Source organism: Micromonospora sp. NPDC048905 (genome assembly GCF_040649655.1).
Classification (GTDB): domain Bacteria; phylum Actinomycetota; class Actinomycetes; order Mycobacteriales; family Micromonosporaceae; genus Micromonospora.
In genome coordinates, this window is record NZ_JBEZFV010000006.1 from 387002 (window position 1) to 442352 (window position 55351).

Here is a 55351-nt window from a genome sequence, read left to right on the forward strand (position 1 = left end):
GTTCGGCCCGTTCCTGCTGCTCGGCACGGTCGGCGCGCTCCTGCTGGCCGGCTGACGCCGCCCGCCGCCGCTGCCCGCCGCCCGTGCCCGCCCCTCGCCAAGATCGTGCTCGATCCTGGATCTGGTGGCATCGCGCGGGCTGGCAGACCACTACAACCAGGATCGAGCGTGATCTTCTCCGACGCGGAGGTCACTGGCGGGTGCGGCTCGCCAGCTTCGGGACCGGGGGATCGGCGCGGTTGCCTCGACGGCGGAGCGCCTCGGCGGCCGGGCGGGCCAGCAGTGGGGCTGCCACCACGGCGACCAGCGCACCGAACAGCACGCCCGCGATCACGTCGTGCGGGTAGTGCACGCCCACGAAGACCCGGGAGAAGGCACCCAGTGCGGCAAGCGGCAGCGCGACCAGGCCGAGTCGACGGGAGAGCAGGAGCGTGGTCACCGCCAGCGCGCCGGCGATCGTGGCGTGGTTGCTGGGGAACGACCAGTCGCCCGGGGGTGGGCAGGTGCCCGCGATGATCGCCCGGCCGACCGTCCGACAGGGGCGGTCCTCGTCCACCACTGTCTTGAACCATTCGCTGCCGACGTACGCGAGGATGGCCGGTAGCGGCGCGACCAGGGCGAGGGCCCGGTCGTGCGGACCACCGGACCATCGGGTCAGCGCGGCCAGCACCAGCAGCGCGCCGAGCAGCAGGATCACCCCCTCGGTGGCGTGCCCGACGAACCACTGCACCGGCTCCGGACTGCTGGCAGCGGCGTCGACGACATCGCGATACCACTCAGCACTGATCTCCGGAACGTCCACGCTGCCGTTGGCGGCCATGCATCACCTCACCTCTCGTTCATACCCTGTTCACCTGGGGGACACCCTAGGAACGCCGCAGCGGGTAGCGGAGCAGTCGAAGGTCGGTCGGGCACCCTGACCTTCGTCCAGGATTCGTTCAGGCGGCTCTGCTTGGCTGGTCGAGGACGTCGGCATTCACGGGAGGCTTTGTGCAGACCAGTTCGGCCACCGACCAACCGCCGCCCGCCAGCGGGACGGTGGACGACGAGGCCTGGCGGATCCGGCGTACGAAGGCCGACCTGGACCGGCTCGGCGAGACCGAGTCGATCTTCGCGGTGGGCAACGGGTGGGTCGGTTGGCGTGGCGTGCTCGACGAGGGTGCGCCGTGCGGGATGCCCGGCAGCTACGTCAATGGCTTCCACGAGCGGCGCGAGCTGAGCTACCCCGAGGAGGGGTACGCGTTTCCGCAGGCCAGCGACACCGTCATCAGCGCGCCGAACGCCGCGCTGATCCGGCTCTGGGTCGACGACGAGCCGCTGGACATCCGCACCGGGACGCTACGCGGCCACGAACAGGTGCTCGACCTGCGCGCCGGCGTGCTGCGCCGGGAAACCGAGTGGATCTCGCCGGGCGGGCGGGGAGTGCGCATCCGCAGCACCCGGTTGGTGTCCCTGCCGCGCCGTCCGGTGGCCGCCGTCCAGTACGAGGTCGAGCCGCTGGACGCCCCCGTGGAGGTGCGGGTCTGCTCGGATCTGCTGGCCAACGAGACGGTGCCGGAGCGCTCGGACGACCCCCGGGCCGCCTCGGTGCCCGACAACCCGCTGACCGCCGAGGCGTACCGCGCGGCTGACCTCGACGGGGTGCTGGTACACCGCACCGAACGCAGCGGTCAGCGTGTCGCGGTCGCGGTCAGTCACCTGGTGGACGGGCCGGACACGGTCACGGTCACCGGTGACTGCACCCCGGACCGGGTACGGCTGACCGTGGCGGATCGGCTGCACCTCGGGGAGCGGCTGCGGCTGACGAAGTTCGCGGCCTACGAATGGGCGATGATCGACGGCACGGCGGTCGACGAGTTGGCGGCCCTGGTCACCGCCGAGGCGGACGCGGCGCGCGCGGACGGTTTCGACGCCCTGCTCACCGACCAGCGGGCCGCCCTGGACGCGGCCTGGCAGGTCGCCGACGTGCAGCTCGACGGTGACCCGGAGCTGCAACAGGCGATCCGGTTCGCGATGTTCCACCTGATCCAGGCCGGCCGCCCGGACTCCGACCGGACCATCGCGGCGAAGGGGCTGACCGGCAACGGCTACGACGGGCACGTCCTGTGGGACACCGAGACCTACGTTCTGCCGGTGCTCACCTACCTGGCCCCGGCGGTGGCCCGTTCGGCGCTCAGGTGGCGGCACACCCACCTGCCCGAGGCCCGCGAGCGGGCCACGGAACTGCGGCTGACCGGCGCGGCGTTCCCGTGGCGCACCATCGGCGGCCGGGAGTGCTCCGGCTACTGGCCGGCCGGCACCGCCGCGTTGCACGTCAACGCCGACATCGCCGACGCGGTGCTGCGCTACCTGGCCGCCACGGACGACGAGCGGTTCCTCGCCGAGGCGGGGCTGGAGTTGCTCGTGGAGACGGCCCGGCTCTGGCACGGCTTCGGGCACTGGTCCGGCGAGGATGCCTTCCACCTGCACGGGGTGACCGGCCCGGACGAGTACGCCGCCCTTGTCGATGACAACGTCTTCACCAACCTGATGGCCCGGCGCAACCTGCGGGGAGCGGCGGACGCCGCCGAGCGCCACCCCGACGTGGCCGGTCGGCTCGGCGTGGAGCACGACGAGGTGGCCGGCTGGCGGGCCGCGGCCGACGCGATGGTCGTCCCGTACGACCACGAGCGCGGTGTGCACCAGCAGGCCGCCGGGTTCACCGAGCAGCCCGAGTGGGACTTCGCGAACACGGGCGACGACGACTATCCCCTGCTCCTGCACTTCCCCTACCTGGAGTTGTACCGCAAGCAGGTGGTGAAGCAGGCCGACCTGGTGCTCGCCATGCAGCTCTGCCCCGGCGAGTTCACCGCCGCCGAGAAGGCCCGCAACCTGGCCTACTACGAGGCTCGCACCGTCCGTGACTCGTCGCTGTCGGCGGCCCCGCAGGGGGTGCTGGCCGCCGAGGTCGGGCACCTGGATCTGGCGTACGACCTGTTCGCCGAGTCGGTCCTGCAGGATCTGGCGGACCTGGGGGACAAGACCGCCGACGGGCTGCACCTGGCGTCACTGGCCGGTGCGTGGTTGGCGCTGGTGCAGGGCTTCGGCGGGCTGCGCGACGACCGGGGTGTGCTCTCCTTCGACCCCCGGCTGCCGCGCCGGATCGACCGGCTGGCGTTCAGCCTGCACTGGCGTGGCCACCGGCTGCGCGTCACGGTGACTCCGACCGAGGCCCGCTACGAGTTGCCCGGCGCCGGCCCGGACGCCGAGGTCGAGCTGTGGCACCACGGTGAGTCGCTGCGGATCACGGAGGCCGAACCGGTCACCCGGCCGATGCCGGCGGTGCCCGACCCCGGGCCGGAGCCGCACTCCCCGCCCGGCCGCCGCCCCGCCCGCCGCTCGGCCGACTGAGCCACGGGCAGCCAGCCCGCGGTTCGCGCGGCACGGCTCAGGTCGGTCCGGGGCGGCCGGCCATGCGCTCGCGGACGGCCTCCAGCGCCTCGAAGGCGTACGCCCAGTTGTGGCATTTGAAGCTGCGCAGGCCGTCGATCGCGGTGTGGCAGTCGGCGCAGCGCACACCGGCGATGGCTGCCGGAATCCCGGTGTTGACGTACTTGCGCTCGCCGAGGATGACGGTGGCGATCATGGCCTTGTCGTGCACGCCGGAGAGTGCCGACGACACGATGTCGTACCAGGTGACGCGTCGGCCACACTTCGGGCAGTCGGGTTCGTCGCCGCTGACCCAGAGCGGGGCGCCGATGCTGCGCGCCGGCATGCCGAGCAGCTTCTCCAGCCGCCGGACGTCCGCCTCCGGGGTGGTCCAGCGGTGTCGGCCGGGCAGTGCCGCGGGCGAGTCGTACACGGCGCGGAACAGGTCGTGGTCGACAGGCACGGTCTCCCGCTGAGCGGTCATCGTCGTCCCCTCTCGTTGAGTCGGTGCCCCCACCGTGGTCACCGACGACCTTCGGCGCTGCCGGATCAACGACTCGAGGGGTCGACGGGTCGTCGTCGAGGGGGTCGGCCGTTGACCCGTTTCCGCCTCCGGTGGCCGGCCCCGGGTGGTACGACGGAGGCCTGACGTGCGGGCCACCGGGAGGAGCGCCGATGGCGAGCAGGCCCGAACGGCTGCTGCGGGGCGATGACGCACCGCTGAGCGCCTCGTTCCTGGAGCTCTTCTTCGACCTGGCGTTCGTGCTCGCCCTCAGTCAACTCGCGGGGCACCTGCTGCACGACCTCACTCTGCCCGGGGCACTGCGTACCGCCCTGCTGTTGGCCGGCGTGTGGTGGATCTGGGTGACCACCACCTGGTTCGCCGACTGGTACGACCCGGACAGCCCGTGGGTCCGGTGGCTGCTGGTCGCTGCCGCGCTGGGCAGCCTGCTGGCCGGGGTGGCGATTCCGCAGGCGTTGGACGGGCGGGGCCTGCTCTTCGCCGGCGCGTACGTCGCGGTCCACATCGCCCGCGGCGCGGTGACCGCGTTCGCGCTGCGCGGTCACCCTCGACAGAGGAGGGCGCTGCGGATCCTCTGTTGGTTCAGCGTGTCCGCCGTGCCGTGGCTGGTCGGTGGGTTCCTGCCGGAGTGGCGGGTGCCGCTCTGGCTGTTCGCTCTCGCGATCGACTTCACCGGTCCACGAATCGGCTGGCCCACTCCCCGGCTGGGACGGACGTCCCGGCAGGAACTACGCCTCGCCAGCGAACACTTCGCCGAGCGGTACCAGCAGATCATGATCATCGCGCTCGGCGAACTCGTCCTGGTCGCCGGTCTCTCGTACGCCGGCACCCACCTGGACCTTCCGCAGACCGCTGCCTTCCTGCTGGTCTTCGCCACCGCCGTGCTGATCGGTCTGCTCTACGTGACGCCCGCCGGTCAGCGCCTCGGCCCGGCCATCGAGCGCGCCGACCCAGGCCGGCTCGGTGTCATCATCGGCTACCTGCACCTCGTGATGATCGCCGGGTTGGTGGTCACCGCCGTCGGGGCCGAACTGAGCATCGCCCACCCCACGAAGGCGAGTGACCTGACCGCAGCCGTCGTCATCCTGGGAGGTCCGACGCTGTTCCTCCTCGGACGGACCCTGTTCTCGGTGGCGATCCACCGGCGACTCTCCTGGCCCCGGGTCGCCGCCCTGTTCGTGATGTCCGGTGCGGCGGCCGTTCTGCGACTGCCGCTGCTGGCGGTCAGCGCGGTCGCCACCGGGGTGGTGCTCACGGTGGTCGTCCTGGACCACGCGGGCATCCGCTCCTATCGCCGCGTCAAAAATCCCTGACTAAAGTCAGACGTATGGACTCCGCGCTCATCGCCGCCGTGCGGCGGTTCAACCGGACGGTCACCCAGCGCGTGGGTGCGCTCGACGACGAGTACATGGCACAGGGGCGACCCCTCGGGCAGGCGCGTGTGCTCTGGGAGATCGGCCCCTCCGGCGCCGAGGTCGCCGCGCTACGGGCCCGGCTCAACCTGGACTCCGGCCACCTCAGCCGGCTCCTGCGCGCTCTGGAGAACGACGGCCTGGTCACCGTGGGACCGGCCGATCAGGCCGGGGGCGACGGCCGGGTCCGCACCGCCACGCTCACCGCCGCCGGTCGTACGGCGTGGGCCGATCTCGACCAGCGGTCGGACGACCTCGCCGCCTCGATCCTCGAACCGCTCACCGAGCACCGTCGGGAACGACTCGTCGCGGCCATGGCGGAGGTCGAACGGCTGCTCATCGGCTCGATGGTCGTCATCGAGGCGTGCCCGCCGAGCGACCCGCGGGCCCGCGCCTGCCTGCGCGCGTACGCCCGGGAGATCGGGCGACGGTTCGACGACGGGTTCGACCCGGAGCTGAGCAACCCGGTCCCGGACGAGGCGCTGGTCCCGCCCGCCGGTGTGCTCCTGCTCGCCACCCTCAACGCCGAACCGATCGGCTGCGGCGCGGTCAAACTCCTCCCGGACGGCCAGGCCGAGCTCAAACGCGTCTGGGTGGCCGACGCCGTGCGCGGGCTCGGCATCGGCTGGCGGCTGCTGGGCGAGTTGGAGCGGTACGCCGCGGAGCGTGGCGCGACGGCCGTCCGGCTGGACACCAACCGCAACCTCACCGAGGCGATCGCCATGTACCGCGCGGCCGGTTATGTGGAGATCGAGCCGTACAACACCGAGCACTACGCCCACCACTGGTTCGGCAAGCGGTTGGAGCGGTGAGGGCCGCATCGGGACTACTACAGCCGCTCGAAGCTCTCCATGCCGGCGAGTTTCAGCACCTCGGTACGGGTCGCCGGGCACTCCTGCCGGGTCTGGTCGTCGATCTGACGGCCGGTCGGCACGGGACCCTGCAACTCGTACCAGGAATAGAGATTCACGGTGAGGTTGGCCATCGCGCCCGTCTCGGACCCGATGCCCTTCAGGGTCGGCAACTGGCCGTCCAGGTAGGCGCACACCGCCTTCGCCGACACCGGCGTGGAGTCGCCCTGCGGAGCGGATCCGGCCGCGCTGGACGCGGCGGCGGTTGCGGTGGGGTTGTTCGGCGCCGCAGCCCCGGGACCGGGCGTGTCGGTGTCGGTGCACGCCGTCGCGGCTAGGACAACGCAGACGACCGGCGCGAGCAAACGGATCGTTCTCATCGGGTTTCGTCCTGACGTGGTTGTTGGTGGGTAGCGACTGCGGGATGGGTTGTCAGTCCTCGACGGAGTTCGCGGCGACGAGCCAGAGGCCGGCGGGCAGCCGGTAGCCGCCGCCGGGCGCACGGAAACGGTCGAGCAGCCGGGCGGCCCCCGCCCGAGCCGATGCCTGCCCAGCCGGCGGAGCCGCCCGGTACGCGGCACCGGCCGGGCCGACCTCGACAAGCCATTCGGCCACCGCGTCGGCGTCGTCCGGAGTTTCCAGGGCGACGTCGCACGGTGTGATCGTGACGGCGGTGAAGCCGGCCTCGGTGAGGATCCGGTCGAGCCGCGCCGGGTCCGCGAACGCGAACGGACCGGGCTCGTCACCGACCGGGAGCGGTGGCAACGGTCCGAGATGCGGTGCGGCGCCGAGCATCGCCGCGGACAGCCACGGATTGACGCCGCTGTCGCGGAAGACGGTCGCGGCGAGGCGCCCTCCCGGGCGCAGTGATCGCCGGATCGCGCGACAGCCGGCCACCGGGTCCGCCAACAGCATCAGGGTCATTCGTGAGTACGCCGCGTCGAACGGAGCACCCGGCACGACATCGAGAGTCTCGATGTCGGCCACGTGGAACTGGATGCCCGGGTGCCGGTCGGTGGGGAACCGGCGTCGAGCGGCGGTCACCATCGTCTCGTCGATGTCGACACCTGTCGCCGCGCCGGCCGCGCCGACCGCGGCGGCGATCTCGGCCGTGGTGCCGCCGCAGCCGCAGCCCACATCGAGGATCCGTTCGGCGGGTCGTGCGGCCAGTCGATCCAGGGCCGCCGCTCCCAGCGGTCGACCGGTCTCGTCCTGCCGATCCGCGTGCCGAATCCAGCCAGCCGCCGCTCCCGCCCAGAAAGCGGCGCTGCGGGCCCGCAGGCTGGCGGTGTCGGCCATCAGAACGGCATCTCGGCGCCGTCGACGCTCATCGAGCGGAAGTGCGCCGCCTTCGTCGGGTCGAAGCCGTCCTCCTGTGCCGCCAGGCCAGCAGCCCGGACCAGTCGTTCGGACTGGAACCGACGGAATGCCGCCTCGTCCTGCCAGACGTTGATGATCCGCCAGCCGTCCTCGGTCGCCCCGGCGACATGGGCGAGCAGACCCGGCGGTCGATCCGGTCCAAGGTGTCGCTCCACCTGCCGGTATTCCGCCTCGCTGACGCCGGGCATCTCTTGCAACACACCGAACGGCATGGCCACCACCTCTCGATAGAGTGAGACTCTATCCAATAGAGCACTACACTCGAAGCGTGGTTGTCAAGAGACGTTACGAGTCTTCTCGCCGACAGGAGCAGGCCCGACAGACCCGGCGAGCGATCCTCGAAGCGGCCGGCCGGCTGTTCGTCGACCCGGGCTACGCGGCCACACCGCTGACCGCTGTCGCCGTGGAAGCCGGCGTCGCGGTCCAGACCCTGTACGCGGTGTTCGGCAGCAAGCGGCACCTGCTCTCCCAGTTGGTCGACGTCACCCTGGCCGGCGACGACGAACCGGTGGCCCTGCCGGACCGGCCCTTCGTCGCCGAGATCCGCGCACTCGCCGACCCCCGGGCCAAGCTCGTCCGCTACGCCCGCCACCTGGCCGAGGTCAACGCCCGGCAGGCCCAGGTGATGCTCGCGCTGGCCGGCGCGGCCACGGCCGACCCAGACGTCGCCGAGATCTGGCGCAAGAACGTCGACGACCGCCGCCGCGGCATGGCCATGTTCGCCGCCGAACTCGTCGGCACCGGAGGCGTACGCCCTGACCTGGGCGTCGATCAGGTGGCCGACATCCTCTGGTTGGCCCAGGACGTCCGCAACTTCGACTGGCTCGTCCGGCAACGCGGATGGGAGATCGAGCAGTACCAGCGGTGGTATGTGGACACCGTCGGCGGGGCGATCCTCGCCAGCGTCGAATAACAGGCGGCCGCCGACAATTGCGACGCTGCGGCATCCCGTCCACAGGGCGTAAGACATTGCCGGGCATCGCTACGGTCGGAGGAGTGGCAGAGGAGGCTGGTCCCGGTCAGTGGCGAGATCGTGCCCTGGGGTTCGGCGCCGCTCTGGCCGTCGCCGCTGTCTGCGGGGTGTCGTCCCTCGGCCTGCTGTTTCTCGGCGCGTATCTGGACGGGGTAATACTTCTCGGTGCCATCCTGCGCCTGATCGGGATCCAAGTCGCCTACGCCGGAGTGATGCTCTGCGCCTTCTGCCTTCTCGTCTCCCTGCTGGGCGCGGACCTGTTCGCAAAACTGTTCCTCGTACGCGACAAGGCCATTACTCCCGAGGTCGAGCGTGAGCTGACGGCGATGCGGGAAGCGCCCGCCACGGTGCCGATCACCGCCGGGCACGGGGTGCTGCGGATCCTCGCCGTCAAGCCCCTGTTGTGGCTCGACCCCGATGCCTACGGCGACGACACCACCCCGGTCGTCGTCGTCGACGAGGTCGAGCATCGGTTGCCCGGCTGGGACCCGTACGACATCGTGGCCCTCGCCGGGACCGTCGAGGTGGCGACCTGGCTGCCGCTGCGCATCGGCCGGTCCGGGCGGCAGGTCGACGGCTCCTTCTCGGTCGCGGAGGGGCAGGTCACCGCTGTGGTGTATCGGCCGTCGTCGCTTCCCGAACTCCCCGGAACGTTGGCGACGGTGGCCCGCGAGGTGGAGGGGGACCTGTCACTGTCCCGCTTGAGCTGGGTGACCGCCCTGCTCATCGGGCTCGGCTTCGTGGTGTGGCTGGCCTTCAGCTAACTGAGGCGTTGTGCGGTGTCGGCGAACGAGCGGATGAGTTCCGTCTCATTGTCGGTGCGCCAGATCAGCCCCCACCGGCCCGGCGGGGCGTCACGGATCGGCACGTACGCGATGTCCGGGCGCGCGTAGTAGCGGGCGGCCTGGGCATGGACCGGCGAGACGGCTTCGCCGGTGACGAGGATGGGGATCATCTCCTGGAAGTTGGAGACGGACGGGCCGATGCGGATCAGACGCCCGCTGGGTGTGCGCAGGGGCACCAGGATCTCCCGCCAGTAGTCCGGCCGGGCACCGCCCATCACCGTCACGTCTGCCAGGTCCTCGTAGCAGACCGACTCCCGCGTGGCGAGCGGGTGGCTCGCGCCGACCGCCAGCACGATGGGTTCGGTGTAGATGACCGGCCCGACGGTGAGGTCCGGCTCCCTGACGGGCAACCACACGATCTGTACGTCGATGTCGCCGGCGCGCAGCTGACCGAAGGGGTCGCCGAAGTCGACGTGCCGCAGTTGCACCTCGCACTCGGGGTGGCCCTGCGCGAACGCGGTGAACAGCTCGCGGAAGTCGTGGAGGTTGACGGCGATCGACCCGACCCGCAGCACCCCAGTCTTGCCGCGGGCGGCGAGCCTGGCCCGGTCCATCCCCTCGCACAGTCCCCGGTACATGGGCTGGATGTCGTCGAAGAGCCGTTGCCCGATCGGTGTCAGCGCCACGCGTCGGTTGTTCCGCTCGAACAGGGCGGCGCCGATTCGCCGTTCCTGCTTCTTGATCGCCTGGCTGACCCGGGCCTGGGTCACGTGCAGTCGTTGCGCGGTGCGGGTGAAATGCAGCTCCTCCGCCAGGGTGAGGAAGATTTCGACGTCCCGGAGCTCCACCGCTGATCCCGTTCGTGAATTAGTGAAGGGTTATGGCACGTTACCAGATGTGATCTTGTGGACGGGCCGGTCAACGCGCACGCTGATCTGCGTCGGAGCGAGGAACACGCCTCAGCCAAGGAGATGCTCGTGCGCAAGCTCGTCTACTACATCGCCGCCACCCTGGACGGCTTCATCGCCGGTCCCGACGGTGCCGACCCCACCGGACCGGACGGATTCTGGCCCGTCCCGGACGACTACCTGCACCACCTCGTCGCCGAGTATCCGGAGACCCTGCCCGGCCCGGCCCGGCAGGCGTTCGGCATCACCGACGAGGGCAGCCGGTTCGACACCGTCCTGGAGGGGCGGCACTCCTACGAGGTGGGTCTGCGGGCCGGCGTGACCGACGCGTACCCGCACCTGCGCCACCTGGTGTTCTCCCGCACGCTTGGCGACAGCCCGGACCCGGCCGTCGAGGTCCTGGCCACCGACCCCATCGCCACGGTACGAGAGCTGAAGCGGCACGACGGCAAGGACGTCTGGGTGATCGGCGGCGGCGCCCTGGCCGGTGCCCTCTACCCCGAGATCGACCAGTTGATCGTCAAGCTGGCCCCGTTGACCATCGGCGCCGGTATCCCGCTCTTCGGTCGCGACGCCGTCTTCGCACCGCGTACCTGGCGTCTGACCGACCACACCGTCCTGGACAGCGGCGCGCTGTTCCTCACCTACACCCACGCCCAGACCGGAAACGAGTCCGCATGAGCACAACCCCCGCCACCGTCACGATCCGTCCCATCACCGGGCCGGACGAGGTGGCGCTGTTCAACCGTCTGCCGTACACCATCAACCACGAACTCGCCGACGACCTGGCCGCGCACCGCCGCCGACCGGAGTGGATGTGGGTGGCGCTGGACGGGGATCGCCTGCTCGCCAGGGTGGCCTGGTGGGGCCGCGGCGACGACGGCAGCCCGCTGCTCCTGGACATCCTCGACGTCGACGACGGCGCCGACGACCTGACCGAGGTGGCACGGACGCTGTACGAGACGGCCGCGAAGCAGGTCCTGCCAGCGGGTGCCAACCCACCGGAGTACGGCCGCTTCATCCCGGCGAACTGGCGCGAGGACCCGGACGCGTACCGGGCGGTGCGCACGAGGATGAGCGTCCTGGAGAGCACCGGCGCACGCCTGACCGTCGAACGACTGCGCCTTCAGTGGCAGCCCGACGGCGGTCTGCCCGCGCCCGATCCGCGTCTGGCCTTCCGTTCGGCTCTCGACACCGACGAGCTGATCGCCCTGATGACCCGCGCCCTGGACGGCACCCTGGATGCGCACAGCCGTACCGACCTGGCGCGGATGTCGCCGCACGAGGCTGCCGTCAAGCACTACGAGGAGGAACTCGCCACGTACTCCAGCCCTCGCGAATGGTGGCGGATCGGCACGGTGGGTGAGGACGGTGAGCCGGCCGGGTTCGTCATCCCGGCGCGCAACGCCTACCACCCGGTGATCGCCTATCTCGGCGTCGTACCCGAACACCGGGGGCACGGGTACGTCGACGGCCTCCTCGCCGAAGGCACCCGAATCCTCGCCGCCGAGGACGTCCCCCGCATCCGCGCCGCCACCGACCTGGGCAACGTGCCCATGGCGGCCGCGTTCACCCGCGCCGGCTATGTCAACTTCGAACGGGCCATCAACATGGCCTGGCAGTGAGTGGCGGCCATGCGGCCCCGGGCGGGATAAAGGTCTTCGACGACCCGGGGACCGGGCTCTACGCTCCGCACCATGTTCCCACCAGTGACGATCACCTCGGGTGGTCTGGAGATTCGTGAGTTCGGGCCGCAGGACGCCGCCCAGGTGGCGGCGCTCGTGGCGGCCGGCGACCGGACGGCGCTGCCGCCAGGCTCACCGCAAACCGTCACGGATGTGAACGAGTGGCTGACCGGGACGGTGCGCCGACGAATGGACGGCGAGGGGCTGCTCCTGGCTCTCGTGGACGCGGCCGATGGTGAGATCGTCGGCAGCATTGGGCTGCGGGACATCGACTGGAAGGCCGGACGCGGCGAAATCGGCTACGGGGTACGGGCCAGTCGTCGCGGCCGAGGCCATGCGACCACGGCGGGCCGCGTGGTCGGTCGATGGGCGCTCACCGACGGCGGCATGCGACGTGTCCAGTTGCGCGCCCGGCTCGACAACACTGCGTCCCTGCGGGTCGCGGAGAAGGCCGGATACCAGCGCGAGGGCACCCTACGGCTGGCCGACTGGGATGGCGAGAAGGCGCATGACCTGGCCGTTTTCTCGATGATCGCGACAGATGTCGAACCGGCCGACGCCACTGCCTGACCCGATGCCGACGGGGCACGTCGTTGGTTCCCGATGCCGGGCCGCTGGTGCCCGATCGACACCAGCGGCCCGTCGGTCCGCTCGATCAGCCCTTCACCGCGCCGGCGGTGAGCCCTTCGGTGAGGAAGCGTTGCCCGAAGGCGTACATGATCACCACGGGGATGCTGACGAGCAGCGACGCGGCGGCGAGCTGTCCTTGCGGCACCACGTCTCCGGCGATCATCGACTGCATCCCCACGGGGAGCGTCTTGTACTCGTCCTTCGTGATGAACACGAAGGCGAAGAGGAACTCGTTCCAGGCATTGGTCAGGGTGAAGAGCGCGACCGCCAGCAACCCTGGCTTGGCCAGCGGCAGCACCACCCGGCCGAACGCCTGGACGCGGGTGCAGCCGTCCACGAGCGCGGCCTCCTCCAACTCGATGGGGATCGACGAGAAGTAGCCCACCAGCAGCCAGGTGGCGAACGGAAGCGTGAAGGTCGGGTACGTCAGCACCAGGGACCACAGCGAGTCGGTGAGCCGCACGCCGATGAGCATCTGGTACAGCGGGATGAACAGCAGCGCGCCCGGCATCACATAGGTGAGCAGCACCGTGACGGTGAAGCCCTGCGCCCCCCGGAACCGCAGCCGAGCCAGCGCGTACCCCGCCAGTGCGGCGCAGACAAGTGCCACCGCGGTGGACGCCACGGACACCAGCAGGGTGTTGAGGTACCAGCGGCCGAACGGCTGGTTGTCGAACAGGGCGCCGAACTGCTCGAGCGTCCACGGCGTCGGCCACAAATCGTCGGTACGCATGACGACCTGGCCCTCGGACTTGAAGGCCGTGACGGCGATCCAGTACAGCGGACCCAGCACGAAGAAGAGCAACCCGGCCAGCGCGACCCAGGAACCCAGGCCCGACACCACTGACGACGACCGGCGACCGCCTCGGGACTGGAGGGTCGAGACCACCCGGCCGACCGCCGCAGCGATCAGCAGGATCACCCCGAGGACCACCGCCGCCTTCCAGAAGATCTTCGGTGACGCCCAGGCCAGCAGACCGGTGACCAGCGCGGCGACGACCCACGGCAGGGCCTTGCGCGCCGTCGGAGCCCACCGTTGTGTCCCGATCCACCGCGCTGTCCGGCGTCGGCGGGGCAGCTTGATGTTGGTGTCCTGGCGCAGCAACCGGACCAGGACGAACACCAGCCCGCCGATGATCGGCAGCATGACGAGCGTGACCGCCGCACCCGCGCCGTACTGGAGTTGCAGGATCGCCTTCGAGTAGGCGACGAGCACGTACGGCGCGGTCACGTCGCCCGGGCCACCCTGCGTCAGCAACCAGACGAGGTCGAAGTTGTTGAACGTCCAGATCGACGACAGGGTCACCGTCACCGTGATCACGTGGCGCAGTCCGGGCAGCGTCACGTTTCGGAACCGCTGCCACGCCGAGGCGCCGTCGATGGTCGCCGCCTCGTACAGGTCCGCCGGGATCGCCTTCAACCCCGCCAGGAAACAGACGGTGAAGAACGGCACCCCCTTCCAGACGTTGACGAGGATGACCGACGGCATGGCCAGCGACGGGTCGGACAACCAGCCCGCCGGCCAGCTGTCGACCAGGTGCGCGCTGGCCAGCAGCGGCCCGATCCCCGAGGCGGTGAGCAGAATGTTGACGCTGCCGAAGATCGGGTCGAGCAGCGCGCGCCAACTGAACGCCGTCACCACCGTCGGCACCACCCACGGCAGCAGGAGCAGCCCGGCGAGCACGGCCCGCCCGCGGCGTCGATGGTGCAGCAGCAGGGCCGCGGCCAACCCCAGCACGACCTTGAAGACCTCGGCATACGCGGTGAAGACGAACGAGTTCACCACGCCGGTGTGGAACTGCTCGTCGCCGGCGAGGGCGAGGTAGTTGTCCAGGCCGACGAACACGGAGTCCTGCCCGTGCCGTTCCGTGGTGCTGGTGATGATCGACCGGACGATCGGCACGAGAACGAGACCGCCGACCAGTACGGCCATGGGTGCCAGGAACAGCGCACCCAGCCGCCAGTCACGACCCAGCCGCCGCTGGGTCGCGGTGAGAGAGCCGGATCCCGGCGGCCGGGTATTCGTCGCCGCCGGGACCCGCGCAGGACGGACCGACCTCACTGCGGCAGCCCCTGCTGGTTGAAGATCTGCACCATCTTCGCGTGGGCGGCCGTCACGGCCTGCGCCGGCGCCGCTCCCTGCACGACCTGCTGCATCATGTCGGTGAGGACGTAGGCCGACCCCACCGCCTGCTGGCCCGCGCTGGCCTTCTGCGGGAAGGCCAGGCCGTTCTTCGTGTTCAGCGGCAGCTTCAGTTCGGTGATCCTGCGCAGCATGGGGAACGCCGGGTCGCCGCTCGTGAAGAACGGGTCGGCATCCCAGACCTTCTGCCAGGCGGGCATCACCAGGCCGGGCGCTTCCTTCGCCACCCCGAGCAGCGCGGGAGCGCTGACCAGGTACTGCGCCAGGAGCTTGGCGAGCGCCGGATTCTTGGCACCCTTGAACACGACGAAGCCCTGCGACTGGCCGAGCAGCAGCGGATTGTCGGTCGCCGGCCCGATGCAGTCGGAGAACACGTGGGTGTTCGCGTGCACCGGGTTCTTCTTGGTCCGGGAGTCCGCGTAGACGCTGAACTGGTTGCGGGTGTAACCGAGGACCCCGGCGAGCCAGTTCTCGTTGTTGCTGGTGTCGGTCCAGCTGGCCACCCCGGGCGGCAACATCGGCTTGTACTTGGCATTGGTGTAGATGTCGCCCAGGAAGGTGACTGCCTGCACTGTCTCGGGGGAGTCGAACGTGACCTTCCGGCCGTCATTGGCGGCGATCGACCCGCCGTAGGCGTTGATCAGTGCCTCGATCATGCCGTTGCCGTCACCGGACCGGTTCACCGTCATGCCCCAGCCGAACCGGCGCTTGGCCGGATCGGAGATCTCCAGGCACAGGTCTCGCAGCTCCTCCCAGCTGTAGATGTCCTTGGGGGAGATGCCCTTGTCCTGCATCCAGTCCTTGCGCAGGAACGACCCGATCCCGATGAAGTGGTACGGGATGGCGAACCACTTGCCGTCGAAGACGCAGAAGTTCTTGGCCTCGGCGCAGGGTTCGCCGTACTTCGCGGTCAGCGCCTGGACGACGTCCGTCACGTCCTCCAGGTCGCCCAGCGCCTGGAACTGCGCGACGAACCGGGAGTCGGTCATGAACGCCAGGTCACGGGCGACTCCACCCTTGACCTCGGCATCGATCTTGGCCACCACGTCGCCGGCGTCGGCCTGGACCAGACTGTTCTCGATCTTCGTACCGGTGCTGTCGGCGAACTTCTTGATCGAGCTGTCGAGAGCTTCGTTCGCCGCCGTCGAATACAACTTCTGCGACAGCATCCCCATCGAGGAGCCCTTCATCGCCGCCGCGGCGTCGATCAGCTCCTGCGGCACTTCCGGCTGCACCTTGCTTGGTGACTCGGAGGTGCCTCCACAGGCGGCCAGGCCGGCCGCGCCGAGCACCCCCACCCCCATCCCGAGAAAGCCGCGCCGGGACCACGCCGGGTTGTCCTGCATGGACGTTCGCCTCCTTCGTTTCGGCACCGCCGGACGCCGAAGGAGCTCATGGCGAACAGTGCGATGCTCGTGCTCCAAGGTGTGTCTCTGGTCGGCGACCGCGGGAGAGATGTCGCATGCCGCTCGCCGGGTGACGCGCCGAAGTGGAGGTGATCGGCGACCGGGCCGAGGAGGTGGCGCTGACGTTCACGTTCGGCCGGGCCACGGGACCACCACCGTTCGAGATTTCGAACTGAGTTCGAGATACCGCATCGAGTGGTCGCGACGCTAGAGCAGGATTGTGACGAGTGTCAATGTTTCGATGGTGTTTCGAACCGAAAGCGCGAGGCTGGCTATCGAGGCTGAGCCCGGTAGCCCATCCGGGCGGACAGCGCGGCGGCACCCTCACGAACCAGCCCGGTCCACCGCACGTGCGCCTGGGGCGTCCAGCGGATGATCGGCGCGGACAGGCTCATCCCGGCGATGGTCGTACCGGAATGATCTCGGATGGCCGCGGCGACGCAGCGCATGGCGCTGTCCGACTCGCCGACGTCGACCGCGACGCTCTCCGCCCGGACCTGGTCGAGGTGGGCGCGCAGGCGGTCCGGGTCGGTGATGCTGTCCGGCGTCATGCCCGGCAGGTCACCCTTCAGGACTTCGTCCAGAGCCGCCTGGTCGAGGCCCGACAGCAGGATCTTGCCGACCGCGGTGCAGTGCGCCGGCAGCCGCCGCCCGACCGCGGAGACCATCCGGACCGGGTGCGTGCTGTCGAACTTGACGAGGTAGATGACATTGGCGCCGTCGAGCACGGCCACGTGGACCGCCTCGTCGCACGCGGCGGCCACGTCCCGCGCGACGCACTGCGCCTCGCGGACCAGGTCAAGACGGCCGGAGAACGCCGCGCCGAGCTGAAAAAGCGGCATGCCGAGCCGATACTGCACCGGCTGGCCCGGGACGGAGATCAGGTACGAGCGGGCCTCCAGCGTGACGAGCAGTTCGTGGACGGTGGTGCGGGGCAGGTCGAGCCGCTCCATCACCTGGCGGGCCGACAGTTGGGGATGGTCCAGGAACAGTTCGAGGATGTCGAGTGCGCGGATGACCGCCGATACCACACGGGGCATGTCGATAGTCCCTTCGAAATGCCGGACTCGTGTCAACGCGCCGCACGCGGACGAGCACCTGACGAGGATAACTGCGTCAGCCCCGGCACGGGACGCGGCGACGAGTGTGCTGCCCGCCACCGACGGCGCGTGACTCCTGGCCGGAAGGCGTACGCCGCCAACCGGCCCGGCCCAGCTACCTCGGTGGATGGAAGCCACACCATCTGGCCCCGGCAGACGCGGGCTGCCGAGACCTCGGCCCCGGCCGCCGACCGGTCATGAGAGACCGGTCCGACAGGTCGCCGCCCTGCTGGCGGTGGAGCGGATCGACCGGCACCACGATGAGTGACGTTCTCCGTATGCTCGGTGATCGAATCACGATGAGCGCATCTGCGGTGATCGATCATGCTGCCCGTTGTCGGAGCCACGAGGATGAAAGCGCGGACGGAAGGTCGGTACCTGGTCGATGACTCAGTTGATGGCTGGCACTGAGACTCCTACTCGCCGTAGACCGGTCTGGGCGGGTTACGCCGCCGCGATCTGGGCACTGCTGTTCGCCATCCGCGGCATCTACTGGGCCCTCGGCGGCAGCGTCGGACTCGCGACCCTCTCCGAGGGGATCAAGGACCTGCACGCGCAGGGCGACCGGATGCTCTTCGCGGCTCTGTGGATGACAGTGGTGCTGGAGCTGTTCGGCGTCGTTCTGGGTCTGGCGCTCGTGCGTCCGTTCGGCCTGGTGTTTCCGCAGTGGGTGCCGGTGGTGGCGAAGCGGCGGGTGCCGAACTGGCTGCTGCTCGTACCCAGCTCGGGCGCCTCTGCTCTGCTGCTGGCGCACGGCGGCACGTTCGTCGGCTTCGGACTGAGCGCCCTGATCAAGGGCGAGACGATGACCACCGAACTCCGCTGGTACGCGATGTTCTGGGGTCCCTGGTTCATGCTCGGAGGAGTTCTGTTCGGTGCTGCGGCGCTCGCCTACCTGCGGTGGACTTCGGACCGACGCTCGTGGCGACGCCGGATCGGGGTCGCCACCAGTGTGGTTGCCTTCGTCGGCGGTCTGGTGGCTGCCGCCGCGCCGTTCATCGTCACCTGGCTGGCGTCCGGCAGCGAGTAGGCCTAACCTCAGCCGCCGGTCAGCACCGCTCAAGAGTCGTGGCGGGCGTAGATCAGCATCGCTCGTCAGGGCGGGGGCGGACATCAACCCGGGCGCAGGTGGTCGGGTAGCCTGAGGCGCAGAGGGCCGTTAGCTCAATGGCAGAGCTGAGGACTTTTAATCCTTAGGTTCTGGGTTCGAGTCCCAGGCGGCCTACCACGGGGAAGGCGCAGGCCGTCCAGCGAGGGGTCCCAGCCGCGCACAGGCGGCTCGGACCCCTTCCGCAGTCAGTACGACGGCTGCTTCCCGGCTCGATATCGTCAGAGCGCCGGCGGTTGGCTGGTCACAGGAACTCGCTGCGGTAGGCCGAGGCCAGCTCGACGGAGCGGCGGCGGCGTTCGGCGAGTTCGTCCGGTGAGAGCTGCGGCGGCGGTCCGTCCTTGCCCGCGACGACGTCGCCGATGCGGGTGAAGTACTCGTCCTGCCCGGCCGGGGTGCACATACAGAGCATGTGGGCCGGCGCGCCGGAGGTGTTGCGGAAGTTGTGCGGCGCGTTGGCCGGGATGTTGATCGTGGAGCCGGCCCGCACGACGTGCTTCTCGCCGCGGAAGGTGAACTCGATCTCGCCCTCGAGGATCGTGAACATCTCCTCGAAGTCGTGCCGGTGCGGCGGCGGGCCGCCGCCGTCGGGGATGCGCATGTCGATCAGGCAGTACGCGCCGTTGGTCTGCTCGCCCGTGATCAACATGCCGTAGGTGTTGCCCACCAGGGAGATGTAGGTCGTGTCGGGATCGTCGGGGTTCGCCACGGTCAGCGAGCGGGTGGGATCGTCGTCGGGAATCATCGTCGTCGTCTCCTGGGGTGTGTGCGGACGGTTGGTTCGATCGGCGTGGCGACGGCGCGTCCTCCGGAGGTAGGTCGGCAGCTGCTCGTCTGATCCTCGTGGAGAGCAGCGCCACCTCGCGTGCTTTCCGGTCCAGTGCGGCGAGCGACGCGTCGGCGGGGTAGCGCTCGCCCTTGATCGACTCGGGATGCCGGAAACCGGGCTGTCCTGCCCGCGGTGACACCGCGACTTTCCGGAAGCCGAGTGGATCAAGCCGCGTGGGGCCGTGGATCAAACCGCGTGGGGCCGTGGATCAAGCCGCGGGGCCGCCGGCGAGGCGCGGATCGGGAGCTCGTCGCCCGCGCGGCCGTCCGCGAGGGCGGCGTGGGCGATTGAGCGGCCGCTGGGCGGGTACGGGGTCGAGCATGCGGATCGTGGTGGTGGGTGCGAGCGGCAATGTCGGTACGGCGGTGCTGCGGCGTCTGCGCCAGGAGCGGGACGTGGAACTGGCCGGGGTGGTCCGGCGGTTGCCCGGCCCGGATGCCGGTGAGCCGTACGACCAGGTCCAATGGCACTCCTGCGACATTGGTGCGCCGGGCGCGGCGGAGCAGCTCGCCGAGGTGTTCGCGGGTGCGGACGCGGTGGTGCACCTGGCCTGGCAGATCCAGCCCAGCCACGATCAGCGGGTGCTGCGGCGGACCAACGTCGAGGGCAGCCAGGCGGTGTTCGACGCGGTGATCCGGGCCGGTGTGCCGGCGTTGGTGTACGCCTCGTCGGTCGGCACCTACGCCCCGGGTCCGAAGGACCACCCGATCAGTGAGCGGTGGCCGGCCACCGGGGTGCCCGGCTCGTCGTACAGCGAGCACAAGGCCGAGGTGGAGGCGGTGCTGAACCGGATCGAGCGTGATCACCCGACGTTGCGGGTGGTGCGGATGCGACCCGGGCTGATCTTCCAGCGGGCCGCCGGTGCGGAGATCACCCGCTACTTTCTCGGCCCGCTGGCGCCGGTGCGGCTGTTGCGGTTCGGCCGGATCCCGCTGGTCCCGACGAACCGCCGGTTGCGGATGCAGGCGGTGCACGCCGACGACGTGGCCGACGCGTACGCCCGGGCGGTCATGAGTGATGTGCGCGGCGCTTTCAACGTCGCCGCGGACCCGGTGCTCACCCCGGAGCTGGTGGCCCGGCACTTCCACGGTTGGACGGTGCCGGTCGCCGCGCCGGTGCTGCGGGCAGCGGCGGCGCTGACCTGGCGGGCGCGCCTGCAACCGGTGGACGCGGGCTGGGTGGAGCTGGGTCTGAACGCCCCGCTGATGTCCAGCGAGCGCGCGGAGACCGAGCTGGGCTGGCAGCCCAAGATCAGTGCGCTGACGGCGCTCAAGGAACTCTTCGCCGGGATGGCCGACGGCGACCACACGCCGAGCCCACCGATGTCCGGCGCACGGGACCTGCCCGGCCGCCCCGCCGCTCTCCTGCACGCCCGCCCGCCCGGCGAGGGGAACCCCTACTGACCCCCTCGGTCAGGAGAGCTTGGAGTTGGTCACCGTGGGGTTCTGGGCGCCCAGGAAGAAGATGCCGGGAAAGCCTCGGGTCTCGAACTGTCCGCTGGGATTGCGGCGCAGGGTCGAGCTTTCGATCCTCATCGTGCCCGTGCGGTTGTTGCTGACGAAGAAGACCGCGCCGCCGCCCTCGTTGGCCTTGTTGTTCTCGATGATCGTGCCGGCGATCCGTACGGTGAACTCGTTGCCGTCGCAGTAGATCGCGCCGCCGCTGCCGCCGCCGGGCGTGCCGGACTTGGCCGGGTTGGCGCCGCTGCCGATCGCCTCGTTGTGGCTGAGCACGCTGTTCAGCACCACCCAGGAGACGCCGATGCTGCTCAACGCGCCCCCGTTCGAGCAGGAGCCACCCTGGCCGGACGCGCCGCCGAAGGTGCTGCTCACGACGTACACCGGCTTGTTCTCGAACTGGCTGAGCACCCGGATGGCCGCGCCGCCCAGGTCGGGGCCGGTGCGGTCGCAGCGGTTGCGGACGAAGCGCGAGTTGACCACCTTGAACCGCCCGCCGCGAACGAAGATCGCCCCACCGCCGCCGCCCTCGGCCTTCTCGCCTGTGGAGTTGCCGTCGGCGAAGGTGAGGTTCTGCACGGTGAGCTGCGGGTGGTCCTGGTTCTGGCAGTGCGAGGTGGTGAAGCCCTGGGCCTCGTCGCAGGTGTTCATATAGAGGATGCGGCGTTGCCCCTGGCCGCTCAGGGTGACCTTGCCGCCGCCGTCCAGCACGATCTTCGGCCCGTTGGCGTTGCGGACCTTCGCGGTGGCGGTCATCTTGATCGTCACCGGGGCGGGTCCGCAGTTGAACGTGATGACACCGCCGGCAGCGACGGCCTTCACGACCGCCGCGGAGGTGCAGCTCGCCGGGGTGCCGGTGCCGATGGTCCGGGTCGGCTTCGAGGTGTCCACCGCCCGTGCCTCGGCCGGCACGGTGGCCCTGCCGTTCGGGTTGCCGGCCGCGAGCACCTTCGCGGCGGGTTTCGGGCTCGCGCTGGCCCCTGGGCCGCCGAGACCGTCGCGGGTCTGCGGTGCCTGGGTCGGGGCCGTGGTTGGCGTGGCCACCGGCGAGGCGGACGCGCCGGGTTCGAAGGCGGGGGCCGGCTCGGTGGGCGCGCAGGCGGGCAGGGTCGCGGTGGCGACACCGAGGACGAGCAGAGCGGCAAGCGACATCATGCGCACCAGGTGATGCTAGGAGTCGCACCGGCGTCGCGACGAATCCACCGTGCGGGATTAATGCCTGGTTAAGGCGGGGCCGGCGGTCAGGCGTGGGAGAGAGCGAACGCGGTCAGGAAACCGGCGACCGTGATGAGACCGACAAGCAGGTGGGCGTTCTCGAACGCCTCCGGGACCATGGTGTCGGTGATCATGGCGAGGATCGCCCCGGCCGCCAGCGCCGTGATTCCGGCCAGCACCTCCGGCGGCGCACCGCCCAGCAACGTGTTGCCGAGCAGTGCGGCCACCCCGCTGATCAGGGCGATCCCGACCCAGAGGAGGAAGACGTACCGCCGGGACCGGCCGGCCTGGCGCATGCCGGCCGCGCTGGACAGCCCCTCCGGAACGTTGCTGAGGAAGACCGCCGCCACCGTGACCAGGCTGACCGTGCCACCGCCGAGCAGGCTCGCGCCGATCACCACGGATTCTGGTACGCCGTCCAGCAGCGCGCCCACCGCGATCGCCGACCCCGAGCCGGGCTGCTCGCCCTCGGAGGGCTGCTGGTCGCCGGAGCGCTTCCGGTGCCGCGCGCCGTGCCGGGCGAGGGCCAGGTTGGCCAGGGTGTAGACAAGCGCACCGCCGCCCGCGCCGAGCGCGGTGGGCAGCAGCCCGCCCTGCGCGTGTGCCTCGGCGATCAGCTCGAACGACACGGCGGAGAGCAGCACCCCCGCCCCGAACGCCATGATCGACGCGATGACGCGCTGCGGCACCCGGGCGAACCAACCGACCGCCGCCCCGACCAGCAGCGCCGATCCGGCCAGCAGCCCCCACCCACCCGCCTGTAACCACTCCGGCATTCGCGGGACGGTACCCACGCTCGCCGGGGCGACAAACCCGGTTGTGAGGAAGGCTCAGAAGTCGGCGAAGACGTACGGCACCCGGCGCGGGAAGATGCTGCGCAGCTCCGCGGCGGCGTCCACCGGCACCACACCCAGGTCCCGCAACGGCAGCTCGGCAGGATCCAGCACCCCGTACGCCAGGGCGGAGAGCCCGGCCGCCGTGAGGGTGGCGGACGGCGCGCGGCCGGCGGTGTCGGCGGTCAGCTCCAGGGCGCCGCTGGTGCCGTCCAGCAGATGGGTGCCGGCCAGCCAGCGGTCCCCGGTCAGCTCGACCCGCACCCGACCGGGGCCGGCCGGCAGCCCGCGCAACGCGTCAAGCGACAACAGCCGGGCCATCGGGGCGGACGAACCCGGCACGGCTGTCCGTGCCTCGACGTGCACGTCCAGGTCGGTCAACCACAGCTCGGGCAGCTCGTCCGGCGGAACCTGGACGGTGATCCGCTCGACCTGGTCGACGTGCCGGGCGAAGAACTGCAACAGCAACATGCGCGCGAGCGGATCGCTGACCAGCAGCTCGTTGCCGTGCAGTGTGCCGCCGTGCTCGTCGATCCGGTAGGTCACCGCGCCGGTGACCTCACCGTCGACGCGGGCGGTGAGCAGCCAGTACTCGTCCCGGTCGCGCATCCCGTCCGCCCGGTAGTCCGGGAAGAGCGCGAAACCGTGCCGCTCCCGCAGGCAGCGCTCGGTGAACGCGCGCCACGCCGGATAGCCGACGCCGATGCGTTCCCAACTCACCTCACCGGGCAGGTCCGCGCGCAGCAGCGAGCCCAGGTGGTCTGGGGCGAAGGTGGCCCTGCGCGCCTTGGGTAACCCGACGTAGCCGAACCGGGCGTAGAAGCTGGGCCGGAACGGGTAGAGCGCGCTGAGGGAGTGCCCCTCGTCGCGTACCTCGTCGAGGAGTTGGTGCAGCAGCGCCCGCACGTGCCCCTGCCGGCGGGCCAACGGGTGGGTGGCGACCCCGGCGACGCCCGCCATCGGCAACACCGCCCCGCGCAGGTTCTGTCGCATCGGGATGGACGAGGCGGCGGCCAGGGTGACGCCGTCCTCCTCGGTGATCAAAGTCCGGTTGCCCTGGTTGTAGGCCAGGTAGTCGCGGAACTCCTCGGTCCGGGCGGCACCAAGCGGCGACGACTCGAAGGCGTACGCGGCCAGCGGGAAGCTGGTGGTGAGACGCTCGTCGGCGGTCACTCGGCGGATGGTCATCCGCCCATCTCAACCTGCCGTGCTGGTCGGAGCAACCGGATTGGCGGTATCCACGCCGGTCATCCGACCGGGAGGTGCCGCAGGTGTCGGCGGCGACGCAGGCGGACGCTGACCACGGCGGCCACACCGACGACCAGCAGGGCGGTGACGACGAGCCCGTGCAGCACACCACGGGAGAGGTAACCCTGGTCGGTGTGGTCCACCGCCCAGGTGGCGATCTCCCGGGTCGACCAGAACGGCGTCAACTTCGCCCCGGAGCCGGCCGGGTCGATCAACATCTGCACCGTGACCACGGTGAGCAGCAGCAGCGTCCCCTCCATCTCGCGGGGCAGCAGCGCGCCGATCAGCATCCCGAACGGCGCCGCCACCGCGACGGAGCAGAGCAGCGCGGCGGCCAGGCCGCCGTACCGCAGGTCCGCGCCGTCGATCATGGGGAGCAGGAAGAACGGTACGGAGATGATCAGCCCCACCGTCCACAGGCCGAGCACCCGGCCGAGGTAGAGGTGGTGTGGACGGTAACCGGCCAGTCGCAGTCTCGGCTCCAGCTCCCGAGCCGCGGTGGTGGCGAACAGCGCGGCGGTGCTCACCGCCCAACCGACGCCGAGAAGCAGCGACCGGACCGACTGCCCGAGGTAGGCGTCCCGCCGGATCAGGTAGAAGGTCAACGGCATCAACAACAACAACAGGAGTACGCCCCGACGCCGCAGCAACTCCCGCAGGGTCATCTCGGCGACGACGACGAGCCGGTTCACCGGTGGCCTCCCTGGACAGTGGGCGCCTGCCACCCGGTCACCTGTGCCGGGGTCAGGTCGAGCACGATGTCCACCCGGTCGAGGTGGTTGAGCAGGTGGGTCACCACGACGATCGCCGCGCCGGCGTCGCGCAGTCGGCTGAGCTGGTCCCAGAAGTTGACGTAGGTGCCCTGGTCGAAGCCCTGGTACGGCTCGTCGAGCAGCAGCACGTCCGGGGCGCTGAGGGTGGACATGGTCAGGTTGAGCTTCTGCCGGGTGCCGCCGGACAGGTGGCGGGCCTGCACGTCCCCGCCCGCCTCCCAACCGAGCTGCCGAGCCGCCGCCCGACCGGCCCGGCGGGCCGGCCCTCGGGCCACGCCCTGACCTGCGCCGACCAGCACGAAGTGCTCGTCGGCGAGCAGAAAGTCGGCGGTGCCGCCGGACTGTGGGCAGTAGCCGAGCCGCCCGGAGACGGTCACCGCACCGGCGTCGGGTGACATCAGCCCGGCGCAGATCCGCAGGAAGGTGCTCTTGCCGCAGCCGTTCGCGCCGACGACGGCGGCGATCTGTCCGGCCCGGACGGTGAGTGTGGCGTCGCGCAGCACCGTTCGCCGCCCGTACCGCTTGGTGATGCCCTCCGCGTGCAGCCGGACCGGCCCGGGACGCGGTCCGGGCGCGGTGCCGATGCTCTCCACGACCGCGCCCGCGTACTGCTGGGGTGGACCGAAGACGACCCAGGGGTCGCCACCACCCTCGCGCAGGTGCGTGGCCGCCTCGGCGACCACGTGCCGGGCGGCGTCCGCCGCGACCCGGCGCTGGTGCAGCTCGGCGGTGAGCGTGCGCAGCCAATCGTCGGCGTTCACCGGGTGACCCCCTTCGTGACGATGTCGTTCACCGGCTGGACGAAGGTGAGCCAGGCGCTGCCGCCCGCGCGGAGTGCCGCGTACCCGTCGTCGGTGAGCCGGTAGTACTTACGGGCCGGCCCGGCGCTGCCCTCCCGCCACTGGGCGGTCACCAGGCCGGTCTTCTGTAGGCGCAGCAGCACGGGATAGAGCGTGCCGCCCTGGATGGGCCCGACGCCCGCGGCGTCGAGCGCCTGGGCGAGCTGGTAGCCGTAGGACTCGCGGTCGGACAGCAGGGCCAGCACGCAGATGTCGAGCACCCCCCGCAGCCACTGCCCGCGCCGGTCGGAATCCACGCGTCGGACAGTAGCGGCGCAACCTAGATGGCACAACCACCTACTGCGGCCGGCGGAACCCGAACCGCTTGGTTCGGGCGAGCCGCCGGGGGAGCCGTGCCGGTCAGCGGGCGACGACGTCGGAGACCACGACCGTCACGTTGTCCGGTGCGCCAGCGTGGTGGGCGAGCTTGACCAACTGCTCACCACACTGCTGGCGGTCGGCGTACATGCCCAGCGCCGCCGCGATGGCGTCGTCCTCGACGTAGTCGGAGAGCCCATCGCTGCACAGCAGCAGCCGGTCGCCGGGGGTCACGGTGAGCACCCCGATCGCGGGTGGGGTGTCGGCACCCTGCACGGCCCGGGTCACCAGGGACCGCTGTGGGTGGTGGCGGGCCTGCTCCGGGGCGAGGGTGCCCTGGTCGACCAGGGCCTGGACGAACGTGTCGTCCCGGGTGAGCTGGGTCAGTTCGCCGTCGCGCAAGAGGTAGCAGCGGGAGTCGCCGACCTGGGCCAGGACCAGCGTCTCGCCGGCCAGCAGCGCCGCGGTGAGCGTGGTGCCCATCCCGTCGCGGCTCGGGTCGACGGTGATGGCGGCGTGGATGCGCTGGTTGGCGGTGCTGACCACGGCACGCAGGGCGTCGGCGGCACCGTCGGGATCTGTGGGCGGGGCCAGCTCGTCCAGGATCCGGATCACGATCTCGCTCGCCACCTCGCCCGCGGGCAGCCCGCCCATGCCGTCGGCGACGGCGATCAGGCGGTCACCGGCGAGGGCGGAGTCCTCGTTGTTGGTGCGGACCAGGCCGATGTCGTTGAGGATGACCGAGCGGAGGATCAGCGTCATGGGTCAAGCTTGCCAAGAACACCCCGCCTTCGTCTCTACGGCTCCTGCGTGCGTCGAGAAATGATTGCGATTTTCGTCGACGGACCCGACGGAGCGTGACCGGTCGGCCGGGCCTCAGTGCCGCGGGTAGCGCAGCAGGAGGCTGGCGGCGACCTCCTCGTCACCCACCGCCGCGTAGCTGTGTGGCACGTCGGACACCCAGCGGAGGTGACCGCCGGCCGGCGCGGTCAGCGGCGCGTCGGCCGGGCCGGCGCGCAGCACCCCGGCGAAGACGGTGATGTGCTCGGTGACCCCCGGCTGGTGGGCGGGGGAGAGTTGCGCCGGGCCGGGCGCGACCCGCATCCGGTACAGCTCGTAGGTCGCGTCGGTGTCCGCGAACACCTCCAGCAGGGTGGCGGTGACCGCGGTGCCCTGCGCGGTGGGGCCGGCCCCGGCGGTCGGCTCGGCCAGCAGGGCGGTGAACGGTACGCCGAGTTGCGCGGTGACCGCCCAGAGCGTCTCCAGGGTCGGGTTGCGGGTGCCGCGCTCCAGGCCGGAGAGGGTGGCCTTTCCGACGCCGGCGAGCCGGGCCAGTGTGGACAGTGAGATTCCCCGCTCCTCGCGCAGGGCACGGACCCGGCGGCCGACGACGGCGGGATCCACGTCGAGGCCCGGACGGCGGGCTGGTGGTGGCTGCGGCACCCGGCTATCGTGCTACACACTGTCGTTCCGTAAACGGAACACCCCGGGAGGGTGGCATGGCCGGACGCGTCCAACCGGTGTTGGCCGGCGTGGTGACCGCCCTGGTCGGCTTCGCCAGCTCGTTCACCGTCGTGCTGGCCGGGCTCCGCGCGGCCGGCGCGTCGGACGCGCAGGCCGCCTCCGGCCTGCTCGCCCTCTGCGTGGCGTGCGGGCTCTCCGCCGCCTGGCTGGGCTGGCGGCACCGGATACCGATGAGCGTGGCCTGGTCCACACCGGGCGCGGCGCTGCTGGTGGCCACCGGAGCACCGCCGGGCGGTTGGCCGGTCGCGGTGGGCGCCTTCCTCGTCTCCGGTGTGCTGGTCGTGGCGGCCGGGCTGTTTCCGCCACTCGGCCGTGCGGTGGCCGCCATCCCCAAGCCGGTGGCCGGCGCGATGCTCGCCGGGGTGCTGCTCCCGTTGTGCACCGCCCCGGTCCGCGCACTCGTGGAACTGCCGGTGGTGGCGGGTCCGGTGGTGGTCGGCTGGCTGCTGCTGCACCGGTTCGCCCGCCGCTGGGCGGTGCCCGGCGCGTTGCTGGTGGCGGTGGTCGCGATCGCGCTCACCGCGCCGCCGACCGGCCTGACCGGTGCCTCGCTGGCCCCGTCGATCACCGTGACCGTGCCGGCCTGGGACGCGTCCGCGCTTGTCGGCCTCGCCCTACCGCTGTTCCTGGTCACCATGGCCGCGCAGAACGTGCCCGGCATGGCGGTGCTGGTCGGCTACGGCTACCGGCCGCCGTTCGGCGCCGCGCTGCGGGCCACCGGCCTGGCCAGCCTGCTCGCCGCACCGGCCGGCGGGCACGCGGTGAACCTCGCGGCGATCACCGCCGCGCTGGCCGCCGGCCCGGACGCCCATCCGGACCCGGAGCGACGATGGGTCGCCTCGGTCACCGCCGGTGCCGGCCTGGCCCTGCTCGGTCTGGGCGCTGGCGTGGCGACCGCGCTGGTCGCGGTCGCCCCGCCGATCCTCATCGAGGCGGTCGCCGGGCTGGCCCTACTGGGTGCCCTCGCCACCGCGCTCGCCGCGGCGGTGACCGACCCGGCGACCCGGGAGGCCGCCGTGGTCACCTTCGTGGTGACCGCCTCCGGGGTCACCCTGATCGGCGTGGGCGGGGCGTTCTGGGGTCTGATCGCGGGCTGTCTGATGCTGCTGCTCTTCCACCGCCGCCCACCCGCGCCGCCCGCGCCGGACCAGCCGGCCCCCGCCGCGCCGGACCAGCCGGCCCTCAGCGCGTCGGACCAGCCGGCCCCCGCCGTGCCGGGAAGATCCACTCGGGTGTCCTGAAGTCGGGCGGTCCGGAGGCTCCGGACGCACCGATTTCCGTGAACCCGAGTCGATCAGAGCGGTGGGGTCACTCCTCGGGCGGCAGGTCGGCCACGCCCACGGCGAGGAGGACCCGGCCGTCGGCCACCGACCCGATCCGGTCGGCCGGTACGTAGACCGCGCCCGTGCGGGTCAGCTCGGTCGAGACCTTCAGGTAACCGCTGTGCAGCAGCCGCGCCGCCAGATCGGCGGGAACATCCGGCTCCTCGACCGCGGTCGCCTCGATCAGCTCGTCCAGGCTGCTGCCCGGGTCGGCATTCGGTGTCTGGACGGTCACCGCGTTCGGGTCACCCCGCTGGACGAGGTCCACGGTCCCGACCTCGGTGCCGGCTGAGTCGATCACCGGCATCCCGGTGGTGATCCGCGCGATGGTCGCCTGCTGCTCGTCCTGCTGGTCCATCCCATTGCGGTTCCCGGGGCGGTACGCCGCTAAACGCCGTCACCCGCCCGCTGCCCGCCCCGCGCGCGCCGGTCGGCCCGCCCGCCGCCGACCCGACGCGCAGCCGCAACCTCGGCGTGGGCCGGCACCCTTGTCCCAGAGCAGCGGCTCGCAGACGACAGGTCCGGCGCCGATGGCGAGAGGCGACAGGTCGGAGGTGCTCAGCCGTTCGGGAGGGTCCAGCCGCCGGGCGGGCGGGGGGACAGCTCCCGCCAGGTGTCCGGACCGTCGAGAAGCGCCCGGACGGTGTCCTCTGCCTCGTCCGCACTGCCGTACTCGTAGAACCGGGAGATGCCCTCGGCCCCGCCGGCCCGCTGCTCGACGTGCCACCGGTCGGCGTCCACCCGGAGGAAGACGTCCCGTCGGGCCAGCCGCCCCCATTTCCCGTTCCACCAGTGCTTACGCTGCTCCATGGCGGGACTCTATCGAACACACGTACGAGAAGGTGCGGCCCCTGCGGGAATCCCGCAGGGGCCGATGTGCATCCGTTCGGTGTCAGCGCTGCGTCGGCGGCTCCGGGCGGCGGCCCAGCACGTCGTCCAGCGCCCCGCGCTGCTGGCCGGGGGTGGTGTGGCCGGCGGAGACCAGTGCGTCCCGGATCTCGGTGAGCAGCTTGACCTCCTCGCTCGGCGCCGCCGGCGGCGGCTCCTCGCCCCGCTGCCGACGCTCGGCAAGCTTGTTCATGGGGAACACCACGAAGAAGTAGAGCACCGCAGCGGTCAGCACGAACGTGATCAGGGCGTTGATGAAGGCCGCCCAGTCGAAGACCTGTCCGTTGAGCGTCCACTTGCCGGCGGTGAGGCCGCTGCCCCCACCGATTGCCTTGATCAGTGGTTCGAGGAACGACTTGGTGAGTTGGGTGACGACGCCGGTGAACGCGGCGCCGATGACGATGCCGACCGCCAGGTCGACGACGTTGCCGCGCATGATGAAGTCTTTGAAGCCCTTGAGCATTCGTACTCCCGAGGTGTCCGCTTTTCTGTCGGGCACAACCTATGCCCGTTCGGCGGGTTCCAGAAAAGCGCCGGCTTCGATCGCCGCCCGGCCCGGATCGCCGGCCCGGATCGCCTCGACCAACCGGGTGTGGTCGACGTAGCGCTCGGACGTGAGCGCGCCCCCCATCGCCTGGGCGACCGTGCTGCGCAGGGCGGTGCCGACCGAGGCGTACAGCTCGGCGAGCATGGCGTTGTGCGCGGCGGCGACCACCGCGACGTGCAGGGCCGCGTCGGCCTCGACGAACGCGTCGACCCGGCCGCCGTGCCAGGCGGCCTCGCGTTCGGCGAGCACGCCGTCGAGCGCCGCCAGGTCCTCCGGGGTACGTCGCAGCGCGGCGAGCCGGGCGGCCTCCACCTCGAAGGCGCGCCGCACCTCGATGACCTCGGTCATCCGGTCGTCACTGAGGTGGCGGGCGACCACCGGCGCCAGCTCGTCGGTGGACACCACGTAGGTGCCGGAGCCCTGCCGGCACTCCAGCACCCCGGCGTGCACCAGGGCTCGGACGGCCTCCCGAACGGTGTTGCGCCCCACGCCCAGCGCGGCGACGAGCTGCGGCTCGGTGGGGATGCGCCCGCCGACGGGCCACTCGCCGCCGAGGATCCGGGCGCGGAGCTGCTCGATGGTCTGCCGGACCCGGTGGCCGCGAGGTGGCACGGCGGGCTGGTCGCGGGGCGGCACCTGCGATGCGGAGGGGGAATCGCCAGACGGTGGCACTGGTTACAGCACCGGCCCATAATTCATCCCATGATTGTAGGTTAGCGGTCATGACCCCGCCACCCACCGCAGCTCCGGCGCCTCCCGCTCCCGTCCTCGTCGACCCGCCCTCGACGGGTGACCCCGGCGCGGGCCGACGGACGCACCCGGCGACCGGTGGCGCACTCGTACTGGTCGGGATGCTGCTGGTCGCGCTCAACCTGCGCGCCGTGGTGACCAGCCTCGGCGCCCTGCTCGACGAGGTCCGCGACGGGCTGGGGCTCTCCGGCACCATGGCTGGTCTGGTCACCACCCTGCCGACCATCGCGTTCGCCGGACTCGGCGCGCTCACCCCGTGGCTGGTCCGCCGGGTGGCACCGGCCCGGGTGCTGGTGGTCGCCATGTTCGCCCTCGCCGCCGGTCAGGTGCTCCGGGCCACCACCGACTCGGCCTGGATCTTCGTGCTCACCAGCGCTCTGGCGCTGGCCGGCATCGCGGTCGCCAACATCCTGCTGCCGATGCTGGTCAAGCAACACTTCCCGCACCGGACCGGGCTGGTCACCGGGGCGTACACGATGGCGTTGACCCTCGGCACGACGGTGGCCGCGGCCTCCGCGGTGCCGATCGCGCACGCCTTCGGCTCGTGGCGGGCCGGGCTGGGCGTCTGGGCCGCGATGGCCGCGGTGGCCGTACTTCCGTGGGTGCCACTCGCCCTGCGGACCCGGGCGGGCGCGCGCCGCTCGACCCCGGCGGCGGCCGTCGCCGCGCCGGTGCGGGTCCGGCCGGCGCGGACCCGGCTCGGCTGGGCGATGGCCGTCTACTTCGGGGCACAGTCGCTCAGTGGGTACGCGATCATGGGCTGGCTGGCCCAGTTGTTCCGGGACGCCGGCTACCAGCCGGAGTCGGCCGGACTGCTGCTCGCCGGGGTGACCGCGCTCGGTGTGCCGATCGCGCTGCTGATGCCCACCCTGGCCGGCCGACTCGGCAGCCTGCGGCCGCTGGTGCTCGGGCTGACCACCGCGTCGGCGCTCGCCTACCTCGGGTTGGCGTTCGCCCCGCGCGGTGCCGCGCTGCTCTGGGTCGCCCTCCTGGCGATCGGCCAGGGCGCGTTCCCGATGATCCTGACCGCCATCGGTCTACGCGCCCGCACCGCCGAGGGGACGGTCGCGCTCTCCGCGTTCGCGCAGAGCACCGGGTACGTGATCGCCGCCCTCGGCCCGCTGATGGTCGGCATCCTCTACGAGGTCACCGGCGGCTGGACCGCGCCGCTCGGGTTCCTGCTGGGCGCGCTCGCCGTGCAGACGGCGGCGGGTATGGCGATCGCTCGTCCCCGCTACGTCGAGGACGAGTGACGAACGGCAGAGCTCAGGAGGAGGCCGGCGTCGGTTCGCCGGCGACTGCCTCGTCCACCGTCGGGTAGGTGTGCAGCACCTCGACCAGCCCGCTCACCTCGAGGATGCGCAGCACACCCCGCTGCGGGGCGGCCAGACGCACCACGCCGCCGGCCTCGTCGCAGCTGTTCTTGGCGCGGACGAAGACCGACAGACCCGTCGAGTCGCAGAACGAGACGTCCGCCAGGTCGAACACCAGCCGGTTGCGACCCTTGTCGAGCAGGTCGGTGATCTGGTCCTGCAACTGCGGTGCGGTGGCCATGTCCAGCTCGCCCGCGACCGACACGACGACCACGTCGCCGCGCTGTTCCGTGTGCACCGTCAAGGACATTTGCCAGACCTCCTGTTATCGGGGGAACGGTATCCCACGACCGGGGTCGTACGCAGAACGGGAGCCGGCACCCGATGGCCAACGTCATTCCGTTGCTGAGGGGCAAGTAGTTGATCAGACCCCGGTGATAGAGTCCGCCCGGTCCAGGTCAAGGGGGTTCCAAATGGCGTTGAGCACCGAAGAAAGTGGTCGGCTCGCCGCGCTGCTCAGCGGGCAGGCCGAACGGGTCACGTCTCGGTGGACCGAGATCGTCACCAGTTCGTTGCGGGGACGGCTGAGCCAGGCCGAGTTGCGTCGGCAGGTCCAGGACCTGCATCGCGTCCTCGTCGCCGCTGGCGAGCAGGGCGACCTCGACCTGTCCGCCGACAGTGCCGCCGAGTTGCGCGCCGCGCTCTCCGAGTTGTCCCGTGGCCGGGCCCGGCAGGGCTTCTCCGCCACCGAGACCACGGTCAGCATCTTCGCGCTCAAGGACGTGCTGGCCGAGCTGGTGCAGGAGGCCGGCGGCGCCAACGCGCTGCACGACTACGTCGCCTTCTCGAGGCTTGTCGACGAGATGGGCCTGTTCACCTTCGAGAGCTTCGTCCGCACCCGGGAGAGCCTGATCGCCGATCAGGCCGAGCAACTGCTCGAACTCTCCACGCCGGTGGTCAAGCTGTGGGAGGGCGTGGTGGCCGTCCCGCTGGTCGGCACCCTCGACTCGGCCCGGGCCCAGGTCGTGATGGAGCGGCTGTTGCAGACGCTCGTCGACACCGGCTCCCCGTACGCGATCATCGACATCACCGGCGTCCCGGCGGTGGACACCCAGGTCGCCCAGCACATCCTGAAGACCGTGGTGGCCGCCCGGCTGATGGGCGCCGACTGCATCATCTCCGGCATCCGTCCGCAGATCGCGCAGACCATCGTGGCGCTCGGCATCGAGTTCGGCGACATCGCCACCAAGGCGAGCCTCGCCGACGCGCTGCGTCACGTGCTGCGCCTCAACGGGGTGGAGACCGCCCGCCGTCAGCAGCCACGCCGGGGCGTCTGATGGAGCGGGTGCCGATTCTCAAGATCGGCGACATCCTGCTCGTCTCCATCCAGCTGGACATGTCGGACCAGACGGCGGTCCAGCTTCAGGAGGATCTCGCCGAGCGGATCGTCGACACCGGCTGCCACGGCGTCATCATCGACATCACCGCGCTGGACATCGTCGACTCCTTCGTCGGGCGGATGCTCTCCACCATCGCGTCGATCTCCAAGGTGCTCGACGCGGAAACGGTGGTGGTCGGGATGCGTCCCGCCGTCGCCATCACCCTTGTCGAACTGGGGCTGTCGCTGAACGGCATCCGTACCGCGCTGAACGTCGAGCGCGGCATGGAGTTGATCGCGGCGGCTCACGCCGACGAGCTCGACCACCAGCTCGACGACGATTCGGACGCCGAGACGGCCACGACGTGACCGCGGGCATCGACCTGGGCCAGCCGCAGGCACAGGCGGTCCGCAGCGACGAGGACGTGGTGCGCGTCCGGCAGTTGGTCCGCGCCGTGGCGGTGGCCGTCAAGCTGTCCCTGGTCGACCAGACCAAGGTGGTCACCGCGGCGAGCGAGCTGGCCCGCAACACCCTGGTGTACGGCGGCGGCGGCTCGGTCGAGGTGACAACGGTGGAGAACGGCCGGCGCAGGGGCGTGCGGATCGTCTTCGCCGATTCCGGGCCGGGTATCCCGGACCTGGACATGGCCCTCACCGACGGCTACACCACCGGCGGCGGCATGGGCCTCGGGCTCAGCGGGTCCCGCCGACTCGTCGACGAATTCGAGATCGAGACGTCCCCGGAGACTGGCACGCGGATCACGGTCACCAAGTGGTCCCGGTGAACGCCGATCTGGTCACCGACAGCGGCATCTGGTTCCGGGTGGAGGCCAGCAGCGCGGCGAGCGCCGTGCGGCGCGCCGCCGAACGCCTCGGCGCGCAGGTGGAGATGAGTGCGGTACGCATCGCCGACCTGGCCATCGTCGCCGCCGAGCTGACCAGCAACCTGGTCAAACACGCCGACGACGGCGTCCTGCTGCTCCGACCGGTACGCGAGGCCGGGGAGGCCGGCGTGGAGTTGATCGCCATCGACTCCGGCCCCGGCATGGCCGACCTGACCGTCTCCTCGCAGGACGGGCACTCCACCACCGGCACGCTCGGCATCGGTCTGGGCGCCATCGTCCGGCAGGCCAGCTGGTTCGACGGATACTCGTTGCCGGGCCGGGGCACCGTCCTCGCCGTGCAGGTCTGGCCGGCGGAGCCGGCGCTGCCGTCCTGGACCGGCGCCCTCACCCGACCGCTGACCGGCGAGACGGTCAGCGGCGACGGATACGCCGTCCGGATCGTTGACGGACGGCATCAGGTGCTGGTCAGCGACGGCCTGGGGCACGGCCCGCTGGCCGCCGCCGCCACCGAAGCGGCGCTCGCCGCGTTCCGGAACGCCCCGGCCGGGCCACCGGCAGCGGTGGTGGGTCACCTGCACCGCAGCATGTCGCACACCCGGGGCGCCGCGCTCGCGGTCGCCGAGCTGGAGCCGGCGGCCGGCATGCTGCGCTACGCGGGGCTGGGTAACATCGCCGGCGTGGTCGTCGAGGGTGACGGTCAGCGCCGCGGGCTGGTGTCACTGCCCGGCATCGCCGGCCACCAGCGGCCGACAATCCGGGAGTACGACTACCCGTTCGCTCCGGGCGCCCGACTGGTGATGCACAGCGACGGAGTGGTCGACCGCTGGCGGTTGGCCGACTACCCAGGTCTGGCGGAGCGGTCCCCGCTGGTGATGGCCGCGACCCTCCTGCGCGACGCTGGTGTACGACGTGATGACGCCTGCGTACTGGTCGCGAGGTCCTGGGCATGACCGGCGAGCCGGCGCTGCCCTTGCTGCAGATGGCGCTGCGGGTCGAGCAGGACATCTTCGTGATCCGTCAGCGGGGCCGTGAGGTGGCCGCGGTGGTCGGCCTCGAACGTCAGGACCAGGTGCGGATCGCCACCGCGCTCAGCGAGGTGGCCCGGGATCTGCTGCGCACGACCGGCGGTGCGGACGTCGCCTTCCACGTCGACGAGGGCGCGGACGGCCGGTTCCACCTGCGCGCCGACCTGGCCCCGGTGACCGCGCTCCCGAACGGTGACTACCAGCCCCAGTCCGGCGCGGTGTCCCGCCTGGTCGACACACTGAGCGTGTCGACAGTCGAGGGGGTTACGGTCGTACGGATGTCCCGACGAGTTCCGGCCAACGCGCCGACGCCCACACCGGAGCGGCTCGCCGAGTTCCGCACGGAGCTCGGCCGTACCGCGCCGGCCAGCGCGCTGGACGAGTTGACCGTGCAGAACGGGCAGCTCATCGCCGCGCTCGACGAGGTGCGCAGTCAGCGCGACGAGTTGGCCGTGCTGAACGAGGAGCTGGCCGAGACCAACCGGGGTGTGCTGGCGCTCTACAACCAGCTCACCGAGGAGTTGGAGGAGACCAACCGGGGCGTCGTCGCCCTCTACGCCGAGCTGGACGAGAAGTCGGCGCAACTGCGTGCGGCGAGCGAGTCGAAGAGCCGGTTCCTGGCGAACGTCAGCCACGAGCTGCGCGCCCCGGTCACCGCGATCATCGGATTGGGGCGGCTACTCACCGACTCCGCCTCCGACCCGCTCACCGACGAGCAGGGCCGCCAGGTCGACCTGATCCGCTCGTCGGCGGCGGACCTGCTCAACCTGGTCAACGAGTTGTTGGACCTCGCCAAGGCGGAGTCCGGCCGGATCGAACCGGACTGGGCGGACGTCGACCTGCGTCCGGTCTTCGGTCAACTGCGCGGCACACTGCGCGCCCTGGCCACCCGCCCGGGGGTGGAGTTGGTGGTGGAGGAGCCGGCCGCGCCGGCCATGCTGCGCACCGACGAGGTGCTGCTCGGCCAGGTGCTGCGCAACCTGCTGCACAACGGGTTGAAGTTCACCGAGCGCGGCGAGGTGCGACTGCGGGCCCGCCAGCACGGCGACCGGTGGAACTTCGAGGTCAGCGACACCGGCCCCGGCATCGCCGCCGAGCTGCACGACCGGATCTTCGAGGAGTTCTACCAGGTGCCGGGCGCCACCCGGGTCGGCGGCACCGGCCTCGGCCTGCCGTACGCCCGGCGGTTGGTGACACTGCTCGGCGGGACGCTGGAGCTGGCCAGCGTGCCGGGCCGGGGCAGCACATTCACCGTCTCCCTGCCCATCGGCGGGGAGTGAGAGCATGGACGGCATGCCGGCAACCATCCTGGTCGTCGACGACAGTCGTACCAAGCGTTACCTGCTGGTCAGCTGGCTGACGCGGGCCGGTTTCACCGTGCTCGAAGCCGAGAACGGCGCCGAGGCGTTGGCGCGGGTCGAGGTGGACCGGATCGACCTGGTCGTCCTCGACGTCCGGCTGCCCGACCTGAGCGGCTACGAGGTCTGCGAACAGATCAAGGCGCGGCACCCGGCGATGCCGGTCATCCACGTGTCGGCGCACGCCGTCGACGTGGCCGACCGAGCGCAGGGGCTGACCCGGGGCGCGGACGCGTACCTGACCGAGCCGATCGAGCCGGAAGAGCTGATCGCCACCACACGGGCGGTGCTGCGCTACTACCAGGCCCGGCAGCGCGCCGAACTGCTCGCCGAGCGCCTGCTCGGGCTGGCCGACACGACAGTTGCGGTGCACGCCGCGCCGACCTTCGCACGCCTGCTGGAGGCCGCCGCGGAGGGAGCCGCCCAGATCTTCAAGAGCCCGGCGGCGGTGATCGCCGAGACGTTCGACGGGGACTGCCTCGCGGGGATCTGCGCCGGTCCCGACGCCTCAGCCGAGGTGGTGCCGTGGGTCGTCGACGACACCGGAGTGCCGACCGGTGCCACCGTTCGGGTGGAACCCCCGGCGAACTGGGCGCTTGTCGACTGGCCGGCGGACGACACGGTGACGATCGCCGCCGCCCGACTGCGCGAGGACCGCGCCCCGCTGTACGTGGTGGTCCCGACCGCCACCCAGACCGCTCGGACGCCGGTGCTCAAGCAGTTGGCCCAGGCGGTGGCGGCGGCCGTGGAGGGGCAGCGCTCCTTCGACGAGGAGCACCGGATCGCGGTCACCCTCCAACGCAGCCTGCTCCCGCGCGGGCTGCCCACGGTCGCCGGCCTGGACCTCGCCGTGCGCTACGAGCCGGCCAGCGCGCAGACCGAGGTGGGCGGCGACTTCTACGAACTGGTGATGCTCGACGGGCACCTGCTGCTGGCGATCGGCGACGTGGCCGGCCACTCGCTGCACGCGGCGACCGTCATGGCCGAGCTGCGACACGCGGTGCGGGCGTACGCCGTGGAGGGGCACCAGCCCGGCGAGATCCTGCACCGGGTCAACGAGCTGATGCGGACACTGCTGCCCAACGAGATCGCCACGCTCTGCGTACTGCTGCTGCACCCGCCGACCGGGCGGGTCCGGCTGGCCAGCGCCGGGCATCTTCCGCCGGTGCTCAACATGGGGGGCAAGGTCGAGTTCGTGCAGCACTCCGCGCCGCTGCTCGGCGTCCGCGCGCCTCGCCCGGCCGACCTGGAATTCGTGCTGCCGGCCGGTGCCACGCTGGTGTTCTACACCGACGGGCTGATCGAGCGGCGGGACGCCACGATCGACGAGGGGATGGCCGCGCTGGCCGCGGTCGCCGCCACCGTCGACGACGACCTGGACCGGTTCTGCGCCCGGCTGCTTGTCGAGTTGGCCCCACCGGAGATCCAGGACGACGTCGCCGTGGTCGTCCTGCGCCGCCGCTGAGCCTGCGCGGGCTGGCTGTCCTGCGCGCGGGCCGGCTTCCCGGCGGTGCCGGCTGCCCGGCGGTGCCGGCTTCAGTGCACCGAGCGGGCGTACGCGGCGGGGGACACCCCGGCCACGGCGGTGAAGTCCCGGACCAGGTGAGCCTGATCGCTGTAGCCGAGGTCGGCGGCGAGATCCGCCCAGCTCAGCGGACCGCCGACGGCCTGTTCGACGGCCTCCTGGAGTCGGTAGCGGCGGATCACCCACTTCGGCCCGACCCCTACGTGCTCCATGAAGAGTCGCTGCAACCGGCGAACCGGAAGGTCGTGCCGCGCGGCGAAGTCGCCGACCCGCAGCACGGTCCGGTCGGCGCGGATCGCCTCGGCCAGCCGGACGGCCTCCTCGGCCATCGGGTCCGGCTCCGGGTCCCAGGCGGTGAGCAGGGCGTCCAACGCGCGGCAGCGCTCGTCGTCGGTGGCGGCGCACACCCCGTCGTGGGGTACCGCCAGCCGGCCAGCGGGCAGCGGCACCCGGCGGCCGGTCAGTTCGCTGACCGGCCGACGCCAGAACGGGTGGAACCCACCCGGGCGGAACTGCACCCCGCACACCCGGCCGGTGCCGGTGAGCGTGATCCGGAACAGGTCGCGGCCCACCCCGGCCACCTCGCCGCACTCGGGTGTTTCATCGTCCCGCCGGAACACCACGTTCACCGCCGGATGTGGCACGACACGCTGCTCGAACGGTGCGCTCAACGCCCAGTCGATCAGCCAGTAGTGCTCCACCCAGGGGCGGAGCGACTCTACCGGCAGGCGTCGACGGAACCGCACCTCGCGCAGCATGCGCCCGGGGTCGAGGATCCCCCGGCTGTCGCCACGCGGTCGGTGTCGCATTTATTCAAGACCACCCTCATACGCTGGCCCTATGACCACTCAGACTAGCGACCTGCTGGCGGCTGCCGCGCCGCGAACCGTCGCGGTGGTGCGCGGCATCGCCGACGACCAGTTCGATCTGCCCACCCCGTGCCGCGACTACCTGGTCCGCGATCTCCTCAACCACCTGTTCGAGGTGGTGGTCAACTTTCAGGACCTGGCCACCAAGCGGCAGGTGGAATGGGCCGACAAGCCCGACCACCTGACCGACGGCTGGCGGGACCGGTTCAAGACGGAGACCGACAAGTTGATCGGAGCCTGGTCGGACCCGTCGACCCTGGAGGGTGTGTCGCCGGGCATGGGCCTGCCGCAGACCGTCATCGGCGGTATGGCTCTGCTGGACCTGACCGTGCACGGTTGGGACCTCGCCGTCGCCACCGGTCAGCCGTACCAGCCGGCCCCGGAGGCGGTGGCCGAGCTGCACGGACTGGTCGAGCAGTTGGGCCCGACGGCCCGCAAGATGGGCGTCTTCGCCGACCCACCGCCCACCCCGGTCGCGACCCCAGCCACCGCCCAGGCCCCGCCCCCCGACCTGGCCCGCCTCCTGACCCAAACCGGCCGCACCCCCACCTGGCCCCCCACCCCGTAACCCCACCCCCCGCCGGCCCCATCCACCCCGGTCGATCATGAGGTTATTGCGCGTCCGCGCGGCGTGTCGTGGCGATAACTCCATGATCAACGGGCGGAAGGCGGAAGGGGCCTGAGTTGCCGCGCGGTTGGCGCGGTCAGGCGGTGAGTAGTCCAGAGGAGAGTGCGATCAGCGTGCCGACCACAGCCGAGCAGCAGCAGACCAGGAGGCCGGCGACCACCGCGAGGATCAACCAGACCCGGCGGTCCCGCGCCATCGCGGCGAAGCTCGGCCGGCGGACGTCCTCGGCAGGGCCGCCGTCACCATCCGTGGTCCCGGTCACCCCGGAAGTCTAGGCCGCGACATCCGCCCCGAGCGGAAAGGCCAGGTCGCGCGGCGTTCACAGACACGTGATCCATTCCTGATCGCGCTCGATCGCGGAAGTAGTGGTCTCCCCGAGCCGCCGAGGGGACTACTTCCACGATCGAGCGCTTATCGTGCGTACCGGGCCGCACCGGTGTGATCGGCGGGTCAGGCGCGACCGATGCGGTCCAGGATCCAGGCGTTGATGAACGCCTCCTCGCGCCAGGAGTCGTAGCGGCCGCTCGGACCGCCGTGCCCGGCACCCATCTCGGTCTTGAGGAGGTAGTCGCCGTCCGGGGCGACCGCCCGCAGCCGGGCGATCCACTTCGCCGGCTCCGAGTAGAGCACCCGGGTGTCGTTGAGGCTGGTCACCGCGAGGATCGCCGGGTAGTCCACCGCGGTGACGTTCTCGTACGGCGTGTAGGACTTCATGTACGCGTACACCTCGGGGTCCTCAAGCGGGTTGCCCCACTCCTCCCATTCGGTGACGGTCAACGGCAGCGACGGGTCGAGGATCGACGTGAGCGCGTCCACGAACGGCACCTGCGCGACGATGCCGGTGAACGCGTCAGGTGCCAGGTTGGCCACCGCGCCCATCAACAGGCCGCCGGCCGAGGCTCCGCGGGCGACCAGCCGGTCGCTGGCCGTCCAGCCGGACTTGACCAGGTGCCGGGCGCAGGCGACGAAGTCGGTGAAGGTGTTCTTCTTGGCCAGCAGCTTGCCCTGGTCGTACCAGCGTCGGCCCATCTCGCCGCCGCCCCGGGTGTGCGCCACCGCGAAGACCACGCCCCGGTCCAAGAGCGACAGCCGGGCCACCGAGAACCACGGGTCCATGCTGGCCTCGTACGAGCCGTAGCCGTACAGCTCACAGGGTGCCGAGCCGTCCCGGGGGGTGCCGACCCGGCAGACCAGCGAGATCGGCACTCGGGTGCCGTCGTCGGCGAGTGCCCAGTCCCGGTGCTGCTCGTACTCGGCCGGGTCGTACGGCCGTCCGTCCGGGCCGGGCAGCACCGGCTTCTGCTTGCGCAGCACCATCTGCCTGGTGACCAGGTCGTAGTCGTACACGGAGTCGGGCGTGACAAGCGAGGAGTAGCGCAGGCGGACCTGTCCGGTGCGGTACTCCGGGTTGGCGTCGAGACCGACGCTGTACAGCGGCTCGGGGAAGTCGATGTCGTACGAGTCGTCGCTGCCCACCGGCAGCACCCGCAGGCCGGTGAGCCCGTCGGTGCGCAGTGACACGACCAGGTGGTTGGCGAAGGCGTCCACGGCCTCCAGCCGGGTGCCGGGGGTGTGTTCGATCACCGGCACCCAGTCGCCCGGCGCGTCCGCCGAGGTGAACGCCAGCGCGAAGTCCTCCGCGCCGTCGTTGTGCAGGATCAGGAAACGGTGGCCGTGGTGCTCCACCGCGTACTCGACGCCCTGCCGGCGGGGAGCGATGACGGCCGGCGCGCCGGTCGGGTTGCCGGCGGGGATCACCAGGACTTCGCTCGTCACCTTGCTGTGGATGTCGATCAGGATGAACTTCTCCGACCGGGTCAGCTCCACACCCACCCAGAACCGCTCGTCGTCCTCCTGGTGGACCACCACGTCGTCCCCGGCTGCGGATCCGACGGTGTGCCGCCAGACCCGGTTGGGCCGCCAGGCGTCGTCCACCGTCACGTAGAACAGCACCGACGCGTCGGCCGACCAGGCGGTGCCGTAGAACGTGTCCGGTACCTCGTCGGGCAGCACCTCGCCGCTGGACAGGTCCTTCACGCGCAGGGTGAACCGCTCGTCGCCGGAGAAGTCGGTGGAGTAGGCCAACCAGCGACCGTCCGGGCTGACGTCGAACGCGCCCAGCGAGAAGAAGTCGTGCCCCTCGGCGAGCAGGTTGCCGTCGAGCAGCACCTCCTCGCCGTCGAGCGGGGCACCGTCGGTGCTGACCGGAGGCTCGATCTCGCCGTCGCGGACCGCGCGCCGGCACTGCACCCCGTACTGCTGTCCCTCGACGGTCCGGGTGTAGTACCAGTGCCCGCCCTTGCGGGTCGGCACGGACAGGTCGGTTTCCCTGGTGCGTCGGCGGGTCTCCTCGAACAGTGCCTCGCGGAGCGCGGCCAGGTGCGCCGTGCGCGCGTCGGTGTACTCGTTCTCGGCGGTCAGGTAGGCGATCGTCTCCGGGTCGTCCTTGGCGGCGAGCCAGGCGTACTCGTCGACGACGGTGTCGCCGTGGTGCCTGCGCTCGCTGGGCACCCGCTTCGCCGCGGGCGGGGCAGTCTCGGTGGTCACGGCGGCCACGTTACCGGTCGGCGCCCGCGGTGAGCCGAACCAGCGGCATCCCGATCGGCATCACTCCGGCTTTCGAACACATGTACGATTGCCGGCATGGCGGCAGCAGCGAGTTCCCTCGGCCGGTCCGGCGCTCTCGAGATCACCCGACGACTGGCGGCGATCTGCGGTCCGCCGTTCTCCCGGCTCGGGGGTGCGGCCGACGAGGTGGCGGGGCGGCGGGCGCGCTGGGTGGCGGTGCCGGGCGGCCCGCACGCCGCCGCCGAGGTGCTGCGGTTGGCTGCCGCGCACGACCTGGCGGTGGTGCCCCGGGGAGCCGGCACGAAGATCGACTGGGGTGCCACGCCCGTGCAGGTCGACATCATGCTCGACACCGGCCGGCTGGCCGGCATCGGTCACGAGCCGGTTGGCGCGCCGGTGGCCGAGGTGGGTGCCGGCACCCCGCTGCGGGCGGTGCAGTCCACGCTGGAGCGCACCGGGCAGCGGCTGGCGATGGACGCCCCGTCACCGGGCGCGACCCTCGGCGGGGTGCTCGCCGCCGGTGAGGCCGGTCCGCTGCGCCACCGCCACGGCAGCCCCTGCGACCAACTGCTCGGTCTCCGTTACCTCTCCGCCGACGGCGAGTTGGTCAGCGCCGGTGGCGGCGAGCCGGGCCTCGACCTGGCCCGGCTGCTCTGCGGCTCGCAGGGCGCGCTCGGTGTGCTGGTCTCGGCGAGTCTGCGGGTGCAGCCGATGCCGGCGAGCCGGCTCTGGGTGTCGCGGCCGGTGTGGACGCCGCTGGAGGTGCACGAGCTGATCCGGACGATCCTCGCCGCCCGACTGGAGCCGGCGGCCGTCGAGCTGGACCTGCCGGGAGCCACCCCCCGACCACGTACGCCGTACCCGCCCGGCCACCCGTCCGCGGCGGCTCGGGAGCGCCATCCGTCGATGTCCGGGCGGTCCGATGTCCCGTCCCGGGCGGGCAGCCTGGTGGTGCTGCTGGAGGGCGGGCCGGCCGACGTCACCGAGCGCGCCGAGCGGCTGGTCAGCCTGCTGCACGGGGAGGCGACGATCGCCCACTCCGCGCCGACGTGGTGGCGTCGCTACCCGTTCGCGCCCGGCGACACGGCGCTGCGCCTGGAGGTGCCGATCGGCGACCTGCACGCCGCCGTCTACGCGCTCCGCGACGCGGCCGGCGCGCCGGTGCCGGTGCGCGGGTCCGCCGGGCTGGGCGTGGTGCACGCGGCACTGCCCGGAGCGTTGGCCCCCGACCGGGTGGCGTCCATCCTGGCCGCCGTCCGGGGGGTGCTGCTGGCCCGGCAGGGCCGCTGTGTGGTGGTCTCCGCTCCGGCGGCGGTCCGCCAGGCCGTCGACCTCTGGGGCGAGTTGGCCGGTCTGGCCCAACTGCGCGCCGCCAAGGAGCACCTCGATCCGGACCACCGGCTCGCCCCTGGGCGCCTCCCCGGCGGTCTGTGAGACCCGCCCGGGCCGGTCAGTCCATCCACCAGCTGTGCATGTCCAGCAGCGGCGGGGTAAGCCGGACCACCAGCACCAGCAGGGTGCCCGCCGCGCCGGCCAGCAGCAGCGTTCGGGTTACCCGGGGGAGACTCTCCCGCTCTCGGACTGCCCTGATCACCGCGACGATCGCCAGCGGCGGCCCGACCACCGCTCCCACCAGGTAGAGCATCGCCAGCACGCCGTGGACCCAGTAGGACAGCATGTCCTTCGGGTCGTACGCGCCGCTCAGCATCTCGGCCGGGCCGACGCCGGAGGCTGCCATCCGACCCAGGTAGAGCAGCAGCACGGCGAGGAACGCGCCGATGGCCACCAGTTGCGCGCCGATCAGGGCGCGGACCGTTGGCCGGGAGTACGACATGTCCTGCGCGACACTCGACATGGCCGTCAATCTACCGAGCGTGCCCCGGAATCGTGGGCCGCACGTGCCGGTCAGGTCGCGTCGTTGCGGAGCACCAGGATGGCGATGTCGTCCCGGGGCGGCTCCACCGAGAAGTTGATCGCGGCGGAGCGCAGCCGGGCGGCCACCACGTCCGCCGAGTATCCGGCCAGGGGCGCAGCCGCGTCCCGCAGTCGGTCGGTGCCGAACAGTTCCCGGCCGCGCCGTCGTTCGGTGACGCCATCGGTGTAGAAGATCAGTGAGTCACCCGGCGCGAGCGTGATCTTCGCCGTCGGCGAGGTGATCGTGTCGAGCAGGCCGAGCGCGGTCCCGCTGGTGCCGACGAACCCCGCGCCACCCGTGGCGGCCAGCAGCACCGGCTGGTCGTGCCCGGCCAGATGCAGCGACACGTCCAACTGGCCGCCCTGGCCCGGCCCCACGGCCGCCAGCGCCAACGTGCAGTATCGTCCGCCACCCCGCTCGACGAGCGTCTCGTTGAGCCGCGCCAACGCCTCCGGTAACGGCTTGCCGTCGCCCACCAGCACCCGGATCACGTCCCGGACCAGCCCGGTCACCGCGGCGGCTTGGACGCCCTTGCCCGAGACGTCACCGATCACCACCAGCCACCGTCCGTCGGGCAGCGGTACCACGTCGTAGAAGTCGCCTCCCACCTCGGCGTCGTCGCCGGTGGGCACGTACTCGGCGGCGAAGCCGATCCCGTCCACGAGCGGCAGCACCGGCGGCAGCAGCGACTGCTGGAGCGTCTGCGCCACCCGGCGACGTTCGGCGTGGATCCGGGCGTTCTCGATGGCCAGCGCGGCCCGCCGGGCCACGTCCTCCAACACGGCCACCTCGTCCGGATCGTGCCGGTGCCGCTGGTGCCGGCCCACCGCCAGGGTCCCGAGCCGCTGCCCCCGCGCGATCAGCGGGACCGCGAAACCCTCCATCGGCCCGCCGAGGGGAATCTGCGCCGCGCTGCGGGACGCCTCACGCAGGCGGGCCTGGATGGAATCCGGCCCGGTCTCGGCCAGCACCTTGTGCAGTTGCGGCAGCATCGACTCGTCGGCGTGGCTGGCCGCCGCGAGCCGGAGCCGGCCCCACTCGTCGGCGGTGTGCACCGCGCACCACTGGCCGAGCCGGGGAACCACCAGCTGCGGAACCAGGGCCATGGTCAGGTCCACGTCCAACGACTGGGCGAGCAGCTCACTCGCCTCGGCCAGGAACGTCAACCACACCTGCCGTCGAACGTCGGCCCGGCGCAGCCGGTCGTTCTCCAGGTGCAGCGACAGCCGCTCGGCGGTGAGCACCGCCAACGGCCGGGCGTACGCCGACGGCGCGGCGTCCAACTCCAGCTCCCCGGCGTACGGGCGGTGCACCGTCAGCGGCACCCGGAGCAGTTCGCTGCCGGGGCGGGGTGGCCGACCGAAGCGGGCCAACACCTGGCGCCCCTGCCCGTCGCCCCGGTCCAGGCGGATCGTGCCGCCGGCCGCTCCCACCATCTCGGCGACCCGGCTGAGCAGGCTGGTGGCGAAGTCGGGCAGCGGATCGTCCGCGTACAGGTCGGGGGCGGTTTGCATGAGTTCGCTCATCGCGCTGGCGCTCGGCGCGGATTTGTCGGTGCTCACCCAGGGGTCGCCACCGGTGGTGCCCTCGGTCTGCGGGTCGGCGCCGGGGCGGTCCAGCCGGAACCAGACACCCTTGCCGGTGGGCAGGTACGTGGTGCCCCAGCGGCTGGCGAAGTGGTCGACCAGGAGCAGACCTCGGCCCCGTTCGGAGACCTCGTCGATCTCCGTGAAGTCGTTGCGGGCGCCGACGGTCAGCTCGTCGCCGGAGCCGGGGGCGAAGTCGGAGACGGTGACGGTCAGCCCGACCTGGTCGGCGACGACCTCGATGTCCAACTCGGTGCGGGCGTGCTCGACGGCGTTCGTGGTCAGCTCGGTGGTGAGCAGCAGGGCCTCGTTGACCAGTTCGTCCAGGTGTGACTCGGTCAACACGGAGCGGACCACGGCGCGGGCGGCGGCCGGCGTACGGCGGTCGGCGGGCAGGCGCACGCGCCGGGTCGCCCCGCCCCGGGCCCCGGCCGTCGCGGGCCCCGCCTCGGCTGACACCCTCGTATCCTCCACCGTTCCCCCGTCGGGTGCCAAGCCGATCTTCAGTCGCGCGTCGCCCGTCCCCCCATCGGAGGGGAGAGCTGATTGCCCATGCCGCGCCCCGGTGCGGCTTGTTGAGCCGCTCTGCGAGGTCTGCGAAGCCACGGGCCAGTCTCGCCCCGATCGGGCGGATCGGGCGGCGGTCGGGGCCACCTGGCGGGTCGCGCACCCTGGCACCACGGCGCGCGCGGGCACAATATGGGGTGCCGGTGTGTCCGTACGGACCGGCAGCCCCCGAGTGGAGCGAGGAATGATGACCACGGCGAAGCAGTCGGTGGCGGATCCGTCCGCGCCCGACCACGAGGCGCTCCTCGGTGAGTTGACCGAGGCACTGCGACGGATCGGTCGGGGCGACCTGAAGGTGCGGCTTCCCCGCCGCGCCGGCGCGGCCGGTGAGGTGGCGGACGCCTTCAACGAGGTGGTCTCGCTCCAGGAGCGGCAGTACCTGGACCTGCGGCGGATCAGCCGGATCGTCGGTCGCGACGGCCGGCTCACCGAGCGGCTCGACGACGAGGGGCTGGACGGCTCCTGGGCGGAGGGGCAGCGGGCGATCAACTCGCTGATCGACGACCTGGGCCGACCGACCACCGAGATCGCCCGGGTCATCGTGGCGGTCGCGGACGGCGACCTGTCCCAGCACATGGCGTTGGAGATCGACGGCCGGCCGTTGCGCGGTGAGTACCTGCGCATCGGGCGCACCGTGAACACGATGGTCGACCAGTTGTCCTCGTTCTCGAACGAGGTGACCCGGGTGGCCCGTGAGGTGGGCACCGAGGGCAAGCTGGGTGGTCAGGCCGACGTTCGGGGCGTCGCCGGCACCTGGAAGGACCTCACCGACTCGGTGAACACCATGGCGTCGAACCTCACCGGCCAGGTGCGGTCGATCTCGCAGGTGGCGACGGCGGTGGCCAAGGGCGACCTGTCGCAGAAGATCACGGTGGGCGCGCGCGGTGAGGTCGCCGAGTTGGCCGCCACGATGAACTACCTCACCGACACGCTGCGGCTCTTCGCCGAGCAGGTGACCCGGGTGGCCCGCGAGGTGGGCACCGAGGGCAAGTTGGGCGGCCAGGCCGAGGTGCCGAACGTGGCCGGCACCTGGAAGGACCTGACCGACAGCGTCAACTCGATGGCGTCGAACCTGACCGCCCAGGTCCGCAACATCGCCCAGGTCTCCACGGCGGTGGCGCGCGGTGACCTGTCGCAGAAGATCACGGTCGCGGCGCAGGGCGAGATCCTGGAGCTGAAGGACACCGTCAACACGATGGTGGACCAGTTGTCGTCGTTCGCCGACGAGGTGACGCGGGTGGCCCGTGAGGTGGGCATCGAGGGCAAGCTGGGCGGCCAGGCGCAGGTGCGCGGGGTCTCCGGCACCTGGCGCGACCTCACCGAGAACGTCAACCAGTTGGCCGGCAACCTGACCAGCCAGGTCCGGAACATCTCCCAGGTCTCCACCGCCGTGGCGAAGGGCGACCTGTCGCAGAAGATCACCGTCGATGCCCAGGGCGAGATCCTGGAGCTGAAGAACACCGTCAACACGATGGTGGACCAGTTGTCGTCGTTCGCCGACGAGGTGACCCGGGTGGCCCGCGAGGTGGGCACCGAGGGCAACCTGGGTGGTCAGGCCCAGGTCAAGGGCGTCAGCGGTACGTGGCGCGACCTGACCGACAACGTGAACTCGATGGCGTCGAACCTGACCAGCCAGGTCCGCAACATCGCCTCGGTGACGACGGCGGTGGCGAAGGGCGACCTGTCGCAGAAGATCACGGTGGACGCCCGGGGCGAGATCTTGGAGCTGAAGTCGACTGTCAACACGATGGTGGATCAGCTGTCGTCGTTCGCCGACGAGGTGACGCGGGTGGCCCGCGAGGTGGGCACCGAGGGCAAGCTCGGCGGCCAGGCCCAGGTGCGCGGGGTCGCCGGCACCTGGCGGGACCTGACCGACAACGTGAACTCGATGGCGTCGAACCTGACCGCCCAGGTCCGCAACATCGCCCAGGTCTCCACGGCGGTGGCGAAGGGCGACCTGTCGCAGAAGATCACGGTGGACGCCCGGGGCGAGATCCTGGAGCTGAAGTCGACTGTCAACACGATGGTGGATCAGCTCTCGTCGTTCGCCGACGAGGTGACGCGGGTGGCCCGCGAGGTGGGCACGGAAGGCAAGCTGGGCGGCCAGGCCCAGGTCAAGGGCGTCAGCGGTACGTGGCGCGACCTGACCGACAACGTCAACTCGATGGCGTCGAACCTGACCAGCCAGGTCCGCAACATCGCCTCGGTGACCACGGCGGTGGCGAAGGGTGACCTGAGCCAGAAGATCACGGTGGACGCCCAGGGCGAGATCCTGGAGCTGAAGTCGACTGTCAACACGATGGTGGACCAGCTCTCGTCGTTCGCCGACGAGGTGACCCGGGTGGCCCGCGAGGTCGGCATCGAGGGCAAGCTCGGCGGCCAGGCGCAGGTGAAGGGCGTGTCCGGCACCTGGCGCGACCTGACCGAGAACGTCAACCAGCTCGCCTCGACGCTGACCACGCAGCTGCGGGCCATCGCCCAGGTGTCCACCTCGGTGACCCGGGGTGACCTGACCCAGCGGATCGCCGTCAAGGCGCAGGGCGAGGTCGCCGAGCTGAAGGACAACATCAACCAGATGATCGTCACCCTCCGGGAGACGACCAAGAAGAACGCCGAGCAGGGCTGGTTGGACTCCAACCTGGCGCGGATCGGCGGCCTGTTGCAGGGCCAGCGCGATCTCGGCGAGGTCTGCCGCATGATCATGATGGAGGTGACCCCGCTCGTCGACGCCCAGCTCGGTGCCTTCTTCCTGGCCGACGACACCGACGGCAGCATGCGGCTGCGGCTGACCTCGTCGTACGGGTACGTGGCACGGGGCAACGACGTCACCTTCGGGCCGGGCGAGGGGCTGGTCGGGCAGACCGCGCTGTCCCGCCGCACGATCCGGGTCAGCGCCTCTCCGAACAGCCGGCTCACCCTGCGGTCCGGGCTGGCCGAGACACCTCCGTCCGACCTGGTGGTGCTCCCCGTGCTGTTCGAGGGTGAGCTGCTCGGCGTGATCGAGTTCGCGAGCGTGTCGGCCTTCTCCGGTCTGCACCTCGCGTTCCTGGAGCGGCTGGTGCTGACCATCGGCATCGCGGTCAACACCATCCAGGCCAACCGTCGTACGGAGGAGCTGCTGGCCCAGTCGCAGCGGCTGGCGCACGAGATGCAGGAGCAGTCGGCGGAGTTGCAGCGCACCAACGCCGAGTTGGAGGAGAAGGCGACTCTGCTCTCCGAGCAGAAGGGCAACATCGAGACGAAGAACCGGGAGATCGAGCTGGCGCGGCTGGGCCTGGAGGAGAAGGCGCAGCAGTTGACTCGGGCCTCGGCCTACAAGTCCGAGTTCCTGGCCAACATGAGCCACGAGCTGCGTACGCCGCTGAACTCGCTGCTGCTGCTGGCTCGCCTGCTGGCGGAGAACTCGGAGCAGAACCTCAGTCCGAAGCAGATCGAGTTCGCCCGGACCATCCACGGCTCCGGCTCGGACCTGCTGCGCCTGATCGACGACATCCTCGACCTGTCCAAGATCGAGGCGGGCCGGATGGACGTCGAGCCGACCGAGATCCGCTTCGCCGAGCTGCGCGGTTACGTCGAGCAGGCGTTCGCGCCGCAGGCCGAGGAGAAGAACCTGGACTTCCAGGTACGGGTGAGCAAGGATCTGCCGCCAGCGCTGGTGACCGATGCGCAGCGGTTGCAGCAGATCCTGCGCAACCTGCTCTCCAACGCGGTGAAGTTCACCGACAACGGCGCGGTGACGTTGCGGATCGCCCCGGCGGCGGAGAACGCGGTCTTCGACGTACCGGCGTTGACAAACGCTCAGCAGGTGATCGCGTTCACCGTGATCGACACCGGGATCGGCATCTCCGACGACAAGTTGTCGATCATCTTCGAGGCGTTCCAGCAGGCCGACGGCACGACCAGTCGCCGCTACGGCGGCACCGGCCTGGGCCTGTCGATCAGCCGCGACCTGGCTCGGTTGATCGGCGGCACGATCACCGTGTCGTCCGCTCCCGGTCAGGGCTCGACCTTCACCCTGTTCGTACCGCAGGTGTTGGCCCCGGATGCCGTGGTCGCGCCCCAGCTTCCGTCTCCGCAGCGCGCCGGCCTGCCGTCGTCGCTGCTGATGCCGCCGCTGGAGTTGCTGCCGGAGCGGCCGGAGGCGCCGGTCACCCGTCAGCTGGACGGTGCCACGGTGCTGATCGTGGACGACGACGTCCGCAACGTCTTCGCCTTGACCAGCGCATTGGAGCTGCACGGGATGACCGTGCTGTACTCGGACAACGGGGCGGACGGTGTCCGCCTGTTGGCCGAGCATCCGGAGGTGGACATCGTGCTGATGGACGCCATGATGCCGGACCAGGACGGCTACGAGACCACCCGCCAGATTCGCCGCAACCATCGGTTCGCTGATCTGCCGGTGGTGTTCCTGACCGCGAAGGCCATGCCGGGTGACCGGGAGTCGGCGCTCGCGGCCGGCGGCAGCGACTACATCACCAAGCCGGTCGACCTGGATGACCTGATCGAGTTGATGTCGTCGTGGATCAACGGCAGTCGGACCGAGGAGACTTCGTGACCCAGATCGCCAAGGCGCTGCTCGTGGACGACCGGCGGCAGAATCTGACGGCCCTGGAGGCGATCCTCCAGGGGCTGCCGGTCCAGTCCGTGGCGGTGGAGAGCGGCGAGGCGGCGCTCAAGCAGCTCCTGGTGGACGACTTCGCGGTGATCCTGCTGGACGCGCAGATGCCGGACATGGACGGGTTCGAGACGGCGAGCCACATCAAGCGCCGGGAGCGGACCCGGCACGTGCCGATCATCTTCCTGACCGCCGCGGACCGGGACGCCCAGCTCGCTCTCCGGGGCTACCAGGTGGGTGCGGTGGACTACCTGACCAAGCCGTTCGACCCGTGGGTGCTGCGGGCCAAGGTGTCGGTCTTCGTCGAGCTGTGGGTGAAGACCCGGCAGTTGGCCACCCAGTCGGACCTGGTCCGGGAGCGCGACACGCAGTGGCGGCGGCTCACCGACGCGGTCGACGAGGCGACCACGCTGCTCCGCTCCGACGACGGGGAGGCCCGCGACCGGGCGGTACGCATGCTTGAGCAGGCCCGCTGGGGCAACACCGCCTGAGGTTCAGACCTCGCCGGGGCGGGTGTGGCCGGTGGCGGCCCGCCGGATTCGCCACCGCTCGCCCAGTGAGTCGATTTCCTCCTGAACGAAGATGAAGAAGTCGCGCATCTCGGCCACGCGCTCGCCGGCCGGCGTCTCCGGGCCGCCGAGGGCGACGACACCGCCCGCGGCCGCGTCGATGAACGTCTTGTAGATCGCGGTCTTGGTGATGGTCGCCTCGTACCAGGGGTCGTCTGGCATTCGGTAGCGGTCCCGGCGGGACCGGGGGACCGGCTCGCGGATCAGCATGCCGAACTGGGTGAGGTAGCGGACCGCGCCGCTGACCGCCGCCGCGCTGACCCCGAGCCGCTCGCCGATCTCGGCGGCGGTGAGGGGGTCGTCCGCGCTCATCACGGTGAACAGCACCCGGGCTGCCATTCGCGGGAAACCGACCTCGGCGAAGGTCAGGGCCATCCGCTCGACGAAGAGGTGGACCGGGTCGTGGCCGTCGCCGGTTGCCATGGTGGTCCCCTCCCGCATTGCCGATGTGACAGTCGATGCTGCCCAGATCTCACAGTCTTCACAACTTTGTGAAACGAGTGTAGCTTCCGATACATGGAAACTCCCATTGCGGTGTCCGGCTTGGTCAAGACCTTCGGCCGGACCCGGGCACTCGACGGTCTGGACCTGACCGTCCGCTCCGGCGAGGTGCACGGCTTCCTTGGCCCGAACGGCGCGGGCAAGTCGACAACCATCCGGGCACTGCTCGGCCTGCTGCGGACGGACGCGGGGGCTGTCCGCCTGCTCGGCGGTGACCCGTGGCGCGACGCGGTGGCCCTGCACCGCCGGCTGGCGTACGTGCCGGGCGACGTGACGCTCTGGCCCAACCTCTCCGGCGGCGAGGTCATCGACCTGCTGGGCCGGATGCGTGGAGGGCTGGACCCGGCCCGCCGGGCCGAACTGCTGGACTCCTTCGAGCTGGACCCACGCAAGAAGGGACGGGCCTACTCCAAGGGCAACCGGCAGAAGGTCGGCCTGGTGGCAGCCCTCGCCTCGGACGCCGAACTGCTCATCCTGGACGAGCCGACCTCCGGGCTGGACCCACTGATGGAGGAGGTGTTCCAACACTGGGTCCGCCGGGCCAAGGCGGACGGTCGCACCGTGCTGCTCTCCAGCCACATCCTGGCCGAGGTGGAGGCGCTCTGCGACCGGGTGACGATCATCCGCAACGGCCGGGACGTGGAGACCGGCACCCTGACCGAGCTGCGCCACCTGCGCCGAACCTCGATCGACGCCGAGCTGACCGGCCCGGCGGACGCGCTGGGTCAACTCGACGGCGTCCACGACCTGCGGGTGGACGGGCACCGGGTGCGCTTCGACGTGGAGAACGCCGCACTGGACACCGCGCTGCGCCGGCTCACCGAGATCGGCGTACGGAGTCTGGTCAGCCAGCCGCCGACACTCGAGGAGCTGTTCCTGCGCCACTACCAGGCCGAGCAGGTGCGGTCATGACGGCCCTCACCGGGACCCGGCATCTCGTGCGCCTCATCCTGCGCCGGGACCGAGTGTTGCTGCCGGTCTGGATCCTGCCGTTGGCGCTGCTCCCGGCCAGCTACGCCAGCGCGTACGCCGAGCTGTACCCAACCGCCGCCGAGCGGGCCGCGTACCTCGCCGGAACGGCGAGCAACCCCTCGATCGTCGCGCTGCTCGGCCCGGTGTACGGCGACAGCATCGGCGCGCTCACCGTCCAGCGCGCCGGCCTGCTGGCGTTGATCGCCGGGCTGATCAGCGTGCTCACCGTGGTCCGGCACACCCGGACCGAGGAGGAGGCCGGTCGGCGGGAGCTGCTCGGTGCGACAGTGCTGGGTCGGTACGCCGGGCTGACCGCCGCGCTGCTGGTGACGTACGCCGCGAATGTGCTGCTCGGCCTGCTCGCCGCCGGCGGCCTGGTCGCGGCCGGCCTGCCCGGCGCGGGTTCGGTGCTCTTCGGCGCTGGCGTGGCGCTCACCGGAGTGGCCTTCGCGACGGTCGGCGGGTTGGCCGCGCAGCTCACCGAGGGCGCGGGTGGGGCGCGTGGGCTCGGCCTGGGTGCGCTCGGGTTGGCCTTCGTGCTGCGGCTGGCTGGCGACGCCGGGGGGTCCGGCGGCGCCGGTGGGGACACCGAGTGGCTGAGCTGGCTCTCGCCGCTGGGCTGGTCGGCACGCAGCCGCGCCTACGCCGACGAGCGATGGTGGGTGCTGCTGCTACCGGTGCTGTTCAGCGTGGTGGTCGCGCTCGTCGCGTACCCCGTCTCGGTCCGCCGTGATCTCGGTGCGGGAGTGTTTCCCTCCCGGCTCGGTCCCGCCACCGCCGGTGCCGGCCTGGCTGGCCCGCTCGGGTTGGCCTGGCGGCTGCACCGGACCCAGCTGTTCGGCTGGACCGTCGGCTTCGGGCTGCTCGGCCTGGTGCTCGGCGGGGCGGCGGATGCCGCCGGGGAGGCGGTGCGGGGCAACCAGCAGGTGGCCGAGATCCTGTCCCGGCTGGGTGGCACGTCGGCGCTCGCCGAGGCGTACCTCGGTGGGACGTTGAGCCTGACCGCGCTGGCCGCCGCCGGGTACGGCATCCAGGCCGCGCTGCGGGTCCGGGCGGAGGAGACCGCCGGACGGGCCGAACCGCTGCTCGCGACGCCGGTGAGCCGGACCCGCTGGCTGGCGGCGCACCTGGTCTTCGCGCTGCTCGGCCCTGCGGTGGTGCTGGGCGTCGCCGGGCTCGCCACCGGGCTGGCCTACGGGCTCAGCACCTCCGACGTCGGCGGCGAGCTGCCGCGGTTGCTCGGTGCCGGGCTGGCCCAGGTGCCCGCGGCCTGGGTGCTGTCCGGGCTGGCGGCGCTGCTGGTCGGTTGGCTGCCCCGCCTGTCCGCGGGTGCCTGGGCGGTGCTCGCCGGCTGTCTGCTGCTCGGTCAGCTCGGTGCGGTGGTGGGGCTGGACCAGTGGGCGCTGGACATCTCCCCGTTCACCCACACCCCCCAGGTCCTCGGCGAGGACTGGCCGGCAACCCCGCTGGTCGTCCTGACGGCGGTAACGGCGGCCCTGCTGACGGCAGCCCTGCTGACCTTCCGCAGAAGAGACATCCCCACCCCCTGACCTCCCTTGACCTCGTCGATCACGAGGTTATTGCCATCCGCCTCCCGGCGTGTCGGCGCTATAACCCCATGATCAACGGGGGGGGGGGGGGCGGATGGGAGGCCGGGACCGGGGACCGGGGTTAGCCGGTGGGTTGGTCGTTGCGGATCATCAGGGCGCTGCGGAGGCCGGTGATGTCCAGGACGCGGATCAGGAAATCGCCCACGTGGGTCAGCATCAGCAGGCTCTGCGCGTGGCTGGCCTTGCGGCTGAGCACGACCAGGGTGCCCAGGCCCTGCGAGTCGCAGAAGGTGACACCGCCCAGATCGAGCACGATCCGCGGGGGTGGGTCCGCCAGCACCTCGTTGACCACCGTGGAGAGCTGGGCGGCCGTGAGCATGTCGATCTCACCGGCCAGGCGCAGCACTGCTTCGTCGCCCGTCCGGTGTAGCGTGATGGACAGTTCGGCACGATCCACCCGGTCAGCCTAGCGCGATCTGCCCGGCCCGGCCTGTTGAGGCCGCGAGCCGTCGCCCACCGAGGTCACGAGCCGTCGCCTCGACCTCGCGTTGCCGCCGCTGCCCACCGCCGGCCAGGGTGAGCCCGGTAACCCCAGCGCGGGGTGGCTGCTGGTTGACGGTGTGGCGCTGACACAATGGCCGCATCGTGACCGACATCTTTTCCGCCGGATCCGGCCGCTACCCAGCCGATGCGCCGGCCTCCGAGGCCCTGT

The 55351-nt window shown here is 71.2% G+C and carries 56 protein-coding genes and 1 tRNA gene (2 of these 57 cut by a window edge); 27 read left to right on the plus strand and 30 right to left on the minus strand.

Annotation, left to right across the window (positions count from 1 at the left end):
• Positions 1–55 carry the 3' portion of an A24 family peptidase gene (locus tag AB0C01_RS18760; RefSeq protein ID WP_357244101.1) on the plus strand. 626 nt of this gene lie to the left of the window's left edge, so 55 of the gene's 681 nt are visible here — the last part of the coding sequence; the start codon falls outside the window, past its left edge; its stop codon occupies positions 53–55.
• A 135-nt stretch (positions 56–190) separates the two neighbouring features.
• Here the strand turns inward: AB0C01_RS18760 and AB0C01_RS18765 are convergent, their stop codons facing one another.
• A complete protein-coding gene (locus AB0C01_RS18765) occupies positions 191–820 on the minus strand; it encodes a phosphatase PAP2 family protein (protein ID WP_357571698.1) in 630 nt (209 codons plus the stop codon).
• Positions 821–990: 170 nt separating this feature from the next.
• Here AB0C01_RS18765 and AB0C01_RS18770 point away from each other — a divergent pair, with 170 nt between their 5' ends.
• Positions 991–3390, plus strand: a complete 2400-nt coding sequence (locus AB0C01_RS18770) for a glycosyl hydrolase family 65 protein (protein ID WP_357571699.1) — start codon at positions 991–993, stop codon at positions 3388–3390.
• Positions 3391–3427: 37 nt separating this feature from the next.
• Here the strand turns inward: AB0C01_RS18770 and AB0C01_RS18775 are convergent, their stop codons facing one another.
• Complete coding sequence (locus AB0C01_RS18775) at positions 3428–3892, minus strand: hypothetical protein (protein ID WP_357571700.1); 465 nt, start codon at positions 3890–3892, stop codon at positions 3428–3430.
• Between the two features lie 191 nt (positions 3893–4083).
• Between AB0C01_RS18775 and AB0C01_RS18780 the strand changes: the two genes are divergently transcribed.
• Positions 4084–5244, plus strand: a complete 1161-nt coding sequence (locus AB0C01_RS18780; protein WP_357243686.1) for a low temperature requirement protein A — start codon at positions 4084–4086, stop codon at positions 5242–5244.
• Positions 5245–5258: 14 nt separating this feature from the next.
• A complete protein-coding gene (locus AB0C01_RS18785) occupies positions 5259–6155 on the plus strand; it encodes a helix-turn-helix domain-containing GNAT family N-acetyltransferase (RefSeq protein WP_357243689.1) in 897 nt (298 codons plus the stop codon).
• A gap of 17 nt (positions 6156–6172) precedes the next feature.
• On the opposite strand, the gene AB0C01_RS18790 is transcribed toward AB0C01_RS18785, so the two are convergent.
• Genes AB0C01_RS18790 through AB0C01_RS18800 form a run of 3 tightly spaced genes read right to left on the minus strand, consistent with a single transcriptional unit; the run spans position 6173 to position 7786 of the window.
• On the minus strand, positions 6173–6574 hold the full coding sequence (locus AB0C01_RS18790) for a hypothetical protein (protein ID WP_357571701.1): 402 nt from the start codon (positions 6572–6574) through the stop codon (positions 6173–6175).
• Between the two features lie 52 nt (positions 6575–6626).
• A complete protein-coding gene (locus tag AB0C01_RS18795) occupies positions 6627–7493 on the minus strand; it encodes a class I SAM-dependent methyltransferase (protein ID WP_357571702.1) in 867 nt (288 codons plus the stop codon).
• Complete coding sequence (locus AB0C01_RS18800) at positions 7493–7786, minus strand: hypothetical protein (protein WP_357571703.1); 294 nt, start codon at positions 7784–7786, stop codon at positions 7493–7495. The genes AB0C01_RS18795 and AB0C01_RS18800 overlap by 1 nt, the downstream gene beginning before the upstream one ends.
• Before the next feature lie 56 nt (positions 7787–7842).
• On the opposite strand from AB0C01_RS18800, the gene AB0C01_RS18805 reads away from it, so the two are divergent.
• On the plus strand, positions 7843–8487 hold the full coding sequence (locus AB0C01_RS18805; protein ID WP_357243698.1) for a TetR/AcrR family transcriptional regulator: 645 nt from the start codon (positions 7843–7845) through the stop codon (positions 8485–8487).
• A gap of 83 nt (positions 8488–8570) precedes the next feature.
• Positions 8571–9311 (plus strand): hypothetical protein, encoded by a 741-nt coding sequence (locus tag AB0C01_RS18810; RefSeq protein ID WP_357571704.1) that lies wholly within the window; start codon positions 8571–8573, stop codon positions 9309–9311.
• On the opposite strand, the gene AB0C01_RS18815 is transcribed toward AB0C01_RS18810, so the two are convergent.
• On the minus strand, positions 9308–10180 hold the full coding sequence (locus tag AB0C01_RS18815; protein ID WP_357571705.1) for a LysR family transcriptional regulator: 873 nt from the start codon (positions 10178–10180) through the stop codon (positions 9308–9310). The two genes, AB0C01_RS18810 and AB0C01_RS18815, sit on opposite strands and share 4 nt — an antisense overlap.
• 129 nt (positions 10181–10309) lie before the next feature.
• On the opposite strand from AB0C01_RS18815, the gene AB0C01_RS18820 reads away from it, so the two are divergent.
• The 3 genes from AB0C01_RS18820 to AB0C01_RS18830 all read left to right on the plus strand — a co-directional run bounded on the left by AB0C01_RS18820 (position 10310) and on the right by AB0C01_RS18830 (position 12495).
• A complete protein-coding gene (locus tag AB0C01_RS18820; RefSeq protein WP_357243706.1) occupies positions 10310–10921 on the plus strand; it encodes a dihydrofolate reductase family protein in 612 nt (203 codons plus the stop codon).
• Positions 10918–11865: a GNAT family N-acetyltransferase gene (locus tag AB0C01_RS18825; protein ID WP_357571706.1), complete on the plus strand. Its 948-nt coding sequence runs from the start codon at positions 10918–10920 to the stop codon at positions 11863–11865. Before AB0C01_RS18820 ends, AB0C01_RS18825 begins: the two co-directional genes overlap by 4 nt.
• Before the next feature lie 72 nt (positions 11866–11937).
• Positions 11938–12495 carry a GNAT family N-acetyltransferase gene (locus AB0C01_RS18830; RefSeq protein WP_357243712.1) on the plus strand — a complete coding sequence of 186 codons (558 nt, stop codon included), beginning with the start codon at positions 11938–11940 and terminating at the stop codon, positions 12493–12495.
• Positions 12496–12580: 85 nt separating this feature from the next.
• Here AB0C01_RS18830 and AB0C01_RS18835 read toward each other — a convergent pair whose 3' ends face one another.
• From AB0C01_RS18835 to AB0C01_RS18845, 3 genes are all read right to left on the minus strand, one after another.
• Entirely contained in the window at positions 12581–14488 is a 1908-nt protein-coding gene (locus tag AB0C01_RS18835) for an ABC transporter permease subunit (RefSeq protein ID WP_357571707.1), read from the minus strand.
• 125 nt (positions 14489–14613) lie between these two features.
• Entirely contained in the window at positions 14614–16044 is a 1431-nt protein-coding gene (locus tag AB0C01_RS18840; protein ID WP_357243717.1) for an extracellular solute-binding protein, read from the minus strand.
• A gap of 332 nt (positions 16045–16376) precedes the next feature.
• Complete coding sequence (locus tag AB0C01_RS18845) at positions 16377–17144, minus strand: IclR family transcriptional regulator (protein ID WP_357243720.1); 768 nt, start codon at positions 17142–17144, stop codon at positions 16377–16379.
• 457 nt (positions 17145–17601) lie between these two features.
• On the opposite strand from AB0C01_RS18845, the gene AB0C01_RS18850 reads away from it, so the two are divergent.
• Complete coding sequence (locus AB0C01_RS18850) at positions 17602–18234, plus strand: DUF3995 domain-containing protein (RefSeq protein WP_357571708.1); 633 nt, start codon at positions 17602–17604, stop codon at positions 18232–18234.
• Positions 18235–18357: 123 nt separating this feature from the next.
• Positions 18358–18432: transfer RNA gene (locus AB0C01_RS18855), tRNA-Lys, on the plus strand.
• 124 nt (positions 18433–18556) lie between these two features.
• Here AB0C01_RS18855 and AB0C01_RS18860 read toward each other — a convergent pair.
• Positions 18557–19057, minus strand: a complete 501-nt coding sequence (locus AB0C01_RS18860) for a cupin domain-containing protein (protein WP_357571709.1) — start codon at positions 19055–19057, stop codon at positions 18557–18559.
• Between the two features lie 404 nt (positions 19058–19461).
• Here AB0C01_RS18860 and AB0C01_RS18865 point away from each other — a divergent pair, with 404 nt between their 5' ends.
• Positions 19462–20544: an NAD-dependent epimerase/dehydratase family protein gene (locus AB0C01_RS18865; RefSeq protein ID WP_357571710.1), complete on the plus strand. Its 1083-nt coding sequence runs from the start codon at positions 19462–19464 to the stop codon at positions 20542–20544.
• A gap of 9 nt (positions 20545–20553) precedes the next feature.
• Here the strand turns inward: AB0C01_RS18865 and AB0C01_RS18870 are convergent, their stop codons facing one another.
• From AB0C01_RS18870 to AB0C01_RS18905, 8 genes are all read right to left on the minus strand, one after another.
• On the minus strand, positions 20554–21753 hold the full coding sequence (locus tag AB0C01_RS18870) for a hypothetical protein (protein WP_357571752.1): 1200 nt from the start codon (positions 21751–21753) through the stop codon (positions 20554–20556).
• 86 nt (positions 21754–21839) lie between these two features.
• On the minus strand, positions 21840–22589 hold the full coding sequence (locus AB0C01_RS18875; protein ID WP_357571711.1) for a ZIP family zinc transporter: 750 nt from the start codon (positions 22587–22589) through the stop codon (positions 21840–21842).
• Positions 22590–22643: 54 nt separating this feature from the next.
• The gene (locus AB0C01_RS18880) at positions 22644–23834 is read right to left on the minus strand and encodes a GNAT family N-acetyltransferase (RefSeq protein WP_357571712.1); all 1191 of its coding nucleotides are present in this window, start codon (positions 23832–23834) and stop codon (positions 22644–22646) included.
• Positions 23835–23893: 59 nt separating this feature from the next.
• A complete protein-coding gene (locus AB0C01_RS18885; RefSeq protein ID WP_357243864.1) occupies positions 23894–24586 on the minus strand; it encodes a hypothetical protein in 693 nt (230 codons plus the stop codon).
• Complete coding sequence (locus tag AB0C01_RS18890; RefSeq protein WP_357243867.1) at positions 24583–25428, minus strand: ATP-binding cassette domain-containing protein; 846 nt, start codon at positions 25426–25428, stop codon at positions 24583–24585. The genes AB0C01_RS18885 and AB0C01_RS18890 overlap by 4 nt, the downstream gene beginning before the upstream one ends.
• Positions 25425–25763 carry a PadR family transcriptional regulator gene (locus tag AB0C01_RS18895; RefSeq protein WP_179781709.1) on the minus strand — a complete coding sequence of 113 codons (339 nt, stop codon included), beginning with the start codon at positions 25761–25763 and terminating at the stop codon, positions 25425–25427. Before AB0C01_RS18895 ends, AB0C01_RS18890 begins: the two co-directional genes overlap by 4 nt.
• A 103-nt stretch (positions 25764–25866) precedes the next feature.
• On the minus strand, positions 25867–26586 hold the full coding sequence (locus tag AB0C01_RS18900) for a protein phosphatase 2C domain-containing protein (RefSeq protein WP_357243871.1): 720 nt from the start codon (positions 26584–26586) through the stop codon (positions 25867–25869).
• Between the two features lie 114 nt (positions 26587–26700).
• Positions 26701–27267 (minus strand): XRE family transcriptional regulator, encoded by a 567-nt coding sequence (locus AB0C01_RS18905; protein WP_357243874.1) that lies wholly within the window; start codon positions 27265–27267, stop codon positions 26701–26703.
• Positions 27268–27323: 56 nt separating this feature from the next.
• Here AB0C01_RS18905 and AB0C01_RS18910 point away from each other — a divergent pair, with 56 nt between their 5' ends.
• Positions 27324–28589 (plus strand): benzoate/H(+) symporter BenE family transporter, encoded by a 1266-nt coding sequence (locus AB0C01_RS18910; protein WP_357243877.1) that lies wholly within the window; start codon positions 27324–27326, stop codon positions 28587–28589.
• A gap of 67 nt (positions 28590–28656) precedes the next feature.
• On the opposite strand, the gene AB0C01_RS18915 is transcribed toward AB0C01_RS18910, so the two are convergent.
• The 4 genes from AB0C01_RS18915 to AB0C01_RS18930 all read right to left on the minus strand — a co-directional run bounded on the left by AB0C01_RS18915 (position 28657) and on the right by AB0C01_RS18930 (position 30741).
• On the minus strand, positions 28657–29028 hold the full coding sequence (locus tag AB0C01_RS18915; protein WP_357243880.1) for a hypothetical protein: 372 nt from the start codon (positions 29026–29028) through the stop codon (positions 28657–28659).
• A 200-nt stretch (positions 29029–29228) separates the two neighbouring features.
• The gene (locus AB0C01_RS18920; protein ID WP_238678688.1) at positions 29229–29480 is read right to left on the minus strand and encodes a hypothetical protein; all 252 of its coding nucleotides are present in this window, start codon (positions 29478–29480) and stop codon (positions 29229–29231) included.
• Positions 29481–29562: 82 nt separating this feature from the next.
• Positions 29563–30021, minus strand: coding sequence for a large conductance mechanosensitive channel protein MscL (gene mscL, locus AB0C01_RS18925; protein WP_357243883.1), 459 nt, complete (start codon positions 30019–30021; stop codon positions 29563–29565).
• A gap of 39 nt (positions 30022–30060) precedes the next feature.
• Positions 30061–30741, minus strand: a complete 681-nt coding sequence (locus AB0C01_RS18930) for an FCD domain-containing protein (RefSeq protein ID WP_357571713.1) — start codon at positions 30739–30741, stop codon at positions 30061–30063.
• Between the two features lie 86 nt (positions 30742–30827).
• Here AB0C01_RS18930 and AB0C01_RS18935 point away from each other — a divergent pair, with 86 nt between their 5' ends.
• The gene (locus tag AB0C01_RS18935; protein ID WP_357571714.1) at positions 30828–32108 is read left to right on the plus strand and encodes an MFS transporter; all 1281 of its coding nucleotides are present in this window, start codon (positions 30828–30830) and stop codon (positions 32106–32108) included.
• 13 nt (positions 32109–32121) lie between these two features.
• Here the strand turns inward: AB0C01_RS18935 and AB0C01_RS18940 are convergent, their stop codons facing one another.
• Positions 32122–32478 carry an STAS domain-containing protein gene (locus AB0C01_RS18940; protein WP_007454464.1) on the minus strand — a complete coding sequence of 119 codons (357 nt, stop codon included), beginning with the start codon at positions 32476–32478 and terminating at the stop codon, positions 32122–32124.
• A gap of 163 nt (positions 32479–32641) precedes the next feature.
• On the opposite strand from AB0C01_RS18940, the gene AB0C01_RS18945 reads away from it, so the two are divergent.
• The 6 genes from AB0C01_RS18945 to AB0C01_RS18970 are packed head-to-tail and all read left to right on the plus strand — an operon-like array spanning position 32642 to position 38239.
• Positions 32642–33505 carry an STAS domain-containing protein gene (locus AB0C01_RS18945; protein WP_357571715.1) on the plus strand — a complete coding sequence of 288 codons (864 nt, stop codon included), beginning with the start codon at positions 32642–32644 and terminating at the stop codon, positions 33503–33505.
• Positions 33505–33915 carry an STAS domain-containing protein gene (locus tag AB0C01_RS18950; RefSeq protein ID WP_357243892.1) on the plus strand — a complete coding sequence of 137 codons (411 nt, stop codon included), beginning with the start codon at positions 33505–33507 and terminating at the stop codon, positions 33913–33915. The genes AB0C01_RS18945 and AB0C01_RS18950 overlap by 1 nt, the downstream gene beginning before the upstream one ends.
• On the plus strand, positions 33912–34331 hold the full coding sequence (locus tag AB0C01_RS18955; protein ID WP_357243895.1) for an ATP-binding protein: 420 nt from the start codon (positions 33912–33914) through the stop codon (positions 34329–34331). The genes AB0C01_RS18950 and AB0C01_RS18955 overlap by 4 nt, the downstream gene beginning before the upstream one ends.
• On the plus strand, positions 34328–35341 hold the full coding sequence (locus AB0C01_RS18960) for a SpoIIE family protein phosphatase (RefSeq protein WP_357571716.1): 1014 nt from the start codon (positions 34328–34330) through the stop codon (positions 35339–35341). Before AB0C01_RS18955 ends, AB0C01_RS18960 begins: the two co-directional genes overlap by 4 nt.
• Positions 35338–36696, plus strand: coding sequence for a sensor histidine kinase (locus tag AB0C01_RS18965; RefSeq protein ID WP_357243901.1), 1359 nt, complete (start codon positions 35338–35340; stop codon positions 36694–36696). The genes AB0C01_RS18960 and AB0C01_RS18965 overlap by 4 nt, the downstream gene beginning before the upstream one ends.
• Positions 36697–36700: 4 nt before the next feature.
• Positions 36701–38239, plus strand: coding sequence for a SpoIIE family protein phosphatase (locus AB0C01_RS18970; protein ID WP_357243904.1), 1539 nt, complete (start codon positions 36701–36703; stop codon positions 38237–38239).
• Between the two features lie 71 nt (positions 38240–38310).
• On the opposite strand, the gene AB0C01_RS18975 is transcribed toward AB0C01_RS18970, so the two are convergent.
• Positions 38311–39108 (minus strand): AraC family transcriptional regulator, encoded by a 798-nt coding sequence (locus AB0C01_RS18975; RefSeq protein ID WP_357571717.1) that lies wholly within the window; start codon positions 39106–39108, stop codon positions 38311–38313.
• Positions 39109–39139: 31 nt separating this feature from the next.
• Here AB0C01_RS18975 and AB0C01_RS18980 point away from each other — a divergent pair, with 31 nt between their 5' ends.
• The gene (locus AB0C01_RS18980) at positions 39140–39736 is read left to right on the plus strand and encodes a TIGR03086 family metal-binding protein (RefSeq protein WP_357243910.1); all 597 of its coding nucleotides are present in this window, start codon (positions 39140–39142) and stop codon (positions 39734–39736) included.
• 136 nt (positions 39737–39872) lie between these two features.
• Here AB0C01_RS18980 and AB0C01_RS18985 read toward each other — a convergent pair whose 3' ends face one another.
• A complete protein-coding gene (locus AB0C01_RS18985) occupies positions 39873–40058 on the minus strand; it encodes a hypothetical protein (protein ID WP_357243913.1) in 186 nt (61 codons plus the stop codon).
• 188 nt (positions 40059–40246) lie between these two features.
• Positions 40247–42343 carry a S9 family peptidase gene (locus AB0C01_RS18990; RefSeq protein ID WP_357243916.1) on the minus strand — a complete coding sequence of 699 codons (2097 nt, stop codon included), beginning with the start codon at positions 42341–42343 and terminating at the stop codon, positions 40247–40249.
• Between the two features lie 96 nt (positions 42344–42439).
• Between AB0C01_RS18990 and AB0C01_RS18995 the strand changes: the two genes are divergently transcribed.
• Entirely contained in the window at positions 42440–43798 is a 1359-nt protein-coding gene (locus tag AB0C01_RS18995) for an FAD-binding oxidoreductase (RefSeq protein WP_357571718.1), read from the plus strand.
• Positions 43799–43814: 16 nt separating this feature from the next.
• On the opposite strand, the gene AB0C01_RS19000 is transcribed toward AB0C01_RS18995, so the two are convergent.
• Positions 43815–44219, minus strand: coding sequence for a hypothetical protein (locus AB0C01_RS19000; protein ID WP_357243922.1), 405 nt, complete (start codon positions 44217–44219; stop codon positions 43815–43817).
• Positions 44220–44269: 50 nt separating this feature from the next.
• Positions 44270–46324, minus strand: coding sequence for a SpoIIE family protein phosphatase (locus AB0C01_RS19005; RefSeq protein WP_357243925.1), 2055 nt, complete (start codon positions 46322–46324; stop codon positions 44270–44272).
• A gap of 295 nt (positions 46325–46619) precedes the next feature.
• Here AB0C01_RS19005 and AB0C01_RS19010 point away from each other — a divergent pair, with 295 nt between their 5' ends.
• Positions 46620–50987 carry a HAMP domain-containing protein gene (locus AB0C01_RS19010; protein ID WP_357244114.1) on the plus strand — a complete coding sequence of 1456 codons (4368 nt, stop codon included), beginning with the start codon at positions 46620–46622 and terminating at the stop codon, positions 50985–50987.
• Positions 50984–51538, plus strand: coding sequence for a response regulator (locus AB0C01_RS19015; RefSeq protein ID WP_357243928.1), 555 nt, complete (start codon positions 50984–50986; stop codon positions 51536–51538). The genes AB0C01_RS19010 and AB0C01_RS19015 overlap by 4 nt, the downstream gene beginning before the upstream one ends.
• 3 nt (positions 51539–51541) lie before the next feature.
• On the opposite strand, the gene AB0C01_RS19020 is transcribed toward AB0C01_RS19015, so the two are convergent.
• Positions 51542–52039, minus strand: a complete 498-nt coding sequence (locus tag AB0C01_RS19020) for a MarR family transcriptional regulator (RefSeq protein WP_357243931.1) — start codon at positions 52037–52039, stop codon at positions 51542–51544.
• A 93-nt stretch (positions 52040–52132) separates the two neighbouring features.
• On the opposite strand from AB0C01_RS19020, the gene AB0C01_RS19025 reads away from it, so the two are divergent.
• Complete coding sequence (locus AB0C01_RS19025; protein WP_357571719.1) at positions 52133–53029, plus strand: ABC transporter ATP-binding protein; 897 nt, start codon at positions 52133–52135, stop codon at positions 53027–53029.
• Positions 53026–54639, plus strand: coding sequence for an ABC transporter permease (locus AB0C01_RS19030; RefSeq protein ID WP_357571720.1), 1614 nt, complete (start codon positions 53026–53028; stop codon positions 54637–54639). The genes AB0C01_RS19025 and AB0C01_RS19030 overlap by 4 nt, the downstream gene beginning before the upstream one ends.
• 121 nt (positions 54640–54760) lie before the next feature.
• Here the strand turns inward: AB0C01_RS19030 and AB0C01_RS19035 are convergent, their stop codons facing one another.
• Positions 54761–55096, minus strand: a complete 336-nt coding sequence (locus AB0C01_RS19035; protein ID WP_007454492.1) for an STAS domain-containing protein — start codon at positions 55094–55096, stop codon at positions 54761–54763.
• A gap of 188 nt (positions 55097–55284) precedes the next feature.
• On the opposite strand from AB0C01_RS19035, the gene hemL reads away from it, so the two are divergent.
• A protein-coding gene (gene hemL, locus AB0C01_RS19040; RefSeq protein WP_357243940.1) for a glutamate-1-semialdehyde 2,1-aminomutase crosses the window boundary here: on the plus strand, positions 55285–55351 show its 5' end (the start). Its footprint extends 1271 nt past the window's final position; 67 of the gene's 1338 nt are visible here — the first part of the coding sequence; the start codon lies at positions 55285–55287; its stop codon lies off the right edge, out of view.

Excerpts from the sequence above, each read along its gene's own strand:
- AB0C01_RS18940 (WP_007454464.1), bottom strand. The coding sequence starts at position 32,478 with ATGTCCTTGACGGTGCACACGGAACAGCGCGGCGACGTGGTCGTCGTG.
- AB0C01_RS18780 (WP_357243686.1), top strand. The coding sequence starts at position 4,084 with ATGGCGAGCAGGCCCGAACGGCTGCTGCGGGGCGATGACGCACCGCTG.
- AB0C01_RS19000 (WP_357243922.1), bottom strand. The coding sequence starts at position 44,219 with ATGTCGAGTGTCGCGCAGGACATGTCGTACTCCCGGCCAACGGTCCGC.
- AB0C01_RS18785 (WP_357243689.1), top strand. The coding sequence starts at position 5,259 with ATGGACTCCGCGCTCATCGCCGCCGTGCGGCGGTTCAACCGGACGGTC.
- AB0C01_RS18995 (WP_357571718.1), top strand. The coding sequence starts at position 42,440 with ATGGCGGCAGCAGCGAGTTCCCTCGGCCGGTCCGGCGCTCTCGAGATC.
- AB0C01_RS18800 (WP_357571703.1), bottom strand. The coding sequence starts at position 7,786 with ATGCCGTTCGGTGTGTTGCAAGAGATGCCCGGCGTCAGCGAGGCGGAA.
- AB0C01_RS18825 (WP_357571706.1), top strand. The coding sequence starts at position 10,918 with ATGAGCACAACCCCCGCCACCGTCACGATCCGTCCCATCACCGGGCCG.
- AB0C01_RS18900 (WP_357243871.1), bottom strand. The coding sequence starts at position 26,586 with ATGACGCTGATCCTCCGCTCGGTCATCCTCAACGACATCGGCCTGGTC.
- AB0C01_RS18830 (WP_357243712.1), top strand. The coding sequence starts at position 11,938 with ATGTTCCCACCAGTGACGATCACCTCGGGTGGTCTGGAGATTCGTGAG.
- AB0C01_RS19030 (WP_357571720.1), top strand. The coding sequence starts at position 53,026 with ATGACGGCCCTCACCGGGACCCGGCATCTCGTGCGCCTCATCCTGCGC.
- AB0C01_RS18870 (WP_357571752.1), bottom strand. The coding sequence starts at position 21,753 with ATGATGTCGCTTGCCGCTCTGCTCGTCCTCGGTGTCGCCACCGCGACC.
- AB0C01_RS19025 (WP_357571719.1), top strand. The coding sequence starts at position 52,133 with ATGGAAACTCCCATTGCGGTGTCCGGCTTGGTCAAGACCTTCGGCCGG.
- AB0C01_RS18975 (WP_357571717.1), bottom strand. The coding sequence starts at position 39,108 with ATGCGACACCGACCGCGTGGCGACAGCCGGGGGATCCTCGACCCCGGG.
- AB0C01_RS18865 (WP_357571710.1), top strand. The coding sequence starts at position 19,462 with ATGCGGATCGTGGTGGTGGGTGCGAGCGGCAATGTCGGTACGGCGGTG.
- AB0C01_RS18980 (WP_357243910.1), top strand. The coding sequence starts at position 39,140 with ATGACCACTCAGACTAGCGACCTGCTGGCGGCTGCCGCGCCGCGAACC.
- AB0C01_RS19020 (WP_357243931.1), bottom strand. The coding sequence starts at position 52,039 with ATGGCAACCGGCGACGGCCACGACCCGGTCCACCTCTTCGTCGAGCGG.
- AB0C01_RS18910 (WP_357243877.1), top strand. The coding sequence starts at position 27,324 with ATGGCCGGACGCGTCCAACCGGTGTTGGCCGGCGTGGTGACCGCCCTG.
- AB0C01_RS18875 (WP_357571711.1), bottom strand. The coding sequence starts at position 22,589 with ATGCCGGAGTGGTTACAGGCGGGTGGGTGGGGGCTGCTGGCCGGATCG.
- AB0C01_RS18965 (WP_357243901.1), top strand. The coding sequence starts at position 35,338 with ATGACCGGCGAGCCGGCGCTGCCCTTGCTGCAGATGGCGCTGCGGGTC.
- AB0C01_RS18835 (WP_357571707.1), bottom strand. The coding sequence starts at position 14,488 with ATGGCCGTACTGGTCGGCGGTCTCGTTCTCGTGCCGATCGTCCGGTCG.
- AB0C01_RS18775 (WP_357571700.1), bottom strand. The coding sequence starts at position 3,892 with ATGACCGCTCAGCGGGAGACCGTGCCTGTCGACCACGACCTGTTCCGC.
- AB0C01_RS18945 (WP_357571715.1), top strand. The coding sequence starts at position 32,642 with ATGGCGTTGAGCACCGAAGAAAGTGGTCGGCTCGCCGCGCTGCTCAGC.
- AB0C01_RS18840 (WP_357243717.1), bottom strand. The coding sequence starts at position 16,044 with ATGCAGGACAACCCGGCGTGGTCCCGGCGCGGCTTTCTCGGGATGGGG.
- AB0C01_RS18850 (WP_357571708.1), top strand. The coding sequence starts at position 17,602 with ATGGCTGGCACTGAGACTCCTACTCGCCGTAGACCGGTCTGGGCGGGT.
- mscL (WP_357243883.1), bottom strand. The coding sequence starts at position 30,021 with ATGCTCAAGGGCTTCAAAGACTTCATCATGCGCGGCAACGTCGTCGAC.
- AB0C01_RS18935 (WP_357571714.1), top strand. The coding sequence starts at position 30,828 with ATGACCCCGCCACCCACCGCAGCTCCGGCGCCTCCCGCTCCCGTCCTC.
- AB0C01_RS18880 (WP_357571712.1), bottom strand. The coding sequence starts at position 23,834 with ATGACCATCCGCCGAGTGACCGCCGACGAGCGTCTCACCACCAGCTTC.
- AB0C01_RS18845 (WP_357243720.1), bottom strand. The coding sequence starts at position 17,144 with ATGCCCCGTGTGGTATCGGCGGTCATCCGCGCACTCGACATCCTCGAA.
- AB0C01_RS18790 (WP_357571701.1), bottom strand. The coding sequence starts at position 6,574 with ATGAGAACGATCCGTTTGCTCGCGCCGGTCGTCTGCGTTGTCCTAGCC.
- AB0C01_RS18970 (WP_357243904.1), top strand. The coding sequence starts at position 36,701 with ATGGACGGCATGCCGGCAACCATCCTGGTCGTCGACGACAGTCGTACC.
- AB0C01_RS18795 (WP_357571702.1), bottom strand. The coding sequence starts at position 7,493 with ATGGCCGACACCGCCAGCCTGCGGGCCCGCAGCGCCGCTTTCTGGGCG.
- AB0C01_RS18920 (WP_238678688.1), bottom strand. The coding sequence starts at position 29,480 with ATGGAGCAGCGTAAGCACTGGTGGAACGGGAAATGGGGGCGGCTGGCC.
- AB0C01_RS18860 (WP_357571709.1), bottom strand. The coding sequence starts at position 19,057 with ATGATTCCCGACGACGATCCCACCCGCTCGCTGACCGTGGCGAACCCC.
- AB0C01_RS18915 (WP_357243880.1), bottom strand. The coding sequence starts at position 29,028 with ATGGACCAGCAGGACGAGCAGCAGGCGACCATCGCGCGGATCACCACC.
- AB0C01_RS18950 (WP_357243892.1), top strand. The coding sequence starts at position 33,505 with ATGGAGCGGGTGCCGATTCTCAAGATCGGCGACATCCTGCTCGTCTCC.
- AB0C01_RS19010 (WP_357244114.1), top strand. The coding sequence starts at position 46,620 with ATGACCACGGCGAAGCAGTCGGTGGCGGATCCGTCCGCGCCCGACCAC.
- AB0C01_RS18765 (WP_357571698.1), bottom strand. The coding sequence starts at position 820 with ATGGCCGCCAACGGCAGCGTGGACGTTCCGGAGATCAGTGCTGAGTGG.